The sequence below is a fragment of the Streptomyces sp. NPDC002309 genome (genome assembly GCF_053593375.1).
The window spans coordinates 1-54427 of the sequence record NZ_JBSFCI010000043.1 but is presented as its reverse complement, the minus strand read 5'-3'; the positions used below and the strand labels follow the sequence as shown (position 1 = coordinate 54427).

Here is a 54427-nt window from a genome sequence, read left to right as displayed (position 1 = left end):
TACGAGGGCTTCCGGCCGGCACGCCGAGAGCACGCTCCCCCACTCTCGGCTTCGCTCGAGCGGGAGGGGCCCCCACGACGCCGCTCCTCACGGGCGAACCTTGACTGACGCGGCACTAGCCTCGACGGCGGCGGTCACGATCGCCCGGACCTGCGCGACGATGTCGAGCCGGTTGCGGACGAACTCGGGGTCGGTGACCTCCGTGGTGTTGCCCGCGGCGAACTGCAGCACCGGCGTGTGCACATGCCCGCCCGGCAGCCTGCCGTGCAGCCCCAGCCGGTCCCGCAGCAGCGTCGCGCGGTAGGCGATCTCGTTGGACAGGTAGTCCCCGCCGCCCCCGGCGCGCGCCGTCGACCCGGGCGTCGGCCCGTCCGGCCGTACGACGGCCTGGGTGCCGCCCGCCGGGATCTCGGTCACGGAGGTGTTGTCGTACACGGGGAAGCGGCCGGTGCCGGCGGCCACGATCGCCGCGTACGGCAGCGTCGTCGACGTCCACTGCGGCTGCGAGGCGGGGTCGGTGACCGGCACGGTCTCCGCCAGGCCGACGTTCTCGTTGTCCGCGAAGCCGCCCCGCCAGGCCCCGTTGGTCCGCTCGACGTCGAAGCGCCCGACCCGGCCCTGACTCACCGTCGCGAAGAGATCGACCTTCGGCAGGTGCGGCCGCAGCGTCCGCTCCACGGTTCCTTCGGTGAAGTCCCGCCAGCGCACCGGGAACACGGCGGTCTCCACCCGCGCCGGCCCGTCCGCCGTCCGGATCACCGTGCCGTCCAGTGCCAGCGCGGTGGCGCCGGAGGGGTTCGAGATCCGTATGTCCCGGTCCAGGGTGAACGGGTCGAACCCGGTGACCAGGACCCGCTTCATGCCCTTGCCGCGTGCGGGGTGGGCGATGTCGCCCTGCCCGCGGGAGGACCGCTCCAGCGCGTCCAGCAGCGCCGTCCGCCGCCGTTCGTCGAGCCCGAACGCGGGTTCCCAGCCCCGCAGTTCCCGCGTCATCCCGAGCCGCGCCCAGTACAGCGGCCGGTCGTCGTCCCGGCTGAGGTCGCCCGCGGCCGGTCCGCGCCCCTGCGCGCGTTCCACCGCCCGCCGCCACAGCGCCGCACCTTCCCGTGCGACGGTCCGGTGGGCCTGCCCGTAGGTCCGGGCCCCGTTCAGGGCCTCGGCGAACCCGGGCGCCACCGTGTCGAATCCGGACCGCCGCAGGATCTCCTGAGGGGCGGCCCGCTCCAGTCGCTGCTCCTCGACGGTGACGGTGGCAGCGGGTCCTGCCGAGGCGGTGCCGGGGGCCGCGAGCCCGGCCGTCAGGGCGAGTCCGAGCAGGCCGACACGAACACGTAGGGAATTCAAGGGACTTGGGGTCCTTCCGTCGCAGTGGGGTGCGGGGACGGCCGCAGTATCCCGTGACGGAAGGGGGCTACGCCATGGCGGGTGACGCGACGGGCGTCATTCCTCGCCCAGCAGCGCCAGGAAGTCCCGGAACGCCCCCGGCATGTCCACCGACTCGGGGTCCAGCAGCCACTGGTACTGCAGCCCGTCCATCACCGCCACCAGCAGCGGCGCGGTGCGCTCCGGCGTCAGCCCGTTCGGCAGCCGCTCGCCGTACTCGGCGCGCAGCACGGACGTCATGCTCTCCCGCACCCGGGCGTAGCGCTCCGTGAAGTAGGCCCGCGCCGGATGCCCCTCGGTGACGCTCTCGCCGAGCAGCGCGGAGAAGGTCTGCACGATGGCGGGCCGCATCGCGTTGTACTCCACCAGCGACGCCACCAGTTCCAGGCGCCACCGGTCGTCCGGCACGGCGTCCCACTGGTCCCGCTCCTCCAGCACGGCGACGAGCAGCGCGTCCTTGCTCGGGAAGTGGTGCAGCAGCCCCTGCTGGGTCAGCCCCACCCGCTCCGCCACGGCGGCAAGGCTCGCGCCCCGGTAACCGCGCTCGGCGATCACCTCCAGGGCGGCCCGGACGATCTCGGCCCGCCGTTCCTCGCTCCTGACCCGCGCGCTCATGGGGTCACGGTACGACATGCGCGCCCCGTGAAAATAACAGAAAGATAACAAAACCTACCGACTGCCAGGTCGCAGATGCACGATGGAGGGACCGCACGGACAGCAGCCACCGCACGGACTTCGACGAGGAGACACCTCCCATGGCGGGATCCCCGCGCACCACCCCGGCCGACCAGGCCCGTGAGGCAGCCGTCGAGGCCGCCCTGGGCAAGCTGGACCTCGACGCCAAGGCGCGCCTCCTGTCAGGCCAGGACTCCTGGACCCTGCCCGCCCTCCCCGAGATCGGCCTCGGCTCCCTCGTCATGTCCGACGGCCCCGTCGGCGTACGCGGGGTGCACTGGACCGCCCAGGACCCGTCCGTCGCCCTGCCCTCGCCCACCGCGCTCGCCGCCACCTGGGACCCCGCCCTGGCCCGCCGGGCGGGCGTCCTGCTCGCCCAGGAGGCCCGGCGCAAGGGCGTCCACGTCCTGCTGGCCCCCACGGTCAACCTGCACCGCTCCCCGCTCGGCGGCCGCCACTTCGAGGCGTACAGCGAGGACCCGTACCTCACCGGCCGGATCGGCGGCGGTTACGTCCAGGGGGTGCAGTCCGGCGGCGTGGGCACCACCGTCAAGCACTTCGTCGCCAACGACGCCGAGACCGACCGCTTCACGGTGGACAACGTCGTCGGCGCGCGTGCCCTGCGCGAGCTCTACCTGGCCCCCTTCGAGGCGATCGTCGAGAGCGCCCGCCCCTGGGGGATCATGACCGCCTACAACTCGGTCAACGGCACGACCATGACCGAGCACCACCACCTCGTGAACGAGGTCCTGCGCGGCGAATGGGGCTTCGACGGCGCCAACGTCTCCGACTGGACCGCCGCCCGCTCCACCACCGGCGCCGTCGAGGGCGGCCTCGACATCGCCATGCCCGGCCCCCGGACCGTCTACGGCGACGCCCTCGCACGCGCCGTACGGGACGGCCGGGTGGACGAGGCCAAGGTCGACGAGGCCGTGCGCAACGTCCTGCGCCTGGCCGCCCGGGCAGGCGTCCTGGACGGCGCCGCCCCGGCCGTCACCGAGCTCCCGGCCCCCGTCGACGGCACGGCCCTGGCCCGGGAGATCGCCCGCCGGTCCTTCGTCCTGGTCCGCAACGAGGGCGGCGTCCTGCCCCTGCGGCCCGGCAGGGTGGCCCTGATCGGCGCCGCCGCCCGCGACGCCCGGGTGCTCGGCGGCGGCTCCGCCACCGTCTTCCCCGACCACGTGGTCTCCCCGCTCGACGGCCTCACCGCCGCCCTGCCCGAGGGCGCGCTGCACTACGCCGTCGGCGCCGACCCCAACACCGAACTGTCCGTCGCCGCAAAGGGCTTCACGCTGCGCGCGATCTGCCGCGACGCGGACGGCGAGACCATCGGCACGGCCTTCGCCCCCGACGGCCAGATCCACTGGATGGGCACCGACCTGCCCGAGGGTGTCAGCCCCGACCGGCTGCGCACCGTCGAACTGACCGGCACCTTCACCCCGCGCGGGACCGGCACGCACACCTTCGGCCTGAAGGGTGTGGGCGCCTTCACCCTCACCGTCGACGGCACCACCCACTACGACGGCGTCCAGCGCCCCGCGCACGACGGCGACCCCTTCGCCGCCTTCTTCGGAGCCCCCGTCCCGCGCGCCCGGGCCGAACTCACCGCGGGCGAGCCGGTCGAGGTCTCCCTCACCCATGTCATCGACCTCCCGGACGGCGTGCCCATGAAGGTCGTCACCTTCGCCCTCGCCCACCAGGAGCCCCTGCGCGATCCCGACGAGCTGATCGCGGAGGCCGCCCGGGCCGCGGGCGCCGCGGACACGGCCGTCGTGGTGGTCGCCACCACCGATCGCGTCGAGTCCGAGGGCTTCGACCGCGCCGACCTGCGCCTGCCCGGCCGGCAGGACGACCTGGTCCGCGCCGTCGCGGCCGCCAACCCGCGCACGGTCGTGGTCGTCAACGCCGGCTCCCCGGTGGAACTGCCCTGGCGCGACGAGGTGGCGGCGGTGCTGCTGACCTGGTTCCCCGGCCAGGAGGGCGGCGCCGCCCTGGCCGACGTGCTCACGGGGGCGCACGAGCCGGGCGGCCGGCTGCCCACCACCTGGGGCCCGCTGGCGGACGCCCCGGTCACCGAGGTCGCCCCGACCGACGGCGAACTCCACTACGCCGAGGGCGTCTTCATCGGCTACCGCGCCTGGGAGAGGGCGGGCAGGACACCGACGTACCCCTTCGGCCACGGCCTCGGCTACACCGGATGGGCCTACGAGTCCCTGGAGATCGACGGCATGACGGTGAAGGTGCGCGTGCGCAACACCGGCGAGCGCCCCGGCCGCGAGACCGTGCAGGTCTACGTCGCCCCGGCCGGTCCCGGCGCCGGAGCGGGCGCCGAACGCCCGGCGCGCTGGCTGGCCGGCTTCGCGGTCGTCGAGGCGGCGCCGGGGGAGAGCGCCGAGGCCGTGGTCGAGCTTCCGCGCCGGACGTTCGAGATCTGGGACGAGGCGGCCGGCGCGTGGTCTTTTGTGAAGGGTTCGTACGAGATCCAGGCAGGTCGTTCGATCGCCGACCGCAGGATCACTCTGACGGCTACTGTCTGATCCAGGGCGATTCGTCCCACCGAGCAGCCCCGGTCCGGGACCTGACATCCGGGCCGGGGCTCAGGGGACGTCCTCGCGGCACCGGCGTCTCAGCGCGCCGAGAAGCCGTACACCGTCTCCGAGCGGAACACCTGACCCGGCCGCAGCTCGGTGCTCGGGAACTCCGGGCGGTTCGGCGAGTCCGGGAAGTGCTGGGTCTCCAGAGCGACACCGTCCCCCGGCGCGAACGGCCCGCTCAGGTGCTCGCCGGTGTACAGCTGGATCCCGGGCTCGGTGGTCGCCACCGTCAGCACCCGCCCGGACGCCGGGTCGGACAGCTCCGCCACCTCGACGGGCGTACCGGTCACGCCCTTGTCGAGGACGAAGTTGTGGTCGTAGCCGGACCCGGTCTTGCGGGCCGCCCGGAAGTCGAAGCGGGTCCCCTCGACCGGGGCGGTCCCGGTCGGGATCGCGTCGCCGTCCATGGGCGTGTAGCGCCCGGCGGCGATCCGCAGCTCGTGCCCGCCCGCGTCGCCGGACCCGCCGAGGTTCCAGTACGTGTGGTTCGTGAGGTTCACCACGGTCGGAGCGTCGGTGACCGCCTCGTAGGCGATCCGCAGCGCGCCGTCGTCGTCGAGCAGATAGGTCGCCGAGACCTCCAGCCGCCCCGGGAAGCCCTCCTCGCCGTGCCCGCTGACCCGGCTGAGGCGCAGACCGTGCTCGACCGGGGTGACGTCCCACACCCGCTTGTCGAAGCCGCGCTCACCGCCGTGCAGCGAGTTCGGCCCGTCGTTCTGCGCGAGGGCGTACGTCAGTCCGTCGAGCGGGAAGCGGCCGCCGGCGATCCTGTTGGCGTACCGCCCGACCAGGGCGCCCAAGTACGGCCCCGGGTGCTCCAGATAGCCCTCCAGCCCGGCGAACCCGAGCACCACGTCCGCCGTCCGCCCGTCCCGGTCCGGCAGCTCGACCGACTGCACGATCCCGCCGTACGACAGCACCCGCACCCGTACGCCCGCGCGCTCCAGGGTCCAGCGATGCACGGCCGTGCCGTCGGAAAGTGTTCCGAAGTGTTTGCTCATGAGCGAACTTTAAGGCTTGTGGCCGGTGACCTTCTGATAGGCGATCTCGGCCAGCCGTGCCTGACCGTCGGTGCTCGGGTGGAACCAGTCCCAGCGGCTCAACTGCGCCGTGCCGAACCGGTACTCGTAGACCGCGCCGTCGTCGTAGCGGCAGCGGGCGTCCGCCCGGCAGACCTCCGCCAGGACCTCGTTGTAGTTCACGACGCGCTGCTGCACCGTCGCGCGCCGCGCGTTGGCCGCCGCGTCCAGGGCGTCCGCGTCGCCCAGCATGGACGGGCAGATGCCCAGCTTCCACACCTGCTTGCCGAGCGGGTTCGTACGACCCTCGGACCACAGCCGCATCAGGTTCGGGATGCTCGCCACATAGACCTGAGCCTTGGGCAGGGCCTTGCGCAGGGTGCGCATCGCGTCCTGGAAGTCGGCGCGGAACTCGCCGACCGGTGTCATCGCCGAGGTCGAGGAACGGCAGGCGTCGTTCGCCCCCGTCATCACCGTCACCAGTTCCGGTCCGCGCGCCGCCGCCCGCTCCATCTGCTCCGGCAGGTCCGACATCATGGTCCCGCTCTCCGCGTGGTTCCAGCTGTGCGTGGCCACCCGTGAGGTGCCCAGCACCCGTACGGCGAGACTCCTCACCTCCGGACTGCTGCCGGTGGCCCAGGACACCTCGGGGCAGTCCGACAGCACCAGGCACGTGTTGAAACCCCGGGTGATGGAGTCACCGACGGCCGCGATCGAGGCGGGACTCGTGTCCCACACCACCGTCGGAGCCGCTTTCCGCTGGCGGCCGAGACCCGCCTCGTCCGGTGGGTCGCCGCCCACCACGCCGCAGCCGGTCAGTCCCACCACGGCCGCCGTGAGCACCGCCACCGCCGCCCGTACTCGCACCCGCTGTCCGCCCTTCCGCATCGTCCGCCTTCCCCCTCGCTCTCCCTCTCCCCTCCATGACAACCGGGAGGGCCCCCGCCCGCGCGCTGGGCAACGGGATACGCCCGTACAAGCGTCCCCATGGGTGAATGGCGGGAGTTTCCGGGCCGTGGGACCGACGGTACGTCACACTCCTTGCGCCGCCGCACGGTAGCCTCGCCATCAACGAGGCCGACCGGCCACGATCGCCCTGCCAGCCGCAACACGCCCGCTCAGCCCGGAGGTCCCGGTGACGACACGTGGAGTCCTGTACGTGCACTCCGCGCCGCGCGCGCTGTGCCCGCACGTCGAGTGGGCCGTCGCCGGGGTGCTCGGCACACGCGTCAACCTCGACTGGATCCGGCAACCGGCCGCGCCCGGCACCTGGCGCTCGGAGTTCTCCTGGCGGGGCGAGCCGGGCACGGCGTCGAAACTCGCCTCGGCCCTGCGCGGCTGGCAGATGCTCCGCTTCGAGGTGACCGCCGAGCCCTGCCCCACCGCCGAGGGCGAGCGCTACAGCTGCACCCCCGACCTCGGCATCTTCCACGCCGTCACCGGTATCCACGGCGACATCCTCATCCCCGAGGACCGCCTGCGCGCCGCCCTGGTGCGCGGCCGGCAGGGCGAGACGGACCTGGAGGCGGAGATCGCCAAGCTCCTCGGCAAGCCCTGGGACGACGAGTTGGAGCCCTTCCGCTACGCGGGCGAGGGCGCCCCGGTCCGCTGGCTCCACCAGGTGGTCTGAGACGCCCCCATGCGAAACGGCGACGGCCCGAACTCCTGACAAGGAGTTCGGGCCGTCGCCGCAAGAAAGGGATCAGACCGTCCGGAACGCCAGCACCACATTGTGGCCGCCGAATCCGAACGAGTCGTTCAGCGCCGCGATCCGCCCCTCGACGGGCAGCTTGCGCGCCTCGCCCCGCACCACGTCGGCGTTCGCCTCGGCCTCGGGGTCGAGGTTCTCGACGTTGATGGTCGGCGGAGCCACCCGGTGGTACAGCGCGAGCACGGTGGCGACCGTCTCGACACCGCCGGCACCACCCAGCAGATGCCCGGTCATCGACTTGGTCGCGGACACCGCCATGTGGTCGGCGTCGTCACCGAACACCTTCCGCAGCGCCTTCAGCTCGGCGATGTCACCGGCCGGCGTCGACGTGGCGTGCGCGTTGACGTGCATGATCTCGGCCGGGTCCAGGTCGGTCCGGTCGAGCAGGTTCTGCAGGGCGTGCGCGATACCGCGGCCCTCGGGCTCCGGCTGCACGATGTCGTGGCTGTCGGCGGAGATGCCCTGGCCGACCGCCTCGGCGTACACCCGGGCGCCCCGCTTCGCGGCGTGCTCGGCGGACTCCAGGACGACGACACCGGCGCCCTCACCTAGGACGAAGCCGTCGCGGGCGACGTCGTAGGGACGCGAGGCGCCCTGCGGGTCGTCGTTGTTCTTGGACATCGCCATCATGTTGCCGAACGCGGCGATCGGCAGCGGATGGATCGCCGCCTCCGTGCCACCGGCGACGACGACGTCGGCGCGGCCGGAGCGGATCATCTCGATGGCGTAGCCGATGGCCTCGGCGCCGGACGCGCACGCGGAGACCGGGGTGTGCACGCCCGCCCGGGCGCCCACGGCAAGGCCCACGTTCGCGGAGGGGCCGTTCGGCATCAGCATGGGGACGGTGTGCGGGGAGACGCGGCGTACGCCCTTCTCCTTGAGCACGTCGTACTGGTCGAGCAGCGTCGTCACGCCGCCGATGCCGGAGGCGACGACCGCGCCGAGCCGGTCCGGGTCGACCGCGGTGTCCTCGCCGGCCCTGGCCGTGAAGCCGGCGTCGGCCCACGCCTCCTGCGCGGCGATCAGCGCGAACTGCGCCGAGCGGTCCAGACGGCGGGCCTGCGGCCGCGGGATGGACTCGGTGGGCTCCACCGCGACCGGCGCGGCGATACGGACCGCCTGGTCGGCGGCCCACTCCTGCTCCAGGGGCTTGACGCCGGAACGTCCGGCGACCAGGCCCTCCCAGGTCGAGGCTGCGTCGCCACCCAGCGGTGTGGTTGCGCCGATACCGGTGACGACCACGGTGCGATTGGTCGGGCTCACGGGAATTCTTTCTCCAACGGATACGAGGATTCAGCGGCGCCACCGCCGGGTGGCGGGGCCGGGGACACCCGGCCCAAGGGGCCTTTAGGCCTGGTGCTTGAGGATGTACTCGGTCGCGTCGCCGACGGTCTTGAGGTTCTTGACGTCGTCGTCCGGGATCTTCACGTCGAAGCGCTCTTCGGCGGCGACGACGACCTCGACCATGGACAGCGAGTCGACGTCCAGGTCGTCGGTGAAGGACTTGTCCAGCTGGACGTCCTCGGTGGGGATCCCGGCGATCTCGTTCACGATCTCCGCGAGACCGGCGACGATCTCTTCCTGAGTGGCGGCCATGTCAGGCGCTCCTTCGTAGTGTTCCAGAGGGTGTGGCGGTGCTGCTTCCGTGCCGTATCGGCAAGATCCGGCACGGAGTGACTAGGGGAGAGTAACGACCGTCGCTGCGTAGGCGAGACCCGCCCCGAATCCGATGACGAGCGCGGTGTCGCCGCTCTTCGCCTCGCCGGTCGCCAGGAGCCGCTCCATCGCGAGCGGGATCGAGGCGGCCGAGGTGTTGCCGGTGGTACGGACGTCACGGGCGACCGTGACCGACTCCGGCAGCTTGAGTGTCTTCACCATCGAGTCGATGATCCGCTCGTTGGCCTGGTGCGGAATGAAGACGTCCAGTTCGTCCGGGCTGATGCCGGACACTTCCAGCGCCTGCTGCGCGATCTTCGCCATCTCGAAGACGGCCCAGCGGAACACCGCCTGGCCCTCCTGCGTGATGGCGGGGAACCGCTCGACCTCGCCGGCCCGGTAGTCCGTCCACGGCGTGGTCTGCTTGATGGTCTCGGACTTGTCGCCCTCGGAGCCCCACACCGTGGGGCCGATCGCCGGCTCCGCCGACGGCCCGACGACGACCGCGCCGGCGCCGTCGCCGAACAGGAAGGCCGTCGCGCGGTCCTCCAGGTCGGTCAGGTCGCTCAGCCGCTCGACGCCGATCACCAGCACGTACTCGGCGCTGCCCTCGACGATCAGGCCCTTGGCGAGGGTCAGGCCGTAGCCGAAGCCCGCGCAGCCCGCCGAGATGTCGAAGGCCGCGGCCTTGGCCGTGCCCAGCTTGTCGGCGATCTCGGTGGCGACGGCCGGGGTCTGCTTGAAGTGCGTGACGGTCGAGACGATCACCGCGCCGACCTGCTCGGCCGTGATCCCGGCGTCGGCGATCGCCTTGCCCGACGCCTCGATCGACATCGCGGCGACGGTCTCCTCGTCGTTCGCCCAGTGACGGGTCTCGATGCCGGAGCGCGAACGGATCCACTCGTCGGACGAGTCGATCGTCTCGAGGATCACCTCGTTCGGCACGACCCGGGTGGGCCGGTAGCCGCCCACGCCGAGAATCCGCGCGTACGGGGCACCCTTGCTGGGCTTGATCTTCGACATGTTGCAGTCGGCTCCTTAAGGCGTCAGCAGGGCGTCAGACGTGCTCGGCGATGAGCTCGCGGGCCGCGTCGATGTCGTCGGGGGTCTTCAGGGCCAGCGTCTTCACACCGGGCAGGGCGCGCTTGGCGAGACCCGTCAGGGTGCCGCCGGGGCACACCTCCAGCAGGGCGGTGACGCCCAGCTCCTGGAAGGTCTGCATGCACAGGTCCCAGCGGACCGGGTTCGCGACCTGGCCGACCAGCCGCTCGACGATCCCGGCGCCGGTCGACACCGTGCGGCCGTCGCAGTTCGACACGTACGTCAGCTTCGGGTCGGAGGGCGTCAGCTCCCGGGCCGCGGCGGCCAGCTTGTCGACGGCCGGTGCCATGTGCCGGGTGTGGAACGCGCCGGCCACCTTCAGCGGGACGACCTTGCGCACCCCCTCCGGCTTGTCCTCGTTCAGCGCGGCGAGCTGCTCCAGAGTGCCCGCGGCCACGATCTGCCCGGCACCGTTGACGTTCGCCGGGGTCAGGCCCAGCTTCTCCAGGTGCGGCACGGTGATCTCGGGGTCGCCGCCGAGCAGCGCCGACATCCCGGTCCGGGTGACCGCTGCGGCCTCCGCCATGGCCAGGCCCCGCTTGCGCACGAGGGTCAGCGCGGTGGTGTCGTCGAGGACACCGGCGAAGGCGGCGGCGGTGAACTCACCGACGCTGTGGCCCGCCACCGCGCCCGGCGAGATGTCACCGAGTGCCGCGGCCGAGAGGATCCCGGCGGCGACGAGCAGCGGCTGCGCCACGGCGGTGTCGCGGATCTCGTCCGCGTCGGCCTGGGTGCCGAAGTGGGCGAGGTCCAGTCCGATGGCGTCCGACCAGGAGGCGACCAGGTCGGCGGCACCGGGCAGTTCGAGCCAAGGGGTCAGGAAGCCGGGCGTCTGAGCGCCCTGGCCGGGAGCGACGAGTACGAGCACTCTCACACTCTCTCTTGGTTCCGGGCACGGCCGCCCGTGGGGACAAGAACGAAGAACGGCAGGGGGTTTTGTGGGCCCCCGACAAAAGCCTAGGGGTGGAGATCCCCGTCGGCCAGACGCCCCAGGATCAGCGCGATGCGCAGGGTGAACGCTGAACGTACATCGGATGGCGACCATCCGGTGACGTCAGTCACACGTCGAAGCCGGTAGCGCACGGTGTTGGGATGGACGAAGAGCATCCGGGCGGCGCCTTCGAGGCTGCTCGCCTGTTCCAGATAGACGCTGAGCGTCTCCAGGAGCGCGGAGCCGGCTTCCTCCAGCGGTCTGTAGATCTCCTCCACCAACTGCTCACGCGCGCTCGGGTCCGCGGCGATCGCGCGCTCCGGCAGCAGGTCGTCCGCCAGCACCGGGCGGGGCGCGTCCTGCCAGGCGGAACACGCCTTCAGGCCCGCGGCGGCGGCCTGCGCGGAGCGGGTCGCGGCCAGCAGGTCGGGCACGATCGGCCCGGCCACCACCGGACCCGCGGCGAAGGGCCCGATCAGCGACTTGGCGACGGCGAGCGGGTTGTCGATGCCGCCCGCGATGACGACGAGCCGGTCGCCGAGCACCCCGGTCAGCACCTGGAGCTTGGCATGCCGTGCCGCGCGCCGGATGGCCTCCACGGTCAGCTCGGAGTCACCCTCGGGTGCCGTGCCCAGCACCACGCACACATGCTCCGGGGCGTTCCAGCCCAGCGCCGCCGCCCGCGACACCGCGCCCTCGTCCGCCTCGCCGCTCAGCACGGCGTTCACGACCAGCGACTCCAGCCGCGCGTCCCAGGCGCCGCGCGCCTCGGCGGCCTGCGCGTACACCTGGGCGGTGGCGAAGGCGATCTCCCGGGCGTAGACCAGCAGCGCCTCCCGCAGGGTCCACTCGTCGCCGGGGGCGGCGACCTCGTCGATCGCGCTCTCCATGACCTCGATGGTGGTGCGCACCATCTCCACGGTCTGGCGCAGCGTGATCGCCCTGGTCAGCTCCCGCGGAGCGGTTCCGAAGACATCCGTGGAGATCGCCTGCGGGGCGTCCGGGTGCCGGAACCACTCGGTGAACGCGGCGATACCGGCCTGTGCGACCAGCCCGATCCAGGAACGGTTCTCCGGGGGCATGGCCCGGTACCACGGCAGCGTCTCGTCCATCCGCGCGATGGCCTGGGCGGCGAGACTGCCGGAGGACCGCTCCAGCCGCTTCAGGGTCGCGGAGTGCGGATGCACGCCGTGGGAGGCGGTCCGGGGGTTGCTGGTTTCGGGTTCGGGCACGGGACAAGACTGCCTTATCCGGACGCGGGCACGTGGCGCCGGGTGGGCATGAGGGACTCGGGCGCGGGCTCCGGCGTACGCGGGGCGCGCCGAGCGGGGGTGCCCGGCGGGTTCCGGGAGGGTCCGGGCGGGCCCGGCGGCGGCCATTCCGGCGGGGTGCCCGCCGCGCCGGGGGACCGGTTCCGCGACCGGTCCCGGTCTCCCGGAGCGGATCACGCCGGGGGTGCGGCTCGCGGCCGGCCGACCGGCCGGCCGTGCGGTGGGTGCGGTGGGGTGGCGGGGCGTCGGACGGTGTCGTTCGTCGGCGGTGCCGGGAGGGGAGCGGTGGGTGGCGGGGCGTCGGACGGTGTGGCTTGGCGGCGGTGTCGGGAGGGGGTGCGGTGGTGTGCCGCGGCGCCGCGCGGTGCGGTTCGTGGCCGCTCCTCGCGGGGCTACCGTGGTGTCCGTGATGGACGTACGGCGCGCCGGCGAGCGCTACCCCGGGGGCGACGCGGGGGCCGGGATCGAGTCCCGGCACGCCTTCTCCTTCGGCCCCCACTACGACCCCGGCAATCTGCGCTTCGGCGCCCTGATCGCCTGCAACGAGGAACGTCTCGCCGTCGGCGCCGGGTTCGCCGAGCATCCGCACAGCCACACCGAGATCGTCACCTGGGTCGCCGAGGGCGAGCTGACGCACCGTGACTCCGCCGGGTACGAGACGGTCGTCCGCGCCGGTGACGTGCAGCGGCTGAGCGCGGCGTCCGGCGTCCGGCACGTCGAACGCAACGACGGCGAGGGCCCGTTGACCTTCGTGCAGATGTGGCTCGCCCCGCTCTCGCCGGGCGGTGACCCGGCGTACGAGATCGTCCGCGGCATCGCGGACGCGACCCCGTACGCGGTCCCGGAGGCCGGCGCGATGCTTCATGTGCGGCGCCTGGCGCCGGGCGAACGCACGGCGGTCCCGGACGCCCCGCACGTCTACGTCCACGTGGTCCACGGCGAGGTCGCACTGGACGCCGAGCGTCTCGGCCCCGGTGACGCGGCCCGCGTCACGGACGCGAAGGACGTGGAGGTGACCGGAGTGACACCGGCGGAGGTGCTGGTGTGGGAGATGACCTGACGGCCGTCAGGTCAGCGCGCCCGGGTCTCCGCCAGCACCGCGTCCGTGAGCGGCGGCCACGCCTCGACCGCCCAGGGCCCGAAGGCCCGGTCCGCCAGGGCGACGCAAGCCAGCTCCGCGTCCGGGTCGATCCACAGGAACGTACCGGACTGGCCGAAGTGCCCGAACGTGCGGGGTGACGAGGAAGCCCCCGTCCAGTGAGGAGACTTGGAGTCGCGGATCTCGAAGCCGAGACCCCAGTCGTTCGGGTTCTGGAGCCCGTACCCGGGGAGCACGCCCTTCGTCCCGGGGTACTGCACGCTCATCGCCTCGGCGACCGTGCGCGGGTCGAGCAGACGCGGCGACTGGACCTCGGCGGCGAACCGCAGCAGGTCCTCGACCGTCGAGACGCCGTCCTTCGCCGCAGAGCCCTCCAGGGACGTCGACGTCATGCCCAGCGGCTCCAGCACGGCCTGGCGCAGATACTCCCCGAACGGGATGTCGGTCGCCTTGGCGACATGGTCCCCGAGCTGCTCGAACCCGGCGTTGGAGTACAGCCGCCGCTCCCCGGGCGGCGCGGTCGTCCGGTGCTCGTCGAAGGCCAGTCCCGAGGTGTGCGCCAGCAGATGACGGACCGTCGACGCGGGCGGGCCGGCCGGCTCGTCGAAGTCGACCGCGCCCTCCTCGTACGCGACCAGCACGGCGTACGCGGCCAGCGGCTTGGTCACCGAGGCCAGCGGGAACCGCCGATCCGCCGGACCCCGCACCCCCAGCACCGTGCCGTCGGCCCGTACGACTCCCGCGGCGGCGGTGGGCACCGGCCAGCTGTCGATCAACCCCAAGCTCTCCAAGGACATGCCCCGACCTTAGTCCCGCTCGGAGCGCCGGCCGTACGAAGGGGCCCGGGTCCGGGCGAGGCACCGCGTCTTCCCGGAGCCACTTTCCGCACGGGCTTGCCTGGAGCGCACTCCAAGGTCATAGCGTGGGACGCATGACGGTGATGCAGACCACGGCAGCAGCCACCGAGCGGGCCCTGGAACGGGCCCCGGAAGCGTCCCCCGAGGAGGGCGCCACCCGCACCGACATCTGCTCCGCCCCACCCCGCCGGCATCCCCGGCCCGACGGCCAGGACCGCTACACGATCAGCGAGGTCGTCGCCTTCACCGGCCTGTCGGCGCACACCCTGCGGTGGTACGAGCGGATCGGTCTGATGTCCCACATCGACCGCTCGCACACCGGCCAACGGCGTTACAGCAACCGCGATCTGGACTGGCTGGACCTCGTCGGCAAACTGCGCCTGACCGGCATGCCGGTGGCCGACATGGTGCGGTACGCGGAGCTGGTGCGCGCGGGCGACGGCACCTACGAGGAGCGCCGCGAGCTCCTGGAGACGACCCGCCGGGACGTTTTGGAACGGATCGCCGAACTCCAGGACACTCTCGCCGTGCTCGACCGCAAGATCAGCTTCTACGGCGACGCGGGCCGCGCGCAGGGGCCGCGCGCGTGACACGGAGGGGAGAGCGCCGCAGCGGTCGCTGTTCGGCCGGGGCATCGAGACGGACGTCGCGCCGGCCGCCCGTGACCGTGACCTGGGAGTCGCCCCGGTCCCGTACTCCCCGCTCCGGCGCGGCTTCCTCACCGGTTCGTTCGTGAACGCCGAACCCGGCCTCACCGCCGCCGACTTCCGCCGACAGCGGCACCGCTCCAGGGCGGGAACGGCGAGCCCGGGAACCGCGCGACCAGCCGCGCGGACCCGCGCCCGCCGTCAGAGCTCGGCCAGCAACTCGGCCTTCTTGCGGGAGAACTCCTCGTCGGTGACCAGCCCGGCCCGGTGCAACTCCCCCAGATGCCGGATCCGTTCGGCGATGTCCGCGGGATCGCGCCGGGGAGCGGCGACCGGGGCCGTCACCGATCCGGCCGTGCGTGAGCGGACCGCGTGCAGCACCGCGGCGGCGAACGGCAGCGACTCGTGCACAGGCCCGTACCCCAGCCCGAAGACCACCGCCGCCGGGTCCTGGTCGGCTTGCGCCGGCTGCTCCCCGGCATCCCGCGGCAGCAGCCGTAGATGCCCCTCGAAGACCTCCGGCGACCACCACTCCACACCGCTGAGGTCCTCGACGGCGAACTTCTGGTCCCCGGCCTTCCACTTCGCCGACGACGCCCCCGTCCAGAACCACCGGAACACCACCGACGTCCCGTCGAACGACGCCTTCGCGTCGTACGCCTTGAACTGCAACGGCGGCTCGGGCGCGGCCACGAGATGCCGGTCCGCCGGCCCCGCCGGGGTCAGCAGCGCCCGCAGCTCGTCCGCGTAGTACTCGGCCAGCGTCTCCCGTTCGGCGGGCAGCACCAGCCGATAGGGATCGCTGCCGTCCTTCAACTGCCCAGCCGCCGCCTCGATCAGGGGATCGGCCCCCGGGCGTGGCTCGGCCCGCAGCACGACGGTCCCGCGCCGTCCGGGCGAGAGCGTCACCCCTTGCAGCGCCGACAGCGGGACCCGGCGCTCGCCGAGCGCCTGGAACAACTTGGGTGCCCGAATCCCCCGTTCGTAGCGGATGAGCACGGAGTCGGACTCGAACTCCCAGGTGGCATGAAATCCGGCCAGTACGTCACCCATACGGCTCATCGTATGCGGCACCCGCTCTTTCGTCCCCTCCCCGCGCGGACCGCGGTTCCCGCGCTTCTACGCGCGTCCGGCAGTCGACGTGCCGGACAGACCCGCCCGGCACGTGCCCGTGTCGTCGGCGCAGTCCACCGCGCGGTACGCGCCGACCCCGATCTCGGCGAAGTTGGCGAGGCTGCCCGTGCCCGGTTCGAAATATCCGGCGTGGCCCTGGGCGCCGCGCGCTGACAGCAGGCGCGCCCCGAACGCGGCGGACATCGGATCGGCCCCGTGCCCGAGCCCGCCGAACTCCAGGTACGGCACGTCCTGGATCCAGTCGTCGGCGTCCCGCATCGCCCATACGTGCGCGGAGGTGCGCAGTTGCCCGGCGTCGGTGACGCGCATCCCGGGACTTCCGGCCACCGCTATGTCGGACACCCGGGCCGGCAGGGCGTGCGCGGCGACCCCGCAGACCACGGAGCCGTAGCTGTGGCAGAACAGCGAGACCGGCGCCTTCCCGGGCAGCGCGCGCACCAGCGCGTTCAGCCGGATCGCCCCGTCCTCGGCGCGCATCGCGGTGGCCGACTCCATGCCGAGTCCGCCGGGCGCGGTGTAGTCGGCCCAGGCGATCACGGCGGTGCGCGTCGAGGCGCTGACGGCGCGCTCGGCGGCGTAGAGGGACTCGGCCATGCCGACCGGGGCGGCGTAGCGGCGGTCGGTGCGCTGGAAGGTGAGCAGGTCGGTGTCGACGCCGGGCACGACGACGGAGATCCGCTCGGCCCGGTCGAGGTCGCCGAACACCTCGGCGATCCGGCCCGAGCCGCCGGGGTCGAAGGCCAGGATGTGCCGGTCCGTGTGCATCAGCGCCGCGAAGCGGTGCATGCGGCGGCCCGCCTCGTGCTGGCCGGCGGGACTGAGCCGGGCGTCGTGCATGCGTGCGCGCTCGATCGTGCGGGCCTGGCCGAGGGCGATGCGGTTGGCCCGGTAGCGCAGCTCGACGGGGGCGCCGTTCATGTTGCCGACCGCGAGCGGGTAGCGGCGGGCCAGCGAGGCGTGCTGCCCGTCCGTGAGCGTGTCGAAGAAGGCGGCGAGCCGGCCGGGCGCGCCGTCCGGGTCCGGGAGCCGGTGTCCGTCCACGCGGCCGCTCTCCCAGGCGGCCAGGGAGAGCTGGAGCGGCGTGTCCGCCCGCTGGTTGCGCAGCGCGGTCCAGCCGGTGGTCGCCAGCATCACGAACACCACGGCCAGCGCCAGCAGGGCGCGCCAGACGCTGAGTGAGGGGGAGGTGTCGAAGGAAGTCACTGGGAGGACACACTAGGAGAACGGGAGGGTCTCGCGTGAACCGTGTGTCGCGGATCACGTTTGACGAAAGTCATCTGATCGCGCGGCGTGATGACCTCGGCACTCCGCTGCGCGCGGGTCCGTGCCCGCCCGTTCGCCCGGGTCCCCGGGCCGCCCGTCGCCGGGCCCGGTTCAGCGCTTGCGCCAGTCGCCGGCCAGGACCGGTCCCACCTGATCGAGGTACGCGGCGGTCAGCGACCGCATCGCCTCCAGGCTGACGTCCGGGCCGGTGCTCCAGAGCCGTTCGGTCACCCTGATGACCCCGCCGAAGACGGCCACCGCCACCCGGGGACGCGGATCGGCGTCCACGTCCAGGCCCTCCCGCTCCGCGATCAGCCGCGCCATCTGCTCCTCCGTCTCCGCCGACCGGCGCAGATGCGCCGCGAGCAGGACGGGCGTCGACTCGATCACCCGGTACATCCGCAGGTACTGCTCGACCGGGACGACCGCCTCGATGACCTCGCTGATGCGGTCCCAGCCGTCGAGCACCGCGCGGCGCAGCGCCTCCATCGGCGGCTCGTGCGGCGGGCGGGCGCGCACCGCCTCCACGAAGTGCGCCACCGTCATCGTCTCCAGGGCGAGGGCGGCGTCCTCCTTCCCGGAGAAGTAGCGGAAGAAGGTCCGCTGCGAGACGTCGACGGCCGCGGCGATCTCGTCGACGGTGGTGTGGTCGTAGCCGCGTGTGGTGAACAGCTCCACCGCCGCGCGCAGCAGCGCGTCCCGAGTGAGCTGTTTCTTGCGTTCGCGCAGGCCCGGCCGCGGCCCTGACCGTGTGGTGCCGACCGTGTCCATGACGCCTCTCCCGCGAACTGTTCTACCTGATCAGGCTATATGTCAGTGTCGTGACAGTTACCGACTTGTGAACTGGTTTGTCAACTGTCAGTGACTGTCATTAGTCTCGAAGGTATGACTAGTCAGACCACCATCGACAAGACGGGACCGGGGGATCGGGCGCCGGCCGCCCCGTCGGACCCGGCGCCGGTCAAGGGCCTGCGCGGCCATCCCTGGCTCACCCTCATCACCGTCGCCGTGGGCGTCATGATGGTGGCCCTCGACGGCACCATCGTCGCCATCGCCAACCCGGCCATCGCCACCGATCTGAAGGCCAGTTGGGCCGAGGTCCAGTGGATCACCAACGCCTACTTCCTCGCCCTCGCGGTCTCCCTGATCACCGCGGGCAAGCTCGGTGACCGCTTCGGCCACCGGCAGACGTTCCTGATCGGCGTGGTCGGCTTCGCCGCGGCCTCGGGGGCCATCGGCCTGTCCGACAGCATCGCCGCGGTCATCGTCTTCCGTGTCTTCCAGGGCCTGTTCGGGGCCCTGCTGATGCCGGCCGCGCTCGGTCTGCTGCGGGCGACCTTCCCGGCCGAGAAGCTCAACATGGCGATCGGCATCTGGGGCATGGTCATCGGTGCCTCGACCGCCGGCGGCCCGATCCTCGGCGGTGTGCTGGTCGAGCACGTCAACTGGCAGTCGGTGTTCTTCATCAACGTGCCGGTGGGCATCCTCGCCCTCGTCCTCGGCACGCTGATCCTCACCGACCACCGCGCGAAGAACGCCCCGCGCTCCTTCGACCTGCTGGGCATCGCCCTGCTGTCGAGTGCGATGTTCTGCCTGGTCTGGGCCCTGATCAAGGCGCCCGAGTGGGGCTGGGGCGCGGGCCGGACGTGGACCTTCGTCGCCGTCTCGGTGGCGGGCTTCGTGCTCTTCGCCCTCTGGGAGAAGCGGGTCCGCGAGCCGCTGATCCCGCTGGGCCTGTTCCGCTCCGTCCCGCTGTCCGCGGGTGTCGTCCTCATGGTCCTGATGGCCATCGCCTTCATGGGCGGCCTGTTCTTCGTGACGTTCTATCTGCAGAACGTGCACGGTCTGAGCCCCGTGGACGCCGGCCTGCACCTGCTTCCGCTCACCGGCATGATGATCGTCGGCTCGCCGCTCGCGGGCGCGATGATCACCAAGACGGGCCCGCGGCTGCCGCTGGCCCTCGGCATGGCCTGCACCGCGCTCGCCATGTACGGCATGTCCACCCTGGACAAGGGCACCGGCAGCGCCGTCATGTCGCTCTGGTTCGCCCTGCTGGGCCTCGGTCTCGCGCCGGTCATGGTCGGTGCCACCGAGGTCATCGTCGGCAACGCGCCGATGGAGCTCTCCGGAGTCGCCGGTGGTCTTCAGCAGGCGGCGATGCAGATCGGCGGCAGCCTCGGCACCGCGGTGCTGGGTGCCGTGATGGCCTCGAAGGTCGACGGCGACCTGCCGGGCAACTGGACCGACGCGGGACTTCCGCCGCTCACCCCGGAGCAGCAGGGGCAGGCCGCCGAGGCGGTCCAGCAGGGTGTCGCCCCGGTGCCGCCGGGCACGCCGGAAGCCGTCGCCGCGAAGATCACGGACGTCGCGCACGAGACCTTCATCTCCGGTATGAGCCTGGCCTCGCTGGTCGCGGCCGGCGTCGCGGCGGTGGCGGTGCTGGTGGCGTTCCTGACCAAGCGCGGCGAGAACGCCGAGGCGGGCGCGGGAGCGGCGCACATCTGAGGACACTCACCTATCAGGGTGACGCTCCGGAGGATGCCTCCCTCCCGTACGCGCCGCAGGTCACAGTGGGTCAAGCCCTCCGTACCGCATGGTCCGCCACCCCCTGCGTACGGGGATCAGGGCGACCGGGCTGCGGCGCGCTGCCGGAGGGGGGCGGCGCGCCGGCAGACCGGGAGGCATGGAACGCGCGGTGGGGGTACTCGCCCCGCCGGCCCGAAAGCACGGCGAGGTCCGGGGCGCCGGTGGACCGACGACCGCGAGCCGGCTGCCGGGCCGCCGGATCCTCTGAGCCGGGGGGAGTGGGAGTGGGCCCCCGGCACGGCGCCGGGGGCCCACTCACGGCTGCCGCTCCTTCGCCGGGCCCGGCACCACCACCGGCCCCGACAGCGCGGCGACCTGCGCCCGCAGCGCGCGCACCTCCTCGGTCAGCGCGGTGATGGCCTCGGTCTGCCGCCGCTCCTCCGCGTCGTCCCTCTCGAACCGGGATATGAACCACGCGGCGATGTTCGCGGTCACCACACCGAGCAGCGCGATTCCCGACAGCATCAGCCCCACCGCCAGCAGCCGCCCCACCCCGGTCGTCGGCGCGTGGTCCCCGTACCCCACGGTCGTCATCGTCGTGAACGACCACCACACCGCGTCACCCAGCGTCCGGATGTTCCCACCGGGCGCGTCCCGTTCCACGGACAGCACGGCCAGCGACCCGAACATCAGCAGCCCCACCACCGTGCCCGCGACGTACGTCGTCAGCCGTATCTGGGAGGCCATCCGGGCCCGTCGCCCCACCAGCAGCAGGGTCGACACCAGCCGCAGCAACCGCAGGGGCTGCAGCAGCGGCAGCACCACCGCGCACAGATCCATCCAGTTCCGCCGTACGAACGTCCGCCGGTCCGTCGTCAGCCACAGCCGCACCACGTAGTCGAGGGCGAACGCCGCCCACACCACCCACTCCACGACGAGACAGGCCGTCGTCAGGGTTTTCCCCGCAGAACCGTCCACGATCGGCACCGCGTAGGCGGCGGCGAACAGGACGGCCAGCGCCAGCAGCGGCCGTTGAGTACGCCGCTCCCACCGCAGCTGTGCCGATTGCTCCTTCATGCCCGCATCGTAAGGAACGCGTCGAGGGCGGCGAGGCCAGGGCCTCACCGCCCTCGAAACCGGGCGAACCGTCCGAACCGGCCGGACCGGCTGTGACCACCGGCGTACGACCGCGCCTACGCGTCGCCCCCCGCGACCCCCGGATCGGCCGCCGCGACCTCCAGGAGCTGGTACCGGTCGATCGCCTGCTTCAGCACGGACCGGTCCACCTTCCCCTCCTTCGCCAGCTCGGCCAGGACCGCCACCACGATCGACTGCGCGTCGATGTGGAAGAAGCGCCGGGCGGCGCCACGGGTGTCCGCGAAGCCGAACCCGTCGGCACCCAGCGACTGGTAGGTCCCCGGAATCCACCGGGAGATCTGGTCGGGAACCGACCGCATCCAGTCGGAGACGGCCACGAACGGCCCGTCCGCGCCGCTCAGTTTGCGCGTGACGTACGGGATCCGCTGCTCCTCCTCCGGGTGCAGCAGGTTGTGCTCCTCGCACGCCACGGCCTCGCGCCGTAGCTCGTTCCACGAGGTCGCCGACCACACGTCGGCACGCACGTCCCACTCCTCGGCGAGCAGCCGCTGCGCCTCCACGGCCCACGGAACGGCCACGCCCGAGGCCATGATCTGCGCCGGGATCGACCCCGAGGTGCCCTCGGCGAAGCGGTGCACGCCCTTGAGGATGCCCTCGACGTCGACGCCGGCGGGCTCGGCCGGGTGCTGGATCGGCTCGTTGTAGACGGTGAGGTAGTAGAAGACGTCCTCGCCCTGCGGGTGCTCCGGCGACGCGCCGTACATCCGGCGCAGCCCGTCCTGCACGATGTACGCGATCTCGAAACCGAACGCCGGGTCGTAGGCGACACAGCCCGGGTTCGTCGAGGCGAGCAGCTGCGAGTGCCCGTCCGCGTGCTGCAATCCCTCACCGGTCAGCGTCGTACGTCCGGCGGTCGCGCCGAGGACGAATCCGCGCGCAAGCTGGTCGGCCATCTGCCAGAACTGGTCGCCGGTGCGCTGGAAACCGAACATCGAGTAGAAGACGTAGACCGGGATCAGCGGCTGGCCGTGCGTGGCGTACGCCGAGCCCGCGGCGATCAGCGACGCCGTGCAGCCGGCCTCGGAGATGCCGTCGTGCAGCATCTGCCCGGTCGGCGACTCCTTGTAGGCGAGCAGCAGCTCCCGGTCGACCGACTCGTACTGCTGGCCCAGCGGGTTGTAGATCTTCGCACTCGGGAAGAAGGAGTCCATGCCGAACGTGCGGTACTCGTCCGGCGCGATCAGCACGAACCGCTTGCCGATCTCCTTGTCCCGCATGAGGTCCTTGAGAAGCCGGACAAAGGCCATGGTCGTCGCGATGGACTGGTGACCCGAGCCCTTCTTCACGGACGCGTACGTCGAGTCGCCGGGCAGTGCCAGGGGCTCCGAGCGGACGACGCGGGTGGGGACGTAACCGCCGAGCGACCTGCGGCGGTCGTGCATGTACTGCAGTTCCTCCGACTCCCGGCCCGGGTGGTAGTACGGCGGCGCGCCGGACTCCAGGTCCCGGTCGGAGATCGGCAGGTGCAGGCGGTCCCGGAAGCCCTTGAGGTCGTCGGCCGTCAGCTTCTTCATCTGGTGCGTGGCGTTGCGGCCCTCGAAGTTCGGCCCGAGCGTCCAGCCCTTGACCGTCTTGGCCAGGATCACCGTCGGCTGGCCCTTGTGCTCCACGGCCGCCTTGTAGGCCGCGAAGATCTTCCGGTGGTCGTGTCCGCCGCGGCCCAGCATCAGGATCTGGTGGTCGGTCATGTTCTCGACCATCGCGCGCAACCGGTGGTCGTCGCCGAAGAAGTGGTCGCGGATGTACGTGCCGGTCTCGGTCGCGTACGTCTGGAACTGGCCGTCCGGCGTGGTGTTCATCTTGTTGACCAGCACGCCGTCCCGGTCCTGCGCGAGCAGCGGGTCCCAGGTGCGGTCCCAGATGAGCTTGATCACGTTCCAGCCGGCGCCGCGGAACACCGACTCCAGTTCCTGGATCACCTTGCCGTTGCCGCGCACCGGGCCGTCGAGCCGCTGGAGGTTGCAGTTGACGACGAAGGTGAGGTTGTCCAGGCTCTCGCGCGCGGCGATGGTCAGCTGGCCGAGCGACTCCGGCTCGTCCATCTCGCCGTCGCCGAGGAACGCCCACACATGCGACTTCGAGGTGTCCGCGATCCCGCGCGCGTGCAGGTAGCGGTTCATCCGCGCCTGGTAGATCGCCCCGATCGGGCCGAGGCCCATCGACACGGTCGGGAACTCCCAGAACCCGGGCATCAGCCGGGGGTGCGGATAGCTGGACAGGCCGTACGGCGCCTTGGACTTCTCCTGCCGGAAGCCGTCCAGATGCCGCTCGGAGAGGCGGTCGAGCAGGAACGCACGCGCGTAGATGCCCGGAGACGCGTGCCCCTGGAAGAAGACCTGGTCTCCGCCGTCGCCCTCGTCCTTGCCGCGGAAGAAGTGGTTGAAGCCCACGTCGTAGAGGGAGGCCGAGGAGGCGAACGTGGCGATGTGGCCCCCGACGCCGATGCCGGGGCGCTGCGCCCGGGAGACCATCACCGCCGCGTTCCAGCGGGTGGCGTTGAGGATCCTGCGCTCGATCTCCTCGTTGCCCGGGAAGAACGGCTCGCTCTTGGTGGGGATCGTGTTGACGTAGTCCGTGCTGCGCATCTCGGGCACGGCGACGCGCTTCTCGCGGGCCCGCTCGATCAGGCGCAGCATCAGGTAGCGCGCCCGCTCACGGCCGCGCTCGTCGATGGCGGCGTCGAGCGAGTCGAGCCACTCCTGCGTCTCTTCGGGATCGAAGTCAGGAACCTGACTCGGAAGGCCGCCAATGATGATCGGATTGCGATCGGATCCGGAAGCCACGCTGTTCCTTACCTGTCGGAGGGCCGATTATCGAGGGTCTCGGTATGCCTGCGCCGTTCACCATCGTGTACCTCGGGGCCGCAAACGTCACCTCTACCGTGAGGTAACGATTACTCCTTGGTCGGCTGACGGCGGACAGCCGTGCCACTCTCGTACCCATGGATGATTCCCAAACGCACATACGGGGCAGATAGGTGTGGTGTAGGTCACCATTACTCTCGGCCGCATGCCTGGAGTTGCGGCGACACCGCCCGGATCGTCACTGTTTCGGCGGTCCGAACCGCCGGGTACTTGCGCGATCCGTCCCGCCCGTGTGGACTACGGCCAATGCTTCGCGCACGCGCGTGGCTGAGACGCCCCCCGGTTCTCTTGACGAGCAGGGGGCACCCCAATCCGAAACATGATCAGGAGGCACCCCGTGAGCGCGACCGCGGACCACGCGGAGGAGCGGACGAACCCTGCCGCCAGGCTGGGGTTCCAGCCCGGGCAGGTGGTCCAGGAGATCGGCTACGACGACGACGTCGCCCAGGACCTCCGCGAGGCCATCGAGGAAGCCATCGAGGGCGACCTGATGGACGAGGAATTTGACGACGTGGCCGACGCCGTCGTGCTGTGGTTCCGTGACGACGACGGCGACCTTACGGATGCGCTGGTGGATGCCACCACGTACATCGAGGAAGGCGGCGCGATCCTGCTCCTGACGCCGAAGACCGGCCGGTCCGGATACGTGGAGCCGAGTGACATCTCGGAAGCCGCGACCACGGCCGGGCTGACGGCGTCCAAGGGCGTCAGCGTCGGCAAGGACTGGAGCGGCAGCCGTCTGGCGACGCCGAAGGCCGCGAAGTCCAAGCGGTGACCGTTCGTTGAACGTGGGACGGGCCGGCCCCGGTCGGCCCGTCCGTCGTCCCGCGGCCGTGGCTGCGTAGGGTGGAGGCCACCTGAACAGCCCCACCGAAGGGACGACGATGGCCATCCAGGTCGGCGACAAGGCCCCCGACTTCGAGCTGAAGGACAACCACGGCCGTGCCGTTCGCCTCGCGGACTTCCGCGGTGAGCGGAACGTCGTGCTGATCTTCTACCCCTTCGCCTTCACCGGCGTCTGCACCGGTGAGCTGTGCGAGGTGCGGGACAACCTGCCGCAGTTCTCCGGCCGCGACACCGAGGTGCTCGCCGTCTCCAACGACTCCATCCACACCCTGCGCGTCTTCGCCGAGCAGGAGGGCCTGGGGTACCCGCTGCTCAGCGACTTCTGGCCGCACGGCGAGGTCTCACGCGCGTACGGCGTGTTCGACGAGGCCAAGGGCTGCGCGGTGCGCGGCACCTTCGTCATCGACAAGGAGGGCGTGGTCCGCTGGAGCGTCGTCAACGGCCTTCCGGACGCCCGTGACCTGAACGAGTACGTCACGGCGCTCGACGCCCTGTGATTCTTCGTCCCCAGGGGCCTGTGGCCACCGGGAACCCGTCACTAGGATCGACTCGTTTGATCCGATACCACGCACGACGGGGCACCCGCCCCTGGACACCAATGGAGGACTCGTGGGAGTCAGCCTCAGCAAGGGCGGCAACGTATCGCTGACCAAGGAGGCCCCGGGCCTGACCGCGGTCATCATCGGTCTGGGGTGGGACGTGCGCACCACCACCGGCACTGCCTTCGACCTCGACGCGAGCGCGCTGCTGCTGAACAACTCCGGCAAGGTCGGCGGCGACCAGCACTTCATCTTCTTCAACAACCTGAAGAGCCCGGACGGCTCGGTCGAGCACACCGGAGACAACCTCACCGGTGAGGGCGAGGGCGACGACGAGCAGATCAAGGTCAACCTGGCCGGTGTCCCGGCCGACATCGAGAAGATCGTCTTCCCGGTGTCCATCTACGACGCCGAGAACCGCCAGCAGTCCTTCGGCCAGGTCCGCAACGCGTTCATCCGCGTCATCAACCAGGCCGGCGGCGCCGAGATCGCTCGGTACGACCTGTCCGAGGACGCCTCGACGGAGACCGCGATGGTCTTCGGCGAGCTGTACCGGCACGGTGCGGAGTGGAAGTTCCGCGCCATCGGCCAGGGCTACGCCTCGGGCCTGCGCGGCATCGCGCAGGACTTCGGCGTCAACGTCTGAGTCACGTCCCTTTTCGTCCCGCCCGTCCGGCGCCGCACGTTTGCGTGCGGCGCCGGACGCGCAGGACAACCACATCAGGCAGCACCCAGGGGAGGACAAGCATCATGGGCGTCACACTCGCCAAGGGGGGCAACGTCTCCCTGTCCAAGGCCGCGCCGAACCTCACTCAGGTGATGGTCGGGCTCGGCTGGGACGCACGTTCCACCACCGGAGCACCGTTCGACCTCGATGCCAGCGCCCTGGTGTGCAGCAGCGGACGGGTGATGGGCGACGAGTGGTTCATCTTCTACAACCAGCTCACCAGCCCGGACGGCTCGGTGGAGCACACCGGTGACAACCTCACCGGTGAGGGCGACGGCGACGACGAGTCGCTCCTGATCGACCTCTCCAAGGTGCCCGCCCGGTGCGACAAGATCGTCTTCCCGGTCTCGATCCACATGGCCGACGAGCGCGGCCAGACCTTCGGCCAGGTCAGCAACGCCTTCATCCGGGTGGTCAACCAGGCCGACGGCCAGGAACTCGCCCGGTACGACCTCAGCGAGGACGCCTCCACGGAGACCGCCATGATCTTTGGCGAGGTCTACCGCTACCAGCAAGAATGGAAGTTCCGAGCGGTGGGGCAGGGGTACGCGTCGGGGCTGCGGGGCATCGCTCTAGACTTTGGGGTCAACGTTTCGTAAAGCCGGGTACGGCGCGGGGGAGGCCCGTACACCCCGTACACAAGGGATTGGGTAGCCAGTGGTTCTGAAAACCTTCGGCTGGTCGTTTGCGGTCACCGCACTCGGCCTGGTCGCGGCGGTCTTCTACGGGGGGTGGACCGCCTTCGGCATCGTGGCGATCCTCTGTGTCCTCGAGATCTCGCTGTCCTTCGACAATGCAGTGGTCAACGCCGGAATCCTGAAGAAGATGAACGCCTTCTGGCAGCGCATCTTCCTCACCATCGGCATCCTCATCGCCGTCTTCGGTATGCGGCTGGTCTTTCCCGTCGTCATCGTCGCCGTCAGCGCGCAGCTCGGTCCGATCGAGGCCGTCGACCTCGCCCTGACCGACAAGACGCGTTACCAGGAGCTCGTCACCGACGCCCACCCGGCGATCGCCGCGTTCGGTGGCATGTTCCTCCTGATGATCTTCCTGGACTTCATCTTCGAGGACCGGGAGATCAAGTGGCTGGGCTGGCTGGAGCGCCCGCTGGCCAAGCTCGGCAAGGTCGACATGCTGTCGGTCTGCATCGCCCTGATCGTCCTGCTGATCACCGCCATGACCTTCGCCACCCACGCCCATCTGCACGCCGGGCCCGCGAACAAGGCGGAGACGGTACTGCTCTCCGGCGTCGCCGGCTTGATCACGTACATGATCGTCGGTGGTCTCTCCGGCTACTTCGAGGACAAGCTGGAGGAAGGGGAGGAGCGCGAGCACGAGCAGGAGGAAGAGGCCAAGCGCACGGGCAAGCCCGTCATGCTGCTGGCCGGCAAGGCCGCGTTCTTCATGTTCCTCTACCTGGAGGTCCTGGACGCGTCGTTCTCCTTCGACGGGGTGATCGGCGCCTTCGCCATCACCAACGACATCGTGCTGATGGCCCTCGGCCTCGGCGTCGGCGCCATGTACGTCCGGTCGCTGACCGTGTACCTGGTCCGCCAGGGCACCCTGGACGACTACGTCTACCTGGAGCACGGCGCGCACTACGCCATCGGCGCGCTCGCCGTGATCCTGCTGGTCACCATCCAGTACGAGATCTCGGAGATCATCACCGGTCTGATCGGTGTCGTGCTGATCGGCTGGTCCTTCTTCTCCTCCGTGCGCCGCAACCGCGCGCTGGCGGCCGCCGAGGGAAACGCCGGGTCGGACAAGACTGAGGTCTCGTCCGGGGTGTGACGCCTCTCCGGGCGAGGAACGCTCTGTGCGGGGCGGTCGTCGAGGACTGTGTGACGTCCTCGGGGCCGCCCCGTCGGCCTTGTCCGGCACTGCGGCGCGAGGGACGGCACGATGAGTGAGGAGTCTGGGGGCGGTAATGGGTTTGTTCGACGGGCTCTGGCGTGGGCGTACGGCCGATTTCGACTCGGGGAGCGCGGCCAGCAACGCGATCGAGCTGACCAAGCGGCACAGCCAGGTGTCGCTCACCAAGCAGGGGGCGGAGACCGGGAACCTACGGGTCAACCTGACCTGGCGGATGCGCAGCTCCGACATCGGCGGACCCCAGCGGGAGAGCCTGCTGCGCCATCCCTTCAAGGCGCTCAAGCCGCCGGAGGTCATGGGACACAGCCAGAGCATGGTCAACGTCGACCTCGACCTGGGATGCCTCTACGAGCTCCAGGACGGCACCAAGGGCGTCGTGCAGCCGCTCGGCGGCTACCTCGGCGACGTCAACGCACCGCCCTACGTCAAGCTCAGCGGCGACGACCGGTTCGGCTCGGCCTCCGGTGAGACGATCTACGTCAATCTGGACCACCGCGAGGCGATCAAGCGCCTGCTGGTCTTCGTCTACATCTACGACCAGACCCCGGCGTTCGACCGGACGCACGCCATCGTCACGCTCTACCCCGGCAACGGCCCCCGTATCGAGATCGGCCTCGACGAACGGCACCCGCAGGCCCGCTCCTGCGCGGTCGTGATGATCGAGAACGTGAAGAACGAGATCTGGGTGCGGCGCGAGGTGAAGTTCGTCTACGGATTCCAGGCCGAACTGGACCGGCTGTACGGGTGGGGGCTGCAGTGGGGGCGAGGGCACAAGGCGAAGTCGCAGAGGTGAGGGCGCGCGCGGGCGCGGCGACCGGTTGTGCTCACGGATCGGGTGCGAGGCGTGCCCGATCCGGCGGTGCTCACGGATCGGGTGCCGAGGCGTGCCCGATCCGTGAGGTGATCCGCGCGGCGGGCTCTAGCGGCCGATGAACTGGGGGCCCTGCGGCGGGAGGCGGAAGTCGGGGTCCGGGGCCGTCGGGACCGGGACCGGCGGCGGGTAGCCGTAGCCGGTCTGTGCGGTCGGTGGCGCCGCCTGCGGGTAGCCGTAGCCGGTCTGGGCGGCCGCCGGGTGCGGGTAGCCGTAGGCGGGCTGCGCCGTGGCCGGAGGCTGCTGCGGGTAGCCGTAGGCGGGCTGCGCGGTGGGCTGGGGCACCACGGCCGTCGGCTGCTCCGGCGGCAGCGGGCGCCGCGACACGTCCGGCCCCGCCTGGGCCGCGGCGGACGCTGTGCCCTCCGCCGCCGCCTCGGACTCGTCCACCGAGATCCCGAAGTCCGTCGCGAGCCCCTTCAGCCCGTTCGAATACCCCTCACCGAGCGCCCGGAACTTCCACCCGTCCCCACGCCGGTACAGCTCGCCGCAGATCAGCGCGGTCTCCTCGCCCGTCTCCGGCTTGACGTCGAAGTACGCCAGCGCCTCCGCCTCGGGCGCCGAGGCGTCGTACAGCAGGATGCGCAGGGACCGTACGTGGTCGAACGTCATGCCGTCCGCCGATGCGACCAGGAGAATCCGGCTGACGTCTGACTCGACACCGGGCAGGTCCGTCTGGATCGTGTCGGTGAGGCCCTCGGCGACGCGCTTCTTGCCGAGGCGCCACACCTTCCCGGCGGGGTGCCGGGGCTGGTTGTAGAAGACGAAGTCCTCGTCGGAGCGCACACGACCGTCGGGGCCGAGGAGCAGCGCCGAGGCATCGACATCCGGGACCCCCTGCCCGGGCGTCCAGCGCAGCACGGCGCGCACCGTCGTGACTTCGACGGGGACGTTCGACCCCTTCAACATCGCGTGCGTCATGCGGTCATCCTGCCCTCTCGGTCCTGCTCACGACAATGCGGGGTCCGGCGGCCCCCGAGGCGGCCGGGCGACACCGCCGGGAGAGCTTTTGCCCGTCCCCGCGTTACGTGAAATTCATGCCCGGCGGGAACCCATGACATGGACTCTTACGTACTATTACCGGCCACCTAACGCCGAAATCCAGGCCAATCAAGGACCACGGGGAAGCCATATGCGTCATTTCGGGCACGTTGCCCCTGAGGTGCGGCAGCGCCTCTTCCACCGGGAGCCTTGCGAGTTCACCGCCGACTCCTCGGCCCGACTGCTTGCCGCGGCCCTGGGTGCCACGCTGTACAGCCCCGCCACCAGACCCCGGCTCGCCGAGGACATCGTCAAGCAGGCGGGCCGCGGCGTGGTCTCGATGGTGCTGTGCCTGGAGGACTCCATCGGTGACGAGGACGTCCCGGCCGGCGAGGAGAACCTCGTACGCCAGTTCGCCGAGCTTGCCGAGCTGACCGGCCTCGCCGAGGGCGCTTCCGCTGCTTCCGGAGCCGACCTTCCGCTGCTCTTCCTCCGCGTCCGCACCCCCGAGCAGATCCCCGACCTGGTCCGGCGCATCGGCCCGGCCGTCCGGCTGCTGTCCGGATTCGTGCTGCCGAAGTTCACCCAGGAACGCGGCATGCCCTTCCTCGAGGCCCTCACGATCGCCGAGGCGGACGCCGGACGGCGACTTTTCGCCATGCCGGTCCTGGAATCCCCCGAGCTCCTCTACCGCGAGTCCCGCGTGGAGACCCTGGAGGGCATCTTCCGGGCCGTCGACAAGTACCGCGAGCGCGTCCTCGCCCTCCGCCTCGGCGTCACCGACTTCTGCTCCTCCTACGGGCTGCGCAGAGCCCCCGACATGACGGCCTACGACGTCCAGGTCGTCGCCTCCGTCATCGCCGACGTGGTGAACATGCTGGGGCGGGCCGACGGCACCGGGTTCACGGTGACCGGCCCCGTGTGGGAGTACTTCCGCGTGCAGGAACGTATGTTCAAGCCTCAACTGCGGCGCAGCCCCTTCCTCGAAGGGCAGGCCGAGGAACTGCGCGAGGCACTGATCGAGCACTCCATGGACGGACTGCTGCGCGAGATCACGCTGGACCAGGCCAACGGACTGCTCGGCAAGACCTGCATCCACCCCTCGCACGTCCTGCCCGTGCACGCGCTGTCGGTCGTCAGTCACGAGGAGTTCAGCGACGCCCAGGACATCCTGCGGCCGGAACTGCTCGGCGGCGGTGTGCTGCGGTCGGCGTACACGAACAAGATGAACGAGGTGAAGCCGCACCGCGCCTGGGCCGAGAGGACCCTCCTGCGGGCCGAGGTCTTCGGCGTCGCCAACGAGGACATCGGCTTCGTGGAACTGCTCGCCGCGGGAATTCCCCCCGAGACCTCCGAGAAACGCTGAGCGGAACCCCTGAGCGGAACCCCTGAACGGAACCCCTGAGCGGAACCCCTGAGCGGAACCCTGAGCAGACCCCCTGATGAGAACCGTTGACCAGTGGCCGAACACAAGGAACGCATGGACAAGGCAGTGAACGACACGGACGCGCACCGGATCGACCGACGCGACGGCGTCTGGTCCGGGAGCTGGGTCGCCGAGCGACTCGGGGTCGAGCTCGTGGGCGACGACTCCCTCACCGGCATGCTCGGGCTCGCCCTGCGGCGCAACCCCAAGCGCGCCCACCTCCTCGTGTCGAACGTGCTCGGCAAGCACGTCCCGCAGTCCCCGTCGGTCGTGTACGGCTCGGGCCACGCCCTGGGACGCGAGGTGCGTGACCTGCTGGGCCCCTCCGGGGCGCGGTCCGCGGTCGTCCTCGGGTACGCCGAGACGGCCACCGGCCTCGGGCACGCCGTCGCCGACGGCCTCGGTGACGCCCCCTACCTCCACTCCACGCGCCGCCCCATACCCGGCGTCGCCCGGGCGGGCGGCTTCGAGGAGTCCCACTCCCACGCGACGTCCCACCTCCTCCTCCCCGAGGACCCCCACCTCCTCGCCGGGGAGGGCCCGCTGGTCCTCGTCGACGACGAGTTCTCCACGGGCAACACCGTCCTCAACACCATCCGCGCCCTCCACGCGCGCTACCCCCGCGACCGCTATGTGGTGGTCGCCCTGGTCGACATGCGCTCCGCCGCCGACCAGGACCGCCTGACGGAGTTCGCCACCGAGGTCGGCGCCCGTGTGGACCTGATCACGGCGGCACGCGGGTCGGTACACCTCCCGGACGGCGTGCTGGAGAAGGGGCAGGCCCTGGTCGCCGAGCACGAGCGGCCCCCGGCGGCCGGTCCGGAGACGGTGACCGCCGACGCCGGGCAGGCAGGACGTTCCCGGCAGGTACAGCAGGTACAGCAGGCCCGACAGGCCCGGCGGGTCGAACTGCGCTGGCCGGCCGGGGTGCCGGACGGCGGCCGGCACGGCTTCACCGCCGCCCATCGGACCCGCCTGGACAACGCCCTGCCCGCCATGGGCGCCCGCCTCGCCGAGGCGCTCCCGCCCGGCGCCCGGCGGGTACTGGTCCTCGGTTTCGAGGAGCTCATGTACGCCCCGCTGCGGCTCGCCCGCGAGCTGGAGCACCTCGTCCCCTCCGCGGACGTCCGCTTCTCCACGACCACCCGCTCACCGGTACTCGCGGTGGACGACCCGGGCTACGCCATCCGCACCCGCCTCGTCTTCCCGGCCCACGACGACCCCGCCGACGGCCCCGGCGAGCGCTACGCCTACAACGTCGCCGGCGCCGCCTTCGACGCCGTGATCGCCGTCGTGGACTCCACCGGCGACACCTCCGCCCTGCACACCCCCGACGGCCTTCTCGCCCAGCTCGCGCGGCACACCCCGCACGTCCTGGTCGCGGTCGTCCCGTCCTACGTCCCCGGGACCCCGCCCGCCCCCGAAAGGCCCGCCATGCTGCCCGAGCCCCTTCGCGGCCCCGCCTTCTCCAGCTACGCGCCCGAGGACGTCGGCTGGCTGCTCCAGGACCTGTCGGACGTCACCCTGGAGGCGCCGACCGAGGAGCGCGAGGAGGCGATCCAGAGCGGGGGCGCGCACTACGCCGAGTCACTGCCGGTCGAGTACCAGCCCAGCGAGCAGTACCAGGCTCTCTTCCACTCGGCCCTGGAGACCTCCGCCGCCCGTATCGCCCACGCCGTCGGTGTCGTGACCGAGTCGGTCCTCGCGGAACGCTCCCCCCGGCCCGTCCTCGTCTCCCTCGCCCGCGCCGGCACCCCCGTCGGCGTCCTGATGCGCCACTGGGCCCGGCACCGGCACGGCCTCGACCTCGCGCACTACGCCGTGTCGATCGTCCGCGGCCGCGGCATCGACGCCAACGCACTGCGCTGGCTGGCCGACCGGCACGACCCCCGCGACATCGTCTTCGTCGACGGCTGGACCGGCAAGGGCGCCATCACCCGCGAACTCGCCGCAGCCCTGCGCGAGTTCGAGGAGGCGGAAGGCGTCACCGGCTTCGACCCCGAGATCGCCGTACTCGCCGACCCCGGCTCCTGCGTCCGCACCTACGGCACCCGCGAGGACTTCCTCATCCCGTCCGCCTGCCTCAACTCCACGGTGTCCGGGCTGATATCCCGCACCGTCCTGCGGGCCGACCTGGTCGGGCCGGACGACTACCACGGCGCGAAGTTCTACCGCGAGCTCGCCGGCGCCGACGTCTCCACCCTCTTCCTCGACGCCGTCTCCGCCCGCTTCGACGAGGTCATGGAGGCGGTGGACACCACGACCAAGGAACTGCTGTCCGCCGACCGCGCCCCGACCTGGGAGGGCTGGGCGGCCGTGGAGCGCATCAGCGAGGAGTACGGCATCCACGACGTGAACCTCGTCAAGCCCGGTGTCGGCGAGACGACCCGCGTGCTGCTGCGCCGCGTGCCCTGGAAGATCCTGGCCCGGGCGGACGCGGGCCCCGACCTCGACCATGTCCGCATGCTGGCCGAGCAGCGCGGCGTACCGGTCGAAGAGGTCGACGAACTCCCCTACACCTGTGTGGGGTTGATCCATCCCAAGTACACACGTGGCGCGACGGGCGCCGACGGAAAGGCGGTAGCTGTCTGATGACGGTGCTGGTGGCGAGTGACCTGGACCGTACGCTCATCTACTCCTCCGCCGCTCTGGCGCTGACCATGCCGGACGCGCGGGCGCCCCGGCTGCTGTGCGTCGAGGTACACGAGAGCAAGCCGCTCTCCTACATGACCGAGACGGCGGCCGGGCTGCTCGCCGACCTCGCGGACGCCGCGGTCTTCGTGCCGACCACGACCCGCACACGCAAGCAGTACCTCCGGATCAACCTCCCGGGGCCCACACCGAAGTACGCGATCTGCGCCAACGGCGGGCATCTGCTCGTGGACGGGGTCTCCGACCGCGACTGGCACGCGAGCGTCCAGGCACGGCTGGCCGACGAGTGCGCGTCGCTGGACGAGGTGCAGGATCACCTGCTGACCTCCGCCGACCCGGTCTGGGTGCGCAAGCACCGGATGGCCGACGACCTCTTCGCGTACCTCGTCGTCGAGCGCGAACTGCTGCCCGAGGACTGGGTGAAGGAGCTGGCGGTGTGGGCGGAGAACCGCGGCTGGACGGTCTCCCTCCAGGGCCGCAAGATCTACGCCGTGCCGAAGCCGCTGACCAAGAGCGCCGCGATGCGCGAGGTCGCCCGGCGCACCGGCGCCGAGCTCACCGTCGCCGCGGGAGACTCCCTCCTCGACGCCGACCTCCTGCTCGCGGCGGACAGGGGCTGGCGCCCGAACCACGGTGAGCTGGCCGACAGCGGCTGGACCGCGCCCGACATCACCGCCCTGCCCGAGCGCGGGGTACTGGCGGGCGAACGCATCCTGCGCGAGTTCCTGCGGGCGGCGGGGAGCGCGGGTAGCGACGACTCGCTCGTGGTCCGCGGTGTGATCGCGGGCCGGTGATGCCGGCGTGGGCCGGTCGGGTCGCTGGTGCGTGCGGTGCGGTCGGTCGGTGAACCGAAGCTGAAGAGAGCCTGAGGAAGAGGGCCGGGCGCCGCCCGGCCCTCACGGCGTCAGCCGCAGCAGCCACCGCCGCAGCAGCCACCGCCACCGCCTGCCTGCGGAGCCGGGGCGGAGGCGGAGGCCGAGCCGCCCACCGCCACGGTCGACAGGAGTTTCACCGTGTCGTCGTGACCCGTCGGGCATGTGGCGGGGGCGGAGGACTCGGCCATGGGGCGGCTGAGTTCGAAGGTGTCGCCGCAGGTCCGGCAGCGGTATTCGTAGCGAGGCATGCCCACAGGTTAACGGGCATCCCCCGGCGGAGGCAGGGAACGGTCCTGTGCCGTGGCGGTGTCACGGCTCTGCTGCCGGGGCTCCGACGCGGCCAGTTCGGGATGGCGGGCCCGCCAGTACGGGTTGTCGTGGGGCAGGGCCGAGCCGACTCTCCCGTACATCCCGAAGAACATCAGGACCACTCCGAAGACGAAGCTGAACAGCACGTTCTGGATGCGGAAGGCCAGGAAGTTGTAGTCGGTGTCCAGGAGCCCCAGATTCAGGAAGCCACTGAGGATGAACAGGATGCCGACCACCATGTTGAGCGTCGAGGCGAAGTTGCCGCCGATCACCATGCCCACGAAGAGCAGGAGCCCGACGCAGATCGACAGGACGCTCAGCGTGCCATTGGTGTTGAGGCCCACGACCTGGTCACCGCGGGTGTCGAAGAAGCCGATCTTGTCGATCAGGCCGAGGATGCCGAAGGCGACCAGGACCAGGCCCATGAGTCCGGCGCCGAAGCGGTAGACCTGGTTCAGGTGGTGGTCGACGGGGAGGTGTTTGTCGAACTCGATCCGCTGCCGTGCTTCTTCGTGCGATGCGTGTGTGGCCATGTCGCCTCCCTGGGGGCGATAGCGGAGGCCGTGCGTCCGTTTCCCTTCAATATCTGCCCGTTCCGCCCCGGTGGGCAACACCAGGAGGCGACATCGCTGCTCAGGCCCAGCTCAGCGGCTGGCTTCCGGGACGGCGGGTCGGTCGGCCGACGGGTCGGCGGGTCGGATGGCCGACGGGTCGGGCGGGGCGGTGGGCCGGTCAGCCGACGGCCGGTCAGTGGACCGTTCCCCCGCGCTCCTCCCGGATCCGCGAGACGACACCGGCCACTGCCTGCCGGACCGCTTCCGTCTCGGTCAGGAAGTGCCAGTAATCCGGGTGACGGCCCTCCAGCGTGCCGATCGCCCGCTCCAGCCGCGCCACGGCGTCGTCCAGGGGGCGGGCGTCACGCGGGTCGGGGGTGTTGCGGCCGGCCATCGCGAGCCGCTGGGCGTCCCGGATGGCGAACCGGGTCCGCTCGATCTCCTGCGCGGGATCCTTCTGGACGGCGTTCAGCCGCGTCAGGCGGTCGCCGGCGGCCGAGACGGCCTCGTCCGTGGTGTTCAGCAGGGCCCGGGCCGTGGACAGCAGCGCCGTCGCGTCCGGCCAGCGCTGGGCCTGTCGCGCCTTCTGGGCCTCGCCGAGCTTCCGCTCGGCCTGCCGGACGTTCTCCGCGGCCTGCGCGGGCACGGGCTGCAGATCCTGCCAGCAGGCGACCGTGAAGCGTCGTCGCAGCTCGCTGAGGATCGGTTCGACCTGTCCGGCGCGGGTGGTCAGCGCCTCGGCACGGGTACGCAGGGAGACCAGACGGTGGTCGATCTCGGCGGCACGCTCCGGAAGCCGCTCGGCCTCCGCGCGGATGGCCTCGGCCTCGCGGGCGACGCGCTCGGCCCGCTCCAGGGTCTGGGGGACGCCGTGCCGGCCGGCGCCCTGGTTGAGCTTGGTCAGCTCGGGGGCGAGGGCGGCGAGCCGGGCGGCCAGGTCGTCCGCCTTCAGCCCCGATCCCCGCACGGTGTCGAGGGCGTCGGAAGCGGCGCGCAGGGACTGGCGGGCGCGTTCCACCGCGGGGGCCAGGCGGGCGAGCTGGGTCTCGGCCTTGCCGAGCAGGGGGCCGAGGCCGTCGACGAAGCGGTCCAGGTCCTGCTTGACCCGGCCGAGCTCGTCCTTGGCCTCGGTGAGCTGGGTGCGGGCGCGGGCGGCGGCCGAGGCATCCAGGTCGTCGCGGTCGAGGTCGTGGGCGTCGACGGCCTGGATGTACCGGTGGCTGGCCTCGTCGATGCGAAGGCCGAGCGCGGCGAAGTCGGCGGCGGCGCGCCGGGCGGCGGGGGAGTCGTCGACGGCCGCGATCGTCTCGATGGAGATACGCAGATCGCGCTGGGCGGTGTCGAGTTCGTAGAACGCGGCCGCGGCGGCGTCCTTCGCGGCCTGCGCCTCGGCGCGCTGGCTCTCGGCGCGCCCGCCGAACCAGCGCCGGGTGCCGCCACCGGCGAACGCCGCGGGCAGCACGAACGCGGCGATCAGGGGCAGGCTCATCAGGGCGAGGGCGTCACGCACCCCCGATGTGGCACGCGCCGCGGCACGGGCATCCGCTCCGGCACGCGGGCTCGCGGGCGCTCTCGACGGCGAGTCCGGCTGAGGTGGTGTCGCCGTCACATCCCTCTCCCGTGCTGTCATCCGCCCTGCCCGGTGGTGTCATTCTCCCACCCGTTAAGGACGAACACACGGCTCGGTCAGTTCGCGGTCCGGACTGTGACTTTGCCGTCGCCGGTGCGGACGGACACGACGTGCCTGCTGACGTCGTCCCGGGGCACCGACACCTCGACCCCGCCGTCGCCGGTCTCGGCGCTGACGCGGTAGGTGGCGCGGGGCACCGAGACGGTGACGGATCCGTCACCGCTGCCGGCGTCCACCCGGTCGGGCACGGCGCCCAGTTCGAGGTGGGTGGAGCCGTCGGAGGTGTGGGTCCGGACCCGGCGGGAGGTGACGTCGGCGCGGAGGGAACCGTCCTGGGTGCGCAGGTCCAAGGGCCCGGCGGCGGAGTCGACGCGCACCGAACCGTAGTCGGTGGACACCTTCACGGCACCGGTGGCGCCCTCGACGTGGACGGACCCGTCACCGCTGTGCACCCGCACGGCGCCCGTGACGTCCTCGACGCGGACGGAGCCGTCGCCGGTACGGATGTCGAGCGCCTCCTGGAAGCCACCGGCGCGCACGCTGCCGTCGCCGTCCCTGACCGTCACGGCGACGCCGCGCGGCACCTCGATGCGGTGCCTGGCCGAGCAGTCGGCGACGAAGCCGGAGCACCTCATCCGCAGGAACAGCCGGTCACCGTCCATGGCCCACGTCACCTCGGGGTCCCCGCCCATGACGACCGACCCCTCGAACCAGCGGGTGACCTGGACACGGCCCTCGGGGGCCGCGTCCGTCGTGACGAGTTCCAGCGCGGAGTCGTCGGAGTCGACGGTGAGGGTGGAGCCCCGCAGCGGGAAGGACCGCCGCTCGGGTTCCTGGTCGTCCCCGGCGGCCGCACCGCAGCCGGTGACACCGGCTGCGGCGACCACGACGGCACCGGCGAGGGCGGCGGCGCGGGCGGACACGGAAGCGGAAACGGTAGGGGCCATGACGGATTCCTTCTGAGGCGGTCTGCGGAGTGCCGCCTCCCGCAGGGGCCGGAACGGCAGGGAAGGGACCCCTCGACCGTACGGATCCGGCCCCCACCGCAGGATCCGGTCCACTCCCGGATCGGGGGTGGGGAAATCCCCCGTCTCCGCGGTACGGGGGTGGTCGATACGGGTTTGCGGGGCACTGCCCCCGGCAATGTAGGCTGTCGACTCGTCCTGGGCGCGTAGCTCAGGGGTAGAGCGCCGCCCTTACAAGGCGGATGTCGGCGGTTCGAAACCGTCCGCGCCCACCAGTCGCAGGACACGTCGAAGGCCCAGGTCAGCGGGGAGATACCCGGAGACCTGGGCCTTGATCATTCTCGGCTCGTCGGGACTCCGCCGACCTACTGCGGGACTTTGTCGTGATCGTCACGGCCAGTAACGTGCTGTTCCTTGTAAAGATTCGTTGCCCTACGGGTCATCATGATCGCGACCCAGGCGAACCCGATCATTTGAATCGCCCCAGACACGACGTCCCACCACCCGACGGTTGCGCCGGTCGCTGCTTCCACGATTGGTCCCATGTTGACTGGAACGCCTCCGTACAACACGAGACAGAGCAGCGCAGTCGTCCACCAGCGCTTCGGCCAGTTGGGCACGTCCCCCTCCTTCTGATCACCCTCACGTATCCGTGCCCAGCCTGCCATGCCGGCAGCGGCGCTTGACTGGGACGTATGCGCACTGGGCCGTCTGTGGGCCGTCCGAGGGCGACCGACCACGACAGACGACGAAAGTCCACGACGGCCCTCCCCCTACTCAGAGGCCGTGCTTTGAGTGAGGCCGCAGGTGCACATCCGTGAAGGTGAGTCGAGGAACTTCGGAGAAGCCGACGAGTCTGGACCACCCGCCCCGGTGCCTTTCCCCGAAGGCGAAGCCGAGCCGAAGCCATCCGGCCCCACGACCGGTCACGATGCCCGTCATGGCCACGGACAATGACCAGATGTCCCAGCGTTCAACGCACTCCATGCCGCTTGCGTTCGTCGCCGGAGGGGCCGTCGGCGTACTGGGCGGAATGATTGGTCTGGGCGGCGCAGAATTCCGGCTCCCGCTACTGATCAGCCTTTTCGGGTTCGCCGCACTCTCAGCGGTCATCCTGAACAACGCCGACAACTGCCGGTAGTTCAGCGGTAGGTCAGGACGTTGATCGATCAAGGCGGCAGCAGGTCACGGCCGAGAATGATCAGTTGTGGCTGATCAGACAGGGATCCAGTCCGGCCACTGTGGCGGGACGTTGCTCACGGGGCACAGGCCGGAGTCGCCGGGATATCCGTCGAGCGTCCCTCGGGGCGCGAAGAACCACCATGCCGGCCCCACCGTCGCCACAACCACCGACAGCGTCGGCAGGAAGGCACGGACCGCCAGGGGCGCGCGAAGCACCAGGTATCGGCCGATGGCCCACCCCGCGAGTCCGACGAGTGCTTCGGCGCCCACGAGCAGTGGAAGCAAGAAGTTGAGTTCGAAGCGTCCGCCGGTGTCGTGACCCGCGTCGTAGTATGCGCGCGCCCAGACGGTCAGTGTCCAGGCGACGCAGCCCGCAGCAGCTCCGAACAACGCGGAGCTTGCCCGGGGACGACAGGAGTTGGACCGCGGCTCGGCTGTGCGCACGGCAGGCATTCAGGACGAGTGAGAGAAGCCGGCCGACTGGTCGAGGTGAAACGGTGAGCCCGTTCGTGTGGGCACCCAACCCTGTCGTAGGGCGGCATCGATGGCGTCGGCGACATCGGAGGGCGGTACCGGGCTGCCCGGGAGTCCGAGCCAGTTGCCGGTGTGAGGCTGATCCGTGGTGACGACGAGAGTCGTACCGGGGTGCTCCGCATGCTCCACGGCGTAAGTGCAGGGCGACCAGCCGATTGCCTGGCTGTAGGTAGGTCTGCGTCGCAACCGCCAGCGGTAGGTCGTGCCGCCGACGACTATGCGTCGTGACCCCTTGCGTCCCAGTGCCATCCTCCCCCTCGACGCCAGGATGCCAGCGCGCCCAGCACGTAGACGTCCGGGCCGTCGCTGGGCCGTACGAGGTCAGCCGACGTCGACCGACAACGACAGAAGCCCACGGCATCTGAGCTGGTCAGAGCCGTGGGCTTCTTCAGTCTCGCCCTCGGTGGTGCGCTCGGTCGGCTCAGGCGTTGGGACGCTTGCCGTGGTTGGCCTTCTTCTTCTTGCGGCCGCGTCGCTTGTTGCCTCGCTTGGCCATGATGCATATCTCCCTTATCGGGACTTTTCGTTCTTCGTCAGTCTAGATTTACGGGCGGGGTGTACGCATCAGCGGTCGTAGCCCGCACGACCACGGCAGACGTCCCTCAGAGCACCTCCGGGCACTGTCTCCCTGAAATGGTCCGACGATTCGCACGCGAGGCCAACATCTGTCCAGCTCCGCGGCTGTCCGCATACGCCGTCGTCCTGAACGGGGACGACAAGGCCGAAGCGCCATCAAGCGGCTACCGCCACCAGTCGCCGTCGCTCGTGAGGGAGCAGCGCAGGTAGTCCTCCAGCTCGCGTGCCGCCCATAGTCGGCTGTCATTCTCGTGGTCCCAGACGAAGATGTCCGGGCGCTCAGGTGTGAGCACGAATGCGAACTGGTCGCCTCCGCCGTTGTCGCCGAAGAACAGCAGTGGATCGAAGGACATATACAGGCCGGAGAATGCGTCGGCGGACCAGAACAGCAGGTTCTGCTCGACGATCCGATCCAAGGACCACACGACGTCGATCCCGTACTCATCGACCATCCCGTCGGTCTCCATGAGCAGACCTGTCAGCTGCGGTGGCAGACTCCGGTCAAGGAGCCGCTCCGCCTGGGAGACAGCAGTCGCGTCGACAGGCTCGCTGAACTCAACGTCGGGCGAGGCCTTGGCGGCGGTCTTTTTCCACATCGGCGCAGCTTAGGTCGAAGGACGAGCTGAGTGGTCAGCCGGGGAGACCTCGGCGAGGGCGGCTCACCCTTAGGTGAACGGTGAAATCCCTTTGCTCTCCAAGTGGGCCAGTGTGGCCTCAAGGCATGCATCGGCGGACGCCAGATCGGCTCGGAAGAACGACTCCGTTCCCATGGCACCGCCAGAGACGATCACCATCCAGCGATGCCCCCGCGAGCGCTCGCCGTCGGCCTTGAAGACCACCGAGCACCCTCGCTCAGCCAGCCACTTCATCAGTTCTATGACGTCCACATTCGCCCTCTGCCGGCGAGATCATGCCAGTTGGCCGGTTTAAGTATTGCCGGGCGACTTGGTAGGCGGACGCTGTGTGGGTGTGGGCGCGGCAGGTGGCGTGCTCGGTGTGCGGGGGTGTCCGGTCGGGTGGCCTCATGTCGGGTTTCTGAGGTGCTTCAGGTCGGCGCGTGCGTCCACGCGGTCCTGGGCCGTCACGTCCGACCAGTAACGGTGGGTGGTGACGAAGATCGCGAGTTCGCGTTCGCGGCGGCGGAGCTTCTCGACCTCGGCCTGTTCGTCGTCCGACCAGCCGGGGGAGGCGGGGCGTTCGATCTTGCGCCAGCCACCGGCGTCGCTGAAGCCGTCCAGGGGCTCGACCGACCAGGGGAGCCGCTTCAGCAGGGCGGACAGCTCGGCCCGGACCTGGTGCAGCTCCTCCTGGCCGGCGCGGAGGTCGCTAGGAAAGTCGAAGGTCGTCGCCACGGCCGCAATGGTACGCCTGTTCGATTTTATGGGGCGAGTGAGTTGGGGCGGTTCATGCGAACGGGTGTACGCGTTGCAGGTGAGGGGATCTGACCTGCGGGTTTGTGGTCAACCTTCGGCCGGGGTCCTCGCTGTGAAGGCGGCCGGTTCGGTTCTCAGATGTTCGCGGGAGAGGTTCATCGGGCCCGCCAGGTGGTCGACCAGGTCGCGCGGACCGCCGCCGGCAGGGCGGGCGCGGTGAAGTCCGCGCCCATGTGGAGGGGACCGCCTCTGGGTAGGCTCGGGCTCATGGTGCAGAGCAAGGCCGAAGACGTCGACACGTATCTCGCCGAGGTGCCGGAGGAGCGCCGGGAGGCGCTCGGCCGGCTGCGGGCGCTGTGCCGGGGGGAGTTGTCCGGGTTCCGTGAGGTGATGGCGTACGGGATGCCCGCCTACGAACGGGACGGCACGGCGGAGATCGCCTTCGCCAGCCAGAAGCAGTACATCTCCTTCTATCTGATGCGCGGCGACGTCCGCGAGGCCTTCGAGGAGCGGCTGGCCGGGCACGACATGGGCAAGGGCTGTCTGCGCTTCCGCAAGCCCGAGCTGATCGACTTCGACCTGGTGCGCGATCTGCTGAAGGCCACCGCGGCCGGGCCCGGTCAGGTCTGCTGAGCGGTCACCGGGCGGTGGGCGCCGGGCTGGGCGGTGGGCGCTGGAAGATGCCGGTGGTGCGCAGGGCGTCGGCCGTGCTGTCGCCGGCCAGGCAGATCACCCGGTGCCCGGCGCGGGCGAGCAGCGCGGCGAGCAGACCCCCCACGCCGCCGGGGCCCAGTACGGCGACGGTGAGTTCGTCGTGCGCCGTGGGGTCGTGTGTGCTGGGGTCGTGCGCCGTGGAGTCGTGTGCCATGGACTGGTTCCTCTCGTGATCGGCACCGGGGCCGGTGGCCGCCAAGGGGGCGCTCATGACAGGCGGGCGGGAACGCCGGTAGCGCCGTCCGCGACCTGGAATCCGCGGCGGGTGTGAGACATACGGGTGGGGGCGGGGTGAGACTGGAGCCATGTGCCGCAGCATCAAGACGCTCCGTCCGCCCGTACTGCCCGAGGAGGCGACCGAGGAGGACATCCGGGCCGCCGCCTTGCAGTACGTGCGGAAGGTGTCCGGCTTCCGGGCACCCGCCGCCCATAATCGCGAGGTCTTCGACCGGGCCGTCGACGCGATCGCCGAGGCCACGGCCGAACTCCTGGCCGACCTGGAGGTCCGAGGCCGGCCGACCCGCCAGGCCGGGTAGCCATCCGGGGCGGAGGGGCCGGGGTGGCCCGTCTGCCGGGTGGGGAGTTGGTCCGGCGCGGTGTTCCCGCTGGTCCGGCGCCGTGAGTTCTAGGTGGTCCGGCGGCGGGGCGGGCCGGTGGCCGGGGACTGTCAGGCCCGTCGCACGAGGTAGGTGGCCGCGGCCCCCGCCCCGAGCAGCGCGAGCACGGACACGCCGGTGGCCAGCCAGGTCGCTCCCAGCCAGTGGCCGCCGAAGTAGCCGAGGGCGACGCTGTAGATGGCCCAGGACAGACCCGCCAGGGCCGACCAGGGGACGAACTCCCGGGGGCGGCGGCGGGCGGCGCCCGCGCCCAGCGAGACCACCGAGCGGCCGGCGGGTGCGAAGCGGGCCAGTACGACCAGGGCGCCGCCCCCTCGGGCCAGTGCCGTGCCGAGACGTTTCCGCGCGGTGCTGAGGCGGGGCGAGCGGGCCAGCGCGCGGTCCAGGCGGGCGCCGCCGTTCCAGGCGAGGCGATAGGCGACCAGGTCCCCCAGCACGGACGCGGTGGTGGCGCAGAGCGTCAGGAGCAGGATGTCGGGGACGTCGGCCGGGACACGACGGCCGGTGGCCGCGCCGGAGCCGGCGGCCGCGGCCATCGCCGCCATGATGACCAGGACTCCGCTCGGCAGCACCGGGACGAACACGTCGAGCAGGACCGACGCCGCCACCACGGCGTAGATCCATGGACTGGCCGTCAGCGACCCCACACTCTCCAGCACCGTGACTCCCCGTCATCCCCCGTGAGCATCACAGGGTACGCGGGGGGTGTGACAAGGGGTTCACGGGGGGCTTGTGTGTTCGATACCGAATGTTCACACGGAGACCGAGCGGTGGCGTCCGGTTCGCCCGGGATCGGCGGTCACGCCGCCGCCTGTCTCCGCCGCCACCCGCAGCACCGCCCGCGCCACCGCGTCCGTGTCCGACAACGTCACCGAGTCCACCCCGGGCCGTGCCCCCGCCGCCGTCACCCAGTGCACGCCCTCCGTGGGCACTCCGATCGCGAACCGCCGCGCATGCGGGACGCCTTGACGGTCGATCAGGTGGTACGGCCGTCGGGTCACGTCCAGGCCGCCCGTCTCGTATCCGTCGACCGTGTGGGGCCGGCACTGCCCGCTCGCCAGGAGGCGGTCGAGCAACTCGTCGGCGGTGCGCCGCAGGTCGGGTTCGGGGAGCCGGGCCTCTATGAGGGTCGTCGCCCGCACCGCCGAGCCCGGCACGTCGGGCGAGTGCGCCACCCATGCCCCGTCCGCGCACCGCACCTGCACCCGCGGCCCGAGCACCTCCACCACGCCGGCCGTCATCAGCGCGGTCAGTTCCTCGATGCGGCGCCGGGGCGGTCCGATGGAGAGGAAGGCGTTGAGCGGGGTGTACCAGCGGTCCAGGTGGTCCCGGCGGGACCCGCCCGTCAGCCCGGCGTGGTCGACGATCAGCCGGATCTCGTTGCGCAGGTCGCGCAGCACGTCGAGGGCGGCCTTCAGCGGCCCGCGCACATTGCCCAGGGCCGCCTGCGCGGCGTCCTCGCGCAGATACGCCAGGAGCCAGTCCCGCCAGGAGCCGGGTCCGTCGAACGTCCGCTCCGCGTACGGCCGGGAGATCCGCTCCCACGACCAGCGTTCGGTGACCGGTATCCCGAACTCGTCGAGCAGGCGCGCCTCCCGGGGATCGCCATGAGGAACGGCGAGACAGCGCTCGGTGAAGTCGCGTGAACCGTCCAGCAGCGTGGCGTAGTGGACGGTCTCGACCTCCTTCGCCACCAGCGGCCAGACCTCCGCCAGGAAGTCCGGCGCGTCCCCCGAGTCCGCGCGTTTGCGGAAGCCCGCGATGACCTCGGGGGTGAGCACTAGGGGCTCGTGACGCCCGTGGGGACCTTTGGCGTTGTCGCCGCGCGCCTGGTACGGCACGCCGCGCCGGGAGCCGGCGTACAGGCGGGGCTCGTCGCCGGAGGGGACGTAGCGCAGTCCCTCCTCGGTGCGGTCGAACCGGCCGCCGCGGCCGGTGGTCAGCAGGGCCATGTGATCGAAGAAGTTCAGGCCCAGGCCGCGCAGCAGTACCGGTTCCCCGGGGGAGAGCGCGGTCAGGTCGACGTCGGCCGGATTGGCGGGCGGGACGTATCGCAGGCCGTTGCGGTCGGCGTACGACGCCTGTCGCCGCTCCTCGGCGTCCGGAGCCGTCGGCAGATGGCCCTGCGCGAGGACGACGGCCGCGAGACCGGTCAGCGGTGCGCCGTCGTCCAGGGCGAGGACCTGGAGGCCGTCGGGGCCGTCGTCGAGCCGGACCGCGCGGGCCGCGTGGGTCTCCACGCGCACCCCGGGCGGCGCCTGACGCGCCGTCCGCGCGAACACCCACTCCAGGTAACGGCCGTACTGCGCCCGGGTCGGGTAGTCGTCGGGACCGAGTTCGCCGCTCGCCCACTCGTGCAGGCTCGGGCCCGGACGGATCGGCCCCGAGCAGTCCACGCTCTCGTCCGTGAACAGCGTCACCTGCGAGGCGACCGTGTTCATCAGCAGCTCGGCGGACTGGGTGGTGCGCCAGACGCGTCCGGGGCCGGGCGGTGCCGGGTCGATCACGTGCACCGTCAGCGGTGTGCCGGGCGGGAGGAGTTCGGCGGCCGAGGCGCACAGGCGCTCCACGACGCTGGTGCCGCGCGGCCCGGCACCGACGAGGGCGACGGCGAGGGGCGCGGGCGCGGACCCGGTCCGCGCCGGCGCGGGTCCCTTCGGCGAAGTCCCGCGCGCGGCCTCCGAGAAGGAGGGCTCCGGCACGCAAAGCCCCGGCAGGGAGGGCTCCGGTACGGAGGGCCCCGGTACGGAGGGCTCCGGCACGCAAAGCTCCGGCGCGGAGGGCTCCGACGTGGATTCCGGTATGGACTCCGTGATGGATTCCGGTATGGATTCCGCGGCCGGTGCAGACAAAGCGGTGACTCCCGGGCATGTGGGGCGCAGTGCGGGGTGGACCGTCCGGGGGAAGCGGACGGTCCGCCTCATCATGCCGTCGCGAACACCAGAAGCCAACGCGGGTCCCACAGGTCCCGGATGTACCTCATGAGGTGGTCAGAACCGACTCCTCCACGGTCGCGAGTCGCGCTCCGCCCTGTCCGTCCTGTTCGGTGTGTTCCAGCAGCAGCCGCGCCGAACGCCCCCTCAACGTCAGCGTCATGAGCTGGTTGCCGAACCAGGGTCCGCTCGTGCACCGCCAGTCGATCGGCGGCTGCGGCACCTTGCCGTGGCCCGCGATCCGGCGGCCCAGGAAGCGTGCGACGCCGCTCCAGCCGAAGCGGAAGCCGAGCCGGATCGGCAGCGGGATGGAGTTGTGCACGGGAGAGCAGGTGAGCTGGAGCACGCGCGCGTCCGGACCGCCGGAGGGCCATGTCGGTTCGGCCACGTACGCGTGGTGCACGTCCCCCGACAGCACGCACACCGTCGCCGGCGCCGTGTCCCCCGAGCCCGCCTCGGCGATCAGCGCCGCCAGTGCCTCGAAGGACTCCGGGAAGGCCGACCAGTGCTCCAGGTCGGCCGCGCGCCGCATCTTCTCGCCCCAGCGCGCCCAGTGTTCGCCCTTCTCGCCCCGGCACAGCGCCGCGTTCCAGCCCTCGGCGTCGTGCACCAGGTGCGGCAGCAGCCAGGGCAGGGAGGTGCCGATCAGGAGGTGGTCGTACGATCCCGGCTCGGCCAGCGCCTCGGTGCGCAGCCACTCCTGCTCACCGGCGTCGAGCATCGCGCGGCTGCCCTCCGTCAGGACGCGGGCCGCGCGGCTGTCCACCATCAGCAGCCGGACGCGTCCGAAGTCCCGCCGGTAGCTCCATCGCGCGGTCGTCGGATCGGCGTCGGCCTTGGCGGCGAAGGCGCGCAGGAGGTCGGTGGCGTCCGGGGTGTCCCGTACGGCCGCGTAGAGGGCGTCGGTGGCCAGCTCGTCCGGTGAGAGGTTGCCGAGGTGCTGGTGGACCCAGTACGACATCAGGCCGCTCAGCACCCGCTCCTGCCACCAGTGGGTGGCGCGCATGTCGGCGAGCCAGGCGGCGGAGGTGTTCCAGTCGTCGATGACATCGTGGTCGTCGAAGATCATGCAGCTGGGCACGGTGGACAGCAGCCAGCGCACCTCGGGGTCGAGCCAGGACTCGTAGTAGAGCTGGGTGTACTCCTCGTAGTCCGCCACGCCGCTGCCCGGTGGTTCCTTCAGGTCGCGGCGGGTGGCCAGCCTGCGCCGGGTGGCCGCCGAGGTCTCGTCGGCGTAGACCTGGTCGCCGAGGAGCAGCAGGACGTCCGGCCGAGGGGCCTCGGGGTCGGACGCCATGCGGGCGGCGAGGGTGTCCAGGGCGTCGGGGCCGACCGGGTCCTTCCCGTCGGCCGGGGGCGCGGCCCAGCGGCAGGAGCCGAAGGCGACCCGGACGGTGTCGGCCACATACCCGGCGCGGATCACCGAGGGCGGGAACGGGGAGTCGGGCAGCGGCCACACGCGGGTGCCGTCGAGCAGCACCTCGTACGCCGTCGTCGTCCCGGCCGTCAGGCCCGTCACCGGCACGAGGGCGTAGTGATGGCCCGCGACCTGGAAGGTGCGGGCGGTGCCGTGGGCGCCGTCGGCGCAGCGCACCTCGGCGGTGCACGGTCGGCTCGCCTCGACCCAGACGGTCGCCGCCCGGCCGTCGACGTATCTCAGCAGTGGTCCCAGGCGCAGTGACGCCACGTGATGGTCCGCCTTCTCTCTGGTCGGCCCGCCGACGGGGCGCTCTGCGCCCGTGCGGCCGGCCTCCTCCGTCGCCCCGTACGGTACGGAACGACGGAGGCCGGCGGGGAGGTTCCGCGCGAGAAAAGTCACACGTCGGACCAGCCGGGGGCCGGGCGCGTCAGCGGGAGGTCGGGCAGCTCGTCAGCAGGGGGCCAGATAGCTGGTGAGCGCGTTCTTCTCGGCCGAGTCGACCGAGAGTCCGTAGTAGTACTTCACCTGGACCCAGGCGCGCACGTAGGTGCAGCGGTAGGCGGTGCGCGACGGCATCCAGGTGGCCGGGTCCTGGTCGCCCTTGGACTGGTTGACGTTGTCGGTGACCGCGATGAGCTGCGGGCGGGTCAGATCGTTGGCGAAGGACTGGCGGCGGGAGGTCGTCCAGCCGTCGGCGCCGGAGTCCCATGCCTCGGCGAGCGGGACGAGGTGGTCGATGTCGACGTCGGCGGCCGCGGACCAGGTCGCGCCGTCGTACGGGGAGTACCAGCTGCCGCTGGTGGCGGCGCAGGAGGAGTCGGTGACGACGCCCGAGCCGTCGCGCTTGAGGACGGTCTCACGGGTGTTGCAGGCGCCGGACTGGGTGATCCAGTGCGGGAAGAGGTCGCGGTTGTATCCGGTGCGGTCCTCGGAGGCCACGGTGAGCTGGGCGAGGTAGGAGCGGGCGGTGGCGCCACTGACCGGGGTGGGCAGCGCGGCGGAGGCGGTGGGGGCGCTGAACAGGGCCGCGGAGGCGGCGAGGGCGGTGATCGCCGCCAGTGTGCTCAGCCGTCGACGCGCGTAGAACCTGGGCATGCGAACTCCCTTGGTTTGTGGGGGTGTTGGCGTGCGGGCGAGGGAATGCTGCCGCTGTCGCGTGGCGAACGGGTGTGCGTTCGGTGAGAGGTTGGTGTCGCGTTCATGACACGGCTGGATTCAGGGGCGGGACTTCTCCGCCCCTGGGGCCGGTGGGGCCGTCGCGTACCATGGGGGGCGCAGAGGGGGAGTAGCCCTTCGCCGGACCGTCGACATACTGCTCAGCCCCTGAGGGACTGGGCCGGCGCCCGGAGGCGGGTCTCATGACGAGGCCGGCCGGCGAGACCTTCGGCAAGCAGTGCACACCCGTGCCCCATGGCGCGGGTGCCGTGTGCTGCCGTGCCGAGGTCTCATGGATGTTCCGCCACGACTCTCGGCCGGTGGCCCCGACCGATTGAGGAATCTTGATCAGCCTGACCGTCACGGCGCTCGTCTTCGGCGTCGTCTTCCTCGCCGAACTGCCCGACAAGACCGCGCTCGCCGGCCTCGTCCTGGGCACCCGCTATCGCGCCTCGTACGTCTTCGCCGGCGTCGCGGCGGCCTTCGCGCTGCATGTCGTGCTCGCCGTCGCGGCCGGCAGCGTGCTGACGCTGCTGCCGCAGCAGTTGGTGCACGCGCTCACCGGCGTGCTCTTCCTCGGTGGCGCGGCGGTGCTGCTGCTCAGGAAGGGCGACGGTGAGGAGGAGATCCGCAAGCCGGAGGACCAGTCCTTCTGGAAGGTTTCCGGGGCAGGTTTCATGCTGATCCTGGTCGCCGAGTTCGGTGACCTCACGCAGATCATGACGGCGAACCTCGCCGCCCGGTACGACGACCCGCTGTCCGTCGGCCTCGGTGCGGTGCTGGCGCTCTGGGCGGTGGCCGGGCTGGGCATCGTCGGTGGCAAGGCGCTGATGAAGCGGGTGCCGCTGGGTCTGATCACGAAGGTCGCGGCGCTGCTGATGCTGGGGCTCGGGGTGTGGAGCCTTTGGGAGGCGGTCACCGGCTGAGCCGGGCGGGGTGGGGCGGGCTGCGCCGAGCTGGGCTCTGGGTCGTTCTGGGGCTGGGTCGAGCAGGGCTGGGTTGAGTCGGGCTCTGGGGCGGGCTGGGGCTGGGTCGAGCTGGGTTCTGGGGCGGGCGGGCTGGGCGAGCTGGGCTGGTCGAGCCGGGTTCTGGGGTGGACTGGGACGGGCGGAGCTGGGCTGGTCGAGCCGGGTTCTGGGGTGGGCTGGGACGGGCGGAGCTGGGCTGGTCGAGCCGGGTTCTGGGGTGGGCTGGGACGGGCAGGGCTGGGCTGGTCGAGCCGGGTTCTGGGGAGGACTGGGACGGGCCGGGGCTGGGGCTGAGCTGGGGCGGGTCGAGCTGAACGGCAGGTGAAGGCTTGGCCGGCGCGCTGGCGATCGGGCGGCTTGTTTTGTACCGTGAAGAAACAAAGTGGCTCCCGCCCGTTTTCCCTGACCGGCGGGCGGGGCCGCCTTGTCCCCCCCCCGGGGGCACCTCGTTCCCGGGCCTCGGCGGCCTTCGCCGCCGCCCTTCTCCCTCGTGATGGAGCTGCCGATGACGGCCTCGACCGTGCTCACCGCCCGCGCCCTCCTGCTCGACATGGACGGCACCCTGGTCAACTCCGACGCCGTCGTGGAGCGCATCTGGCGCCGGTGGGCCGAGCGGCACGGGCTGGACGGGGACGAGGTCATGAAGGTCGTCCACGGGCGGCAGGGGTTCGCGTCGATGGCCGTGCTGCTGCCGGACCGGCCGATGGAGCGGAACCTGGCGGACAACGCGCGGATGCTCGCGGAGGAGACCGCCGACATGGACGGGGTCGTCGAGATCGCCGGCGCGAAGGACTTCCTGGCGTCGCTGCGGGGGCTGCCGCATGCCCTGGTGACCTCGGCGGACGTGGCGCTCTCCACGGCGCGGATGGCCGCGGCGGGGCTGGCGCTGCCGGACGTGCGGGTGACCGCCGAGTCCGTGGGCGCGAGCAAGCCCGATCCCGAGGGGTTCCTGAAGGGGGCTGCCGAGCTGGGCGTGGCTCCGCGGGACTGTCTGGTCTTCGAGGACTCCGGCGCGGGGATCGCGGCGGGGCGCGCCGCGGGAATGCGGGTGGTCGGGGTGGGGCCGCGGGCCTCGGTGCATCGTCCGGACGTACTGGTGGGGGATCTGAGCGGCGTGCGGGTCGAGGCCGACGGGGACGGGGAGATCCGCGTCTCGTTCCGGTGAGGGGCCGTCGCGGCCGCCGCTGAGGCGGGGCGTGGGCGGCCGGGGCCCGTCGGGTCGTCGGGTCGTCCGGGCACCCCGACCAGGGCGTGTCAGGGCTCCGACGTCTCCGACTCGAGCATCCGCCGGGTCTCCTCGCCGTAGACGCCCAGTTCGTCGCCGCGGATGCCGCGGGCCCACTGGTAGGTGCGTACGGCGTTCTCGACTTCTCCCGTGTAGTCGCCGTCGGGGTCGTCGTTGTACAGGTACAGCTGGCGCAGGCGGAGCTGGAGCTCCGTGACCTCGGGGCCGGAGTCGCCGCGGCTCAGGGTCTGCGCCGGCTCGCCGCGGTCCGAGGGGGTCGGCGAGTTCGCGGCGGGGGTGGTGGGCGACGACGGCCGGTCGGTCGGCGTCGGTGAAGCGGGCTGCGTCGCGGAGGCGCTCGCCGAGGGGGACGCGCTCGGCGAGGGTGCCGCTGTCGGGGACGGGGACCGCGTGGCGGGTGCGGCCGAGGGTGCCGTCGCCGACGGTGTGGGGGTCGGCGGGGTCGTGCGGGCCTGCGGGACCGCCTCCCGTACCGACTCCGGCGCCGCGCTGTCCCGGGCCGGGGGGTCGTAGGAGAACAGGCCGCCGGCGAAGCCCGCCGTGGCGGTGACCGCGAGGACCGCGGCGGTCGCCAGCAGGATGGTGCGGCGGCGTCCGGGGTGGGGGGCGCGGTGGGGTCCGGGGTGGGCGGCGCGGTGGGGTCCGTGCGGGGGCTCGGGGGCCTGAGGGGGCTCAGTGGCTTGTGGGGGCTCAGGCTCAGCGGCCTGTGGGGATTCGGGGGTCGGGGCCGGGGCCGGGGTCGGGGCCGGGGGGTCGTGCGGGAGGCTGGGTTCCGCCACGGGTTCGGTGAGGGCTTCGGGGGATCCGGGGGCCGCCGGGGTGGTGGGTTCCGGGTGCTCGGGTGGGGCGGAATGTGTGGGGTGCAGTGCTACATAGGGGCGTATGCGCAGCGGGTCGAAGTCCTCCGCCGCAGCCTGTTCCGCCGTACGCGCGTCGCGCAGGGCCTCGGCGGCGCGCTCGCCGCAGGCGCAGGCCGGGGTGTTGTCCGCCCCCCTGGGCGTTCCGCACTCCGGGCACTGGTGCTCGTTCTGCTTCGTCACGCGTCCGTCCCTCCCCTCGCGGCTCCGTGGTCCCAGAGATTATGCAGATTGTGTGTACGTCGTGTCGGCGGCCCCCCTGAAACGCGCCCGCGGCGACGGCTTTTCCTCGGGCTCGACAGGCCGTTACCGGGCGAACCGCACACGATGGATGAGGTACCGCAGGCCGGACGAGGCAGCCTCGGGAGGTGTGCATGACCGGGGAATCGCATGGCGGCAGGGCCGCTCAGATACCGGGTGCCGTGGATCGCGAGCAGGTGTCCGGGAACGTACTCGTGTCGATCGGCGCGCTGCTGCTCGGCATGTTGCTGGCCGCTCTCGACCAGACGATCGTGGCCACCGCCCTGCCGACGATCGTCAGCGAGTTCGGCGGCCTCGACCATCTCTCCTGGGTGGTCACCGCGTATCTGCTGGCCGCGACCGCCGCGACGCCGCTGTGGGGCAAGCTGGGCGACCAGTACGGACGGAAGCTGCTGTTCCAGATCGCCATCGTGATCTTCCTCGTCGGCTCCGCGCTCTGCGGGATCGCGCAGGACATGGCGCAGCTCATCGCCTTCCGCGGAATCCAGGGGCTGGGCGGCGGCGGGCTGATCGTGTTGTCGATGGCGATGGTCGGGGATCTGGTCCCGCCGCGTGACCGGGGGCGGTACCAGGGGGTGTTCGGCGTGGTCTTCGGGGCGTCGAGTGTGCTCGGGCCCCTGCTGGGCGGGGTGTTCACCGAGCAGCTGAGCTGGCGCTGGGTCTTCTACATCAACGTGCCCCTCGGGGCCGTCGCGCTCGTGGTGATCGCCTCGCTGCTTCGGCTGCCGCGCACCCGCGCCCGGCATGTCATCGACTATCTGGGCACCTTCCTCATCGCCGCCGTCGCCACCTCATTGGTACTGGTCGCCTCCCTCGGCGGCACCACCTGGGGGTGGGGGTCCCCGCAGATCGTCGGGCTGCTCGTGCTGGCCGCCGTGCTCGCGGTGTGGTTCGTGGCGGTCGAGCGGCGGGCGGCCGAGCCGGTGCTGCCGCTGAAGCTCTTCCGTGTCCGGACGTTCAGCCTCACCGCGGCGATCAGTCTGATCATCGGGTTCGCGATGTTCGGCGCGATGACCTACCTGCCGACGTTCCTCCAGGTCGTGCGGGGGGTCTCACCGACCCTGTCGGGTGTGCACATGCTGCCGATGGTGCTGGGGCTGCTCATCGCCTCGACCGGCTCCGGGCAGATCGTCAGCCGCACCGGACGCTGGAAGGTCTTCCCCGTCACGGGGACGTTCGTGACCACCCTCGGGCTGCTGCTGCTCCACAACCTCGACGTGCACAGCTCCGACCTGGTGATCGGCGCGACCTTCTTCGTCTTCGGTCTCGGGCTGGGGCTGGTCATGCAGGTGCTGGTGCTCATCGTGCAGAACGCCGTGTCGTACGAGGATCTGGGCGTCGCCACGTCCGGGGCGACCTTCTTCCGGTCGATCGGGGCGGCGTTCGGGGTCGCCGTCTTCGGGTCGGTCTTCGCGGGGCGGCTCGGGGAGCAACTGGCGTCCGCCTTCCGGGGCGTGACGCTGCCGCGCGGTGTCTCCGTCGAGAGTCTCGGGTCCGACTCGCGGGGGATCGCCCTCCTGCCACCGGAGTTGCGGGGGCAGGCGCTGGACGCGTACGCCACCGCCATCACGGACGTGTTCCTGTACGCGGCGCCCGTCGCGTTCCTCGCGTTCGTGCTGGCATGGTTCCTGAAGGAGGACCGGCTGCGGATGTCGGTCACGGCGCCCGACGTCTCCGAGACGCTGGCCAGCAATCCGGTGCACCGGTCGTCGTACGACGAGGTGTGCCGGGCGTTGTCGGTGCTCGGTACGCGGGAGGGGCGGCACGAGGTGTACCGGAAGATCTCCGCGCGCGCGGGGTACGACCTGTTGCCCGCGGCCGGTTGGCTGCTGCTGCGGATCAAACGGCACGGGCGCGTGGAGCCGGGAGTGCTGGCCGAGCGGAGCACCGTGCCGCTGGGGGTGATCCTCGACGGGGCCCGTCAGGTCGAGGAACGGCGGCTTGCCGTGCGGGAGGGGCTCGACCTGGTGCTGACCGAACAGGGGCGGGTGGTCGCCGAGCGGCTGGCCAGGGCTCGCGAGGAGTCGCTCGCCGAGTTGCTCGGCGACTGGTGGGGGCCGGAGCGGCCCACGGATCTGGTGCAGTTGGTAAGGGAGTTGAACGAGGAGTTGTGCGGGTCGGATCGTGAGGAGCCGCATGATGTGCGGGCGGTCGCGGCTCGGTTCCGCTGAGGGTCCGGTGAGGTTCCGGTGCCGTGGTGGTGGCGCGCGCGTCATCATGCCTGCGGCGCATCGGGTGTTCGGTGGGGGTTGCTGTCGCGCCTCGGGTGGGGGTTGTCGTCGGGGTCGGGCCGGGGGGTGTCCGTCCTCGGAACGGCGCGGAATCGGTCACTTACCAACTTGCCCGGGTTGACGCGCCAACCGCTGCGGGCGGACACCCCCCGGCCCGACCCCTTCCCGCCGCGTGCGACCGCGGGTCCCGGGGGGGGGACGCGGGAGTTCAGCTCACCGACGGG

At 71.4% G+C, this 54427-nt stretch carries 51 protein-coding genes, 1 tRNA gene and 1 pseudogene; 21 read left to right on the top strand and 32 right to left on the bottom strand.

All coding sequences use genetic code 11. The annotated features are described in order from the left end of the window. Positions 1 to 87 precede the first annotated feature (87 nt). Both ACWCPM_RS29020 and ACWCPM_RS29015 read right to left on the bottom strand, forming a co-directional pair. Positions 88 to 1344 carry a pyroglutamyl peptidase gene (locus ACWCPM_RS29020; protein ID WP_450979220.1) on the bottom strand — a complete coding sequence of 419 codons (1257 nt, stop codon included), beginning with the start codon at positions 1342 to 1344 and terminating at the stop codon, positions 88 to 90. Positions 1345 to 1440: 96 nt separating this feature from the next. Beyond that, entirely contained in the window at positions 1441 to 2016 is a 576-nt protein-coding gene (locus tag ACWCPM_RS29015) for a TetR/AcrR family transcriptional regulator (protein ID WP_450979219.1), read from the bottom strand. Positions 2017 to 2138: 122 nt separating this feature from the next. On the opposite strand from ACWCPM_RS29015, the gene ACWCPM_RS29010 reads away from it, so the two are divergent. Next, entirely contained in the window at positions 2139 to 4595 is a 2457-nt protein-coding gene (locus tag ACWCPM_RS29010) for a beta-glucosidase H (RefSeq protein ID WP_450979218.1), read from the top strand. Positions 4596 to 4684: 89 nt separating this feature from the next. On the opposite strand, the gene ACWCPM_RS29005 is transcribed toward ACWCPM_RS29010, so the two are convergent. Both ACWCPM_RS29005 and ACWCPM_RS29000 read right to left on the bottom strand, forming a co-directional pair. Next, on the bottom strand, positions 4685 to 5653 hold the full coding sequence (locus tag ACWCPM_RS29005; RefSeq protein WP_450979217.1) for an aldose epimerase family protein: 969 nt from the start codon (positions 5651 to 5653) through the stop codon (positions 4685 to 4687). Between the two features lie 9 nt (positions 5654 to 5662). Further along, positions 5663 to 6559 carry an SGNH/GDSL hydrolase family protein gene (locus ACWCPM_RS29000; protein ID WP_450979216.1) on the bottom strand — a complete coding sequence of 299 codons (897 nt, stop codon included), beginning with the start codon at positions 6557 to 6559 and terminating at the stop codon, positions 5663 to 5665. Positions 6560 to 6806: 247 nt separating this feature from the next. On the opposite strand from ACWCPM_RS29000, the gene ACWCPM_RS28995 reads away from it, so the two are divergent. After that, positions 6807 to 7301, top strand: a complete 495-nt coding sequence (locus ACWCPM_RS28995; RefSeq protein ID WP_450979215.1) for a DUF3145 domain-containing protein — start codon at positions 6807 to 6809, stop codon at positions 7299 to 7301. Positions 7302 to 7373: 72 nt separating this feature from the next. Here the strand turns inward: ACWCPM_RS28995 and fabF are convergent, their stop codons facing one another. From fabF to ACWCPM_RS28970, 5 genes are all read right to left on the bottom strand, one after another. Beyond that, a complete protein-coding gene (gene fabF / locus ACWCPM_RS28990) occupies positions 7374 to 8645 on the bottom strand; it encodes a beta-ketoacyl-ACP synthase II (protein WP_450979214.1) in 1272 nt (423 codons plus the stop codon). Between the two features lie 84 nt (positions 8646 to 8729). After that, positions 8730 to 8978, bottom strand: a complete 249-nt coding sequence (locus ACWCPM_RS28985) for an acyl carrier protein (protein ID WP_181659766.1) — start codon at positions 8976 to 8978, stop codon at positions 8730 to 8732. A gap of 81 nt (positions 8979 to 9059) precedes the next feature. Beyond that, positions 9060 to 10061: a beta-ketoacyl-ACP synthase 3 gene (locus tag ACWCPM_RS28980; protein WP_450979213.1), complete on the bottom strand. Its 1002-nt coding sequence runs from the start codon at positions 10059 to 10061 to the stop codon at positions 9060 to 9062. Positions 10062 to 10095: 34 nt separating this feature from the next. Then, the gene (locus ACWCPM_RS28975; RefSeq protein ID WP_450979212.1) at positions 10096 to 11007 is read right to left on the bottom strand and encodes an ACP S-malonyltransferase; all 912 of its coding nucleotides are present in this window, start codon (positions 11005 to 11007) and stop codon (positions 10096 to 10098) included. Positions 11008 to 11096: 89 nt separating this feature from the next. Further along, complete coding sequence (locus ACWCPM_RS28970) at positions 11097 to 12302, bottom strand: PucR family transcriptional regulator (protein WP_450979211.1); 1206 nt, start codon at positions 12300 to 12302, stop codon at positions 11097 to 11099. A 448-nt stretch (positions 12303 to 12750) separates the two neighbouring features. Between ACWCPM_RS28970 and ACWCPM_RS28965 the strand changes: the two genes are divergently transcribed. Next, the gene (locus ACWCPM_RS28965) at positions 12751 to 13401 is read left to right on the top strand and encodes a pirin family protein (protein WP_450979221.1); all 651 of its coding nucleotides are present in this window, start codon (positions 12751 to 12753) and stop codon (positions 13399 to 13401) included. 11 nt (positions 13402 to 13412) lie between these two features. Here ACWCPM_RS28965 and ACWCPM_RS28960 read toward each other — a convergent pair whose 3' ends face one another. Beyond that, on the bottom strand, positions 13413 to 14237 hold the full coding sequence (locus ACWCPM_RS28960; protein WP_450979210.1) for a serine hydrolase domain-containing protein: 825 nt from the start codon (positions 14235 to 14237) through the stop codon (positions 13413 to 13415). A gap of 134 nt (positions 14238 to 14371) precedes the next feature. Between ACWCPM_RS28960 and ACWCPM_RS28955 the strand changes: the two genes are divergently transcribed. Beyond that, positions 14372 to 14887: a MerR family transcriptional regulator gene (locus ACWCPM_RS28955; protein ID WP_450979209.1), complete on the top strand. Its 516-nt coding sequence runs from the start codon at positions 14372 to 14374 to the stop codon at positions 14885 to 14887. Positions 14888 to 15145: 258 nt separating this feature from the next. Here the strand turns inward: ACWCPM_RS28955 and ACWCPM_RS28950 are convergent, their stop codons facing one another. The 3 genes from ACWCPM_RS28950 to ACWCPM_RS28940 form a co-directional block, all read right to left on the bottom strand. After that, a complete protein-coding gene (locus tag ACWCPM_RS28950) occupies positions 15146 to 15997 on the bottom strand; it encodes a DUF4429 domain-containing protein (RefSeq protein WP_450979208.1) in 852 nt (283 codons plus the stop codon). A gap of 66 nt (positions 15998 to 16063) precedes the next feature. After that, positions 16064 to 17281 carry an alpha/beta hydrolase gene (locus ACWCPM_RS28945; protein WP_450979207.1) on the bottom strand — a complete coding sequence of 406 codons (1218 nt, stop codon included), beginning with the start codon at positions 17279 to 17281 and terminating at the stop codon, positions 16064 to 16066. 171 nt (positions 17282 to 17452) lie between these two features. Next, the gene (locus ACWCPM_RS28940) at positions 17453 to 18112 is read right to left on the bottom strand and encodes a TetR family transcriptional regulator (protein WP_450979206.1); all 660 of its coding nucleotides are present in this window, start codon (positions 18110 to 18112) and stop codon (positions 17453 to 17455) included. 114 nt (positions 18113 to 18226) lie between these two features. Between ACWCPM_RS28940 and ACWCPM_RS28935 the strand changes: the two genes are divergently transcribed. Then, positions 18227 to 19846, top strand: a complete 1620-nt coding sequence (locus ACWCPM_RS28935) for an MFS transporter (RefSeq protein ID WP_450979205.1) — start codon at positions 18227 to 18229, stop codon at positions 19844 to 19846. Positions 19847 to 20182: 336 nt separating this feature from the next. Here ACWCPM_RS28935 and ACWCPM_RS28930 read toward each other — a convergent pair whose 3' ends face one another. Next, positions 20183 to 20944 (bottom strand): potassium channel family protein, encoded by a 762-nt coding sequence (locus ACWCPM_RS28930; protein WP_450979204.1) that lies wholly within the window; start codon positions 20942 to 20944, stop codon positions 20183 to 20185. Between the two features lie 116 nt (positions 20945 to 21060). Beyond that, positions 21061 to 23808 carry a pyruvate dehydrogenase (acetyl-transferring), homodimeric type gene (gene aceE, locus ACWCPM_RS28925; RefSeq protein ID WP_450979203.1) on the bottom strand — a complete coding sequence of 916 codons (2748 nt, stop codon included), beginning with the start codon at positions 23806 to 23808 and terminating at the stop codon, positions 21061 to 21063. Between the two features lie 418 nt (positions 23809 to 24226). Between aceE and ACWCPM_RS28920 the strand changes: the two genes are divergently transcribed. The 6 genes from ACWCPM_RS28920 to ACWCPM_RS28895 all read left to right on the top strand — a co-directional run bounded on the left by ACWCPM_RS28920 (position 24227) and on the right by ACWCPM_RS28895 (position 28666). Beyond that, positions 24227 to 24664 carry a DUF3052 domain-containing protein gene (locus ACWCPM_RS28920; protein WP_450979202.1) on the top strand — a complete coding sequence of 146 codons (438 nt, stop codon included), beginning with the start codon at positions 24227 to 24229 and terminating at the stop codon, positions 24662 to 24664. 109 nt (positions 24665 to 24773) lie between these two features. Next, positions 24774 to 25232, top strand: a complete 459-nt coding sequence (locus tag ACWCPM_RS28915; protein WP_450979201.1) for a peroxiredoxin — start codon at positions 24774 to 24776, stop codon at positions 25230 to 25232. Positions 25233 to 25344: 112 nt separating this feature from the next. Further along, complete coding sequence (locus ACWCPM_RS28910) at positions 25345 to 25920, top strand: TerD family protein (protein ID WP_450979200.1); 576 nt, start codon at positions 25345 to 25347, stop codon at positions 25918 to 25920. A 104-nt stretch (positions 25921 to 26024) separates the two neighbouring features. Beyond that, positions 26025 to 26600 (top strand): TerD family protein, encoded by a 576-nt coding sequence (locus tag ACWCPM_RS28905; RefSeq protein WP_450979199.1) that lies wholly within the window; start codon positions 26025 to 26027, stop codon positions 26598 to 26600. A 58-nt stretch (positions 26601 to 26658) separates the two neighbouring features. Next, positions 26659 to 27792, top strand: a complete 1134-nt coding sequence (locus tag ACWCPM_RS28900) for a DUF475 domain-containing protein (RefSeq protein WP_450979198.1) — start codon at positions 26659 to 26661, stop codon at positions 27790 to 27792. 136 nt (positions 27793 to 27928) lie between these two features. Beyond that, positions 27929 to 28666: a TerD family protein gene (locus tag ACWCPM_RS28895; RefSeq protein WP_450979197.1), complete on the top strand. Its 738-nt coding sequence runs from the start codon at positions 27929 to 27931 to the stop codon at positions 28664 to 28666. A 126-nt stretch (positions 28667 to 28792) separates the two neighbouring features. Here the strand turns inward: ACWCPM_RS28895 and ACWCPM_RS28890 are convergent, their stop codons facing one another. Continuing rightward, positions 28793 to 29665 carry a TerD family protein gene (locus ACWCPM_RS28890; protein WP_450979196.1) on the bottom strand — a complete coding sequence of 291 codons (873 nt, stop codon included), beginning with the start codon at positions 29663 to 29665 and terminating at the stop codon, positions 28793 to 28795. A 211-nt stretch (positions 29666 to 29876) separates the two neighbouring features. Here ACWCPM_RS28890 and ACWCPM_RS28885 point away from each other — a divergent pair, with 211 nt between their 5' ends. The 3 genes from ACWCPM_RS28885 to ACWCPM_RS28875 all read left to right on the top strand — a co-directional run bounded on the left by ACWCPM_RS28885 (position 29877) and on the right by ACWCPM_RS28875 (position 34597). Next, on the top strand, positions 29877 to 31091 hold the full coding sequence (locus ACWCPM_RS28885) for an HpcH/HpaI aldolase/citrate lyase family protein (protein ID WP_450979195.1): 1215 nt from the start codon (positions 29877 to 29879) through the stop codon (positions 31089 to 31091). 114 nt (positions 31092 to 31205) lie between these two features. Continuing rightward, complete coding sequence (locus tag ACWCPM_RS28880; protein ID WP_450979194.1) at positions 31206 to 33743, top strand: phosphoribosyltransferase; 2538 nt, start codon at positions 31206 to 31208, stop codon at positions 33741 to 33743. Further along, complete coding sequence (locus ACWCPM_RS28875) at positions 33743 to 34597, top strand: HAD family hydrolase (protein ID WP_450979193.1); 855 nt, start codon at positions 33743 to 33745, stop codon at positions 34595 to 34597. The genes ACWCPM_RS28880 and ACWCPM_RS28875 overlap by 1 nt, the downstream gene beginning before the upstream one ends. Before the next feature lie 110 nt (positions 34598 to 34707). Here ACWCPM_RS28875 and ACWCPM_RS28870 read toward each other — a convergent pair whose 3' ends face one another. The 4 genes from ACWCPM_RS28870 to ACWCPM_RS28855 form a co-directional block, all read right to left on the bottom strand. After that, positions 34708 to 34926, bottom strand: a complete 219-nt coding sequence (locus tag ACWCPM_RS28870; protein WP_450979192.1) for an FmdB family zinc ribbon protein — start codon at positions 34924 to 34926, stop codon at positions 34708 to 34710. Positions 34927 to 34935: 9 nt separating this feature from the next. Beyond that, complete coding sequence (locus ACWCPM_RS28865; protein ID WP_450979191.1) at positions 34936 to 35520, bottom strand: DUF4383 domain-containing protein; 585 nt, start codon at positions 35518 to 35520, stop codon at positions 34936 to 34938. A 214-nt stretch (positions 35521 to 35734) separates the two neighbouring features. Beyond that, positions 35735 to 37150: a hypothetical protein gene (locus ACWCPM_RS28860; RefSeq protein WP_450979190.1), complete on the bottom strand. Its 1416-nt coding sequence runs from the start codon at positions 37148 to 37150 to the stop codon at positions 35735 to 35737. 77 nt (positions 37151 to 37227) lie between these two features. Further along, a complete protein-coding gene (locus ACWCPM_RS28855) occupies positions 37228 to 38118 on the bottom strand; it encodes a DUF4097 family beta strand repeat-containing protein (RefSeq protein ID WP_450979189.1) in 891 nt (296 codons plus the stop codon). Between the two features lie 218 nt (positions 38119 to 38336). Here ACWCPM_RS28855 and ACWCPM_RS28850 point away from each other — a divergent pair. After that, a tRNA-Val gene (locus ACWCPM_RS28850) sits at positions 38337 to 38411 on the top strand. A gap of 90 nt (positions 38412 to 38501) precedes the next feature. Here the strand turns inward: ACWCPM_RS28850 and ACWCPM_RS28845 are convergent. Next, the gene (locus tag ACWCPM_RS28845; RefSeq protein WP_450979188.1) at positions 38502 to 38756 is read right to left on the bottom strand and encodes a hypothetical protein; all 255 of its coding nucleotides are present in this window, start codon (positions 38754 to 38756) and stop codon (positions 38502 to 38504) included. 320 nt (positions 38757 to 39076) lie between these two features. On the opposite strand from ACWCPM_RS28845, the gene ACWCPM_RS28840 reads away from it, so the two are divergent. After that, positions 39077 to 39277 carry a hypothetical protein gene (locus tag ACWCPM_RS28840; protein ID WP_450979187.1) on the top strand — a complete coding sequence of 67 codons (201 nt, stop codon included), beginning with the start codon at positions 39077 to 39079 and terminating at the stop codon, positions 39275 to 39277. Between the two features lie 74 nt (positions 39278 to 39351). Here ACWCPM_RS28840 and ACWCPM_RS28835 read toward each other — a convergent pair whose 3' ends face one another. From ACWCPM_RS28835 to ACWCPM_RS28815, 5 genes are all read right to left on the bottom strand, one after another. Further along, a complete protein-coding gene (locus tag ACWCPM_RS28835; protein ID WP_450979186.1) occupies positions 39352 to 39708 on the bottom strand; it encodes a hypothetical protein in 357 nt (118 codons plus the stop codon). 63 nt (positions 39709 to 39771) lie between these two features. Next, positions 39772 to 40101, bottom strand: coding sequence for a hypothetical protein (locus ACWCPM_RS28830; protein ID WP_450979185.1), 330 nt, complete (start codon positions 40099 to 40101; stop codon positions 39772 to 39774). Positions 40102 to 40273: 172 nt separating this feature from the next. Beyond that, the gene (locus ACWCPM_RS28825; protein ID WP_099504217.1) at positions 40274 to 40348 is read right to left on the bottom strand and encodes a 50S ribosomal protein bL37; all 75 of its coding nucleotides are present in this window, start codon (positions 40346 to 40348) and stop codon (positions 40274 to 40276) included. A gap of 244 nt (positions 40349 to 40592) precedes the next feature. Continuing rightward, positions 40593 to 41024 (bottom strand): SMI1/KNR4 family protein, encoded by a 432-nt coding sequence (locus ACWCPM_RS28820; protein WP_450979184.1) that lies wholly within the window; start codon positions 41022 to 41024, stop codon positions 40593 to 40595. A gap of 426 nt (positions 41025 to 41450) precedes the next feature. Further along, positions 41451 to 41780, bottom strand: a complete 330-nt coding sequence (locus ACWCPM_RS28815) for a hypothetical protein (protein WP_450979183.1) — start codon at positions 41778 to 41780, stop codon at positions 41451 to 41453. A 288-nt stretch (positions 41781 to 42068) separates the two neighbouring features. On the opposite strand from ACWCPM_RS28815, the gene ACWCPM_RS28810 reads away from it, so the two are divergent. After that, positions 42069 to 42434 carry an iron chaperone gene (locus ACWCPM_RS28810; protein ID WP_450979182.1) on the top strand — a complete coding sequence of 122 codons (366 nt, stop codon included), beginning with the start codon at positions 42069 to 42071 and terminating at the stop codon, positions 42432 to 42434. Positions 42435 to 42480: 46 nt separating this feature from the next. Here the strand turns inward: ACWCPM_RS28810 and ACWCPM_RS28805 are convergent. After that, positions 42481 to 42669: pseudogene (locus ACWCPM_RS28805) on the bottom strand (2-dehydropantoate 2-reductase N-terminal domain-containing protein); the annotation flags it as partial. A gap of 151 nt (positions 42670 to 42820) precedes the next feature. Here ACWCPM_RS28805 and ACWCPM_RS28800 point away from each other — a divergent pair. Further along, positions 42821 to 43051, top strand: a complete 231-nt coding sequence (locus ACWCPM_RS28800; protein WP_450979181.1) for a DUF2277 domain-containing protein — start codon at positions 42821 to 42823, stop codon at positions 43049 to 43051. 131 nt (positions 43052 to 43182) lie between these two features. On the opposite strand, the gene ACWCPM_RS28795 is transcribed toward ACWCPM_RS28800, so the two are convergent. The 4 genes from ACWCPM_RS28795 to ACWCPM_RS28780 form a co-directional block, all read right to left on the bottom strand. After that, positions 43183 to 43791, bottom strand: coding sequence for a DedA family protein (locus tag ACWCPM_RS28795; protein ID WP_450979180.1), 609 nt, complete (start codon positions 43789 to 43791; stop codon positions 43183 to 43185). Between the two features lie 93 nt (positions 43792 to 43884). Continuing rightward, positions 43885 to 45834, bottom strand: a complete 1950-nt coding sequence (locus ACWCPM_RS28790) for an FAD/NAD(P)-binding protein (protein WP_450979179.1) — start codon at positions 45832 to 45834, stop codon at positions 43885 to 43887. A 277-nt stretch (positions 45835 to 46111) separates the two neighbouring features. Further along, positions 46112 to 47752: an alkaline phosphatase D family protein gene (locus tag ACWCPM_RS28785; protein WP_450979178.1), complete on the bottom strand. Its 1641-nt coding sequence runs from the start codon at positions 47750 to 47752 to the stop codon at positions 46112 to 46114. Between the two features lie 183 nt (positions 47753 to 47935). Then, a complete protein-coding gene (locus ACWCPM_RS28780) occupies positions 47936 to 48580 on the bottom strand; it encodes an HNH endonuclease family protein (protein ID WP_450979177.1) in 645 nt (214 codons plus the stop codon). 404 nt (positions 48581 to 48984) lie between these two features. Between ACWCPM_RS28780 and ACWCPM_RS28775 the strand changes: the two genes are divergently transcribed. Beyond that, positions 48985 to 49566 (top strand): TMEM165/GDT1 family protein, encoded by a 582-nt coding sequence (locus tag ACWCPM_RS28775; RefSeq protein ID WP_450979176.1) that lies wholly within the window; start codon positions 48985 to 48987, stop codon positions 49564 to 49566. A gap of 547 nt (positions 49567 to 50113) precedes the next feature. After that, entirely contained in the window at positions 50114 to 50773 is a 660-nt protein-coding gene (locus tag ACWCPM_RS28770; RefSeq protein ID WP_450979175.1) for an HAD-IA family hydrolase, read from the top strand. 89 nt (positions 50774 to 50862) lie between these two features. On the opposite strand, the gene ACWCPM_RS28765 is transcribed toward ACWCPM_RS28770, so the two are convergent. After that, positions 50863 to 51894 carry a peptidoglycan-binding domain-containing protein gene (locus ACWCPM_RS28765; RefSeq protein ID WP_450979174.1) on the bottom strand — a complete coding sequence of 344 codons (1032 nt, stop codon included), beginning with the start codon at positions 51892 to 51894 and terminating at the stop codon, positions 50863 to 50865. Between the two features lie 191 nt (positions 51895 to 52085). Between ACWCPM_RS28765 and ACWCPM_RS28760 the strand changes: the two genes are divergently transcribed. Further along, on the top strand, positions 52086 to 54143 hold the full coding sequence (locus ACWCPM_RS28760) for a DHA2 family efflux MFS transporter permease subunit (RefSeq protein ID WP_450979173.1): 2058 nt from the start codon (positions 52086 to 52088) through the stop codon (positions 54141 to 54143). Positions 54144 to 54427 lie beyond the last annotated feature (284 nt).

What these genes read in the sequence shown, in the direction of transcription:
- ACWCPM_RS28940 (WP_450979206.1), bottom strand. Translation starts at nt 18,112, where the DNA reads ATGGACACGGTCGGCACCACACGGTCAGGGCCGCGGCCGGGCCTGCGC.
- ACWCPM_RS28830 (WP_450979185.1), bottom strand. Translation starts at nt 40,101, where the DNA reads ATGGCACTGGGACGCAAGGGGTCACGACGCATAGTCGTCGGCGGCACG.
- ACWCPM_RS28840 (WP_450979187.1), top strand. Translation starts at nt 39,077, where the DNA reads ATGGCCACGGACAATGACCAGATGTCCCAGCGTTCAACGCACTCCATG.
- ACWCPM_RS28880 (WP_450979194.1), top strand. Translation starts at nt 31,206, where the DNA reads ATGGACAAGGCAGTGAACGACACGGACGCGCACCGGATCGACCGACGC.
- ACWCPM_RS28780 (WP_450979177.1), bottom strand. Translation starts at nt 48,580, where the DNA reads ATGCCCAGGTTCTACGCGCGTCGACGGCTGAGCACACTGGCGGCGATC.
- ACWCPM_RS28855 (WP_450979189.1), bottom strand. Translation starts at nt 38,118, where the DNA reads ATGGCCCCTACCGTTTCCGCTTCCGTGTCCGCCCGCGCCGCCGCCCTC.
- ACWCPM_RS28810 (WP_450979182.1), top strand. Translation starts at nt 42,069, where the DNA reads ATGGTGCAGAGCAAGGCCGAAGACGTCGACACGTATCTCGCCGAGGTG.
- ACWCPM_RS28915 (WP_450979201.1), top strand. Translation starts at nt 24,774, where the DNA reads ATGGCCATCCAGGTCGGCGACAAGGCCCCCGACTTCGAGCTGAAGGAC.
- ACWCPM_RS28950 (WP_450979208.1), bottom strand. Translation starts at nt 15,997, where the DNA reads ATGGGTGACGTACTGGCCGGATTTCATGCCACCTGGGAGTTCGAGTCC.
- ACWCPM_RS28800 (WP_450979181.1), top strand. Translation starts at nt 42,821, where the DNA reads ATGTGCCGCAGCATCAAGACGCTCCGTCCGCCCGTACTGCCCGAGGAG.
- ACWCPM_RS28875 (WP_450979193.1), top strand. Translation starts at nt 33,743, where the DNA reads ATGACGGTGCTGGTGGCGAGTGACCTGGACCGTACGCTCATCTACTCC.
- ACWCPM_RS28895 (WP_450979197.1), top strand. Translation starts at nt 27,929, where the DNA reads ATGGGTTTGTTCGACGGGCTCTGGCGTGGGCGTACGGCCGATTTCGAC.
- ACWCPM_RS28905 (WP_450979199.1), top strand. Translation starts at nt 26,025, where the DNA reads ATGGGCGTCACACTCGCCAAGGGGGGCAACGTCTCCCTGTCCAAGGCC.
- ACWCPM_RS28770 (WP_450979175.1), top strand. Translation starts at nt 50,114, where the DNA reads ATGACGGCCTCGACCGTGCTCACCGCCCGCGCCCTCCTGCTCGACATG.
- ACWCPM_RS28930 (WP_450979204.1), bottom strand. Translation starts at nt 20,944, where the DNA reads ATGAAGGAGCAATCGGCACAGCTGCGGTGGGAGCGGCGTACTCAACGG.
- ACWCPM_RS28960 (WP_450979210.1), bottom strand. Translation starts at nt 14,237, where the DNA reads ATGTCCTTGGAGAGCTTGGGGTTGATCGACAGCTGGCCGGTGCCCACC.
- ACWCPM_RS28935 (WP_450979205.1), top strand. Translation starts at nt 18,227, where the DNA reads ATGACTAGTCAGACCACCATCGACAAGACGGGACCGGGGGATCGGGCG.
- ACWCPM_RS28820 (WP_450979184.1), bottom strand. Translation starts at nt 41,024, where the DNA reads ATGTGGAAAAAGACCGCCGCCAAGGCCTCGCCCGACGTTGAGTTCAGC.
- ACWCPM_RS28980 (WP_450979213.1), bottom strand. Translation starts at nt 10,061, where the DNA reads ATGTCGAAGATCAAGCCCAGCAAGGGTGCCCCGTACGCGCGGATTCTC.
- ACWCPM_RS29015 (WP_450979219.1), bottom strand. Translation starts at nt 2,016, where the DNA reads ATGTCGTACCGTGACCCCATGAGCGCGCGGGTCAGGAGCGAGGAACGG.
- ACWCPM_RS28890 (WP_450979196.1), bottom strand. Translation starts at nt 29,665, where the DNA reads ATGACGCACGCGATGTTGAAGGGGTCGAACGTCCCCGTCGAAGTCACG.
- ACWCPM_RS29010 (WP_450979218.1), top strand. Translation starts at nt 2,139, where the DNA reads ATGGCGGGATCCCCGCGCACCACCCCGGCCGACCAGGCCCGTGAGGCA.
- ACWCPM_RS28865 (WP_450979191.1), bottom strand. Translation starts at nt 35,520, where the DNA reads ATGGCCACACACGCATCGCACGAAGAAGCACGGCAGCGGATCGAGTTC.
- ACWCPM_RS28965 (WP_450979221.1), top strand. Translation starts at nt 12,751, where the DNA reads ATGGACGTACGGCGCGCCGGCGAGCGCTACCCCGGGGGCGACGCGGGG.
- ACWCPM_RS29005 (WP_450979217.1), bottom strand. Translation starts at nt 5,653, where the DNA reads ATGAGCAAACACTTCGGAACACTTTCCGACGGCACGGCCGTGCATCGC.
- ACWCPM_RS28885 (WP_450979195.1), top strand. Translation starts at nt 29,877, where the DNA reads ATGCGTCATTTCGGGCACGTTGCCCCTGAGGTGCGGCAGCGCCTCTTC.
- ACWCPM_RS28760 (WP_450979173.1), top strand. Translation starts at nt 52,086, where the DNA reads ATGACCGGGGAATCGCATGGCGGCAGGGCCGCTCAGATACCGGGTGCC.
- ACWCPM_RS28870 (WP_450979192.1), bottom strand. Translation starts at nt 34,926, where the DNA reads ATGCCTCGCTACGAATACCGCTGCCGGACCTGCGGCGACACCTTCGAA.
- ACWCPM_RS28985 (WP_181659766.1), bottom strand. Translation starts at nt 8,978, where the DNA reads ATGGCCGCCACTCAGGAAGAGATCGTCGCCGGTCTCGCGGAGATCGTG.
- ACWCPM_RS28955 (WP_450979209.1), top strand. Translation starts at nt 14,372, where the DNA reads ATGACGGTGATGCAGACCACGGCAGCAGCCACCGAGCGGGCCCTGGAA.
- ACWCPM_RS29000 (WP_450979216.1), bottom strand. Translation starts at nt 6,559, where the DNA reads ATGCGGAAGGGCGGACAGCGGGTGCGAGTACGGGCGGCGGTGGCGGTG.